The organism is Vibrio wakamikoensis (assembly GCF_050337275.1).
In the GTDB taxonomy this organism is placed as follows: Bacteria; Pseudomonadota; Gammaproteobacteria; order Enterobacterales; family Vibrionaceae; genus Vibrio; species Vibrio chaetopteri.
The window spans coordinates 1-52,392 of sequence record NZ_JAKJST010000001.1; the positions used below are offsets into that span (position 1 = coordinate 1).

The 52,392-nt window shown below is 47.0% G+C and carries 37 protein-coding genes and 3 pseudogenes; 20 read left to right on the plus strand and 20 right to left on the minus strand.

Annotated features, from left to right (window positions below; translation table 11 throughout):
- The first annotated feature begins 60 nt into the window (after window positions 1-60).
- Window positions 61-6,663: an Ig-like domain-containing protein gene (locus L4C42_RS00005; RefSeq protein WP_429758816.1), complete on the plus strand. Its 6,603-nt coding sequence runs from the start codon at window positions 61-63 to the stop codon at window positions 6,661-6,663.
- Between the two features lie 89 nt (window positions 6,664-6,752).
- On the opposite strand, the gene L4C42_RS00010 is transcribed toward L4C42_RS00005, so the two are convergent.
- The gene (locus L4C42_RS00010; protein ID WP_353500044.1) at window positions 6,753-7,745 is read right to left on the minus strand and encodes a 2-hydroxyacid dehydrogenase; all 993 of its coding nucleotides are present in this window, start codon (window positions 7,743-7,745) and stop codon (window positions 6,753-6,755) included.
- Between the two features lie 233 nt (window positions 7,746-7,978).
- On the opposite strand from L4C42_RS00010, the pseudogene L4C42_RS00015 reads away from it, so the two are divergent.
- Window positions 7,979-9,224 (plus strand): annotated as a pseudogene (locus L4C42_RS00015) (carbohydrate porin).
- 50 nt (window positions 9,225-9,274) lie between these two features.
- Here L4C42_RS00015 and L4C42_RS00020 read toward each other — a convergent pair.
- The 4 genes from L4C42_RS00020 to L4C42_RS00035 are packed head-to-tail and all read right to left on the minus strand — an operon-like array spanning window position 9,275 to window position 15,432.
- Entirely contained in the window at window positions 9,275-11,389 is a 2,115-nt protein-coding gene (locus L4C42_RS00020) for a type I secretion system permease/ATPase (protein WP_353500045.1), read from the minus strand.
- Between the two features lie 14 nt (window positions 11,390-11,403).
- Window positions 11,404-13,314 (minus strand): bifunctional diguanylate cyclase/phosphodiesterase, encoded by a 1,911-nt coding sequence (locus L4C42_RS00025; protein WP_429758820.1) that lies wholly within the window; start codon window positions 13,312-13,314, stop codon window positions 11,404-11,406.
- 6 nt (window positions 13,315-13,320) lie between these two features.
- Window positions 13,321-14,004, minus strand: a complete 684-nt coding sequence (locus L4C42_RS00030) for a transglutaminase-like cysteine peptidase (RefSeq protein WP_420884635.1) — start codon at window positions 14,002-14,004, stop codon at window positions 13,321-13,323.
- A gap of 36 nt (window positions 14,005-14,040) precedes the next feature.
- On the minus strand, window positions 14,041-15,432 hold the full coding sequence (locus tag L4C42_RS00035; RefSeq protein WP_429758822.1) for an HlyD family type I secretion periplasmic adaptor subunit: 1,392 nt from the start codon (window positions 15,430-15,432) through the stop codon (window positions 14,041-14,043).
- Window positions 15,433-15,790: 358 nt separating this feature from the next.
- On the opposite strand from L4C42_RS00035, the gene pdxH reads away from it, so the two are divergent.
- The 4 genes from pdxH (at window position 15,791) to L4C42_RS00055 (ending at window position 18,998) form a co-directional block, all read left to right on the plus strand.
- Window positions 15,791-16,429, plus strand: a complete 639-nt coding sequence (gene pdxH, locus L4C42_RS00040; RefSeq protein ID WP_353500049.1) for a pyridoxamine 5'-phosphate oxidase — start codon at window positions 15,791-15,793, stop codon at window positions 16,427-16,429.
- 283 nt (window positions 16,430-16,712) lie between these two features.
- On the plus strand, window positions 16,713-17,528 hold the full coding sequence (locus L4C42_RS00045; protein WP_353500050.1) for an AraC family transcriptional regulator: 816 nt from the start codon (window positions 16,713-16,715) through the stop codon (window positions 17,526-17,528).
- Window positions 17,529-18,336: 808 nt separating this feature from the next.
- A complete protein-coding gene (locus L4C42_RS00050; RefSeq protein WP_429758825.1) occupies window positions 18,337-18,591 on the plus strand; it encodes a hypothetical protein in 255 nt (84 codons plus the stop codon).
- A 41-nt stretch (window positions 18,592-18,632) separates the two neighbouring features.
- Window positions 18,633-18,998 carry a hypothetical protein gene (locus L4C42_RS00055; RefSeq protein ID WP_429758848.1) on the plus strand — a complete coding sequence of 122 codons (366 nt, stop codon included), beginning with the start codon at window positions 18,633-18,635 and terminating at the stop codon, window positions 18,996-18,998.
- Here L4C42_RS00055 and L4C42_RS00060 read toward each other — a convergent pair.
- Window positions 18,997-19,185 (minus strand): annotated as a pseudogene (locus L4C42_RS00060) (phage integrase N-terminal SAM-like domain-containing protein); the annotation flags it as partial. The gene L4C42_RS00055 and the pseudogene L4C42_RS00060 sit on opposite strands and share 2 nt — an antisense overlap.
- A 197-nt stretch (window positions 19,186-19,382) precedes the next feature.
- Between L4C42_RS00060 and L4C42_RS00065 the strand changes: the two are divergent.
- Window positions 19,383-19,946, plus strand: coding sequence for a hypothetical protein (locus L4C42_RS00065; protein ID WP_429758827.1), 564 nt, complete (start codon window positions 19,383-19,385; stop codon window positions 19,944-19,946).
- 193 nt (window positions 19,947-20,139) lie between these two features.
- On the opposite strand, the gene L4C42_RS00070 is transcribed toward L4C42_RS00065, so the two are convergent.
- The gene (locus tag L4C42_RS00070; protein ID WP_353500057.1) at window positions 20,140-20,853 is read right to left on the minus strand and encodes a UTRA domain-containing protein; all 714 of its coding nucleotides are present in this window, start codon (window positions 20,851-20,853) and stop codon (window positions 20,140-20,142) included.
- A gap of 212 nt (window positions 20,854-21,065) precedes the next feature.
- On the opposite strand from L4C42_RS00070, the pseudogene L4C42_RS00075 reads away from it, so the two are divergent.
- Window positions 21,066-21,491: pseudogene (locus L4C42_RS00075) on the plus strand (septal ring lytic transglycosylase RlpA family protein).
- Window positions 21,492-21,630: 139 nt separating this feature from the next.
- Here the strand turns inward: L4C42_RS00075 and L4C42_RS00080 are convergent.
- The 6 genes from L4C42_RS00080 to priA all read right to left on the minus strand — a co-directional run bounded on the left by L4C42_RS00080 (window position 21,631) and on the right by priA (window position 29,347).
- Window positions 21,631-22,788, minus strand: coding sequence for an integrase core domain-containing protein (locus L4C42_RS00080; protein ID WP_429758829.1), 1,158 nt, complete (start codon window positions 22,786-22,788; stop codon window positions 21,631-21,633).
- Window positions 22,789-22,963: 175 nt separating this feature from the next.
- The gene (gene hslU / locus L4C42_RS00085) at window positions 22,964-24,301 is read right to left on the minus strand and encodes an ATP-dependent protease ATPase subunit HslU (protein ID WP_353497695.1); all 1,338 of its coding nucleotides are present in this window, start codon (window positions 24,299-24,301) and stop codon (window positions 22,964-22,966) included.
- 213 nt (window positions 24,302-24,514) lie between these two features.
- Entirely contained in the window at window positions 24,515-25,057 is a 543-nt protein-coding gene (gene hslV, locus L4C42_RS00090) for an ATP-dependent protease subunit HslV (RefSeq protein ID WP_353497696.1), read from the minus strand.
- Between the two features lie 158 nt (window positions 25,058-25,215).
- Window positions 25,216-25,764 carry an SPOR domain-containing protein gene (locus L4C42_RS00095; RefSeq protein WP_353497697.1) on the minus strand — a complete coding sequence of 183 codons (549 nt, stop codon included), beginning with the start codon at window positions 25,762-25,764 and terminating at the stop codon, window positions 25,216-25,218.
- Window positions 25,765-25,845: 81 nt separating this feature from the next.
- The gene (cytR, locus tag L4C42_RS00100; RefSeq protein WP_112461353.1) at window positions 25,846-26,853 is read right to left on the minus strand and encodes a DNA-binding transcriptional regulator CytR; all 1,008 of its coding nucleotides are present in this window, start codon (window positions 26,851-26,853) and stop codon (window positions 25,846-25,848) included.
- Window positions 26,854-27,145: 292 nt separating this feature from the next.
- Entirely contained in the window at window positions 27,146-29,347 is a 2,202-nt protein-coding gene (gene priA / locus L4C42_RS00105) for a primosomal protein N' (protein ID WP_353497698.1), read from the minus strand.
- Window positions 29,348-29,630: 283 nt separating this feature from the next.
- Here priA and rpmE point away from each other — a divergent pair, with 283 nt between their 5' ends.
- On the plus strand, window positions 29,631-29,849 hold the full coding sequence (gene rpmE, locus L4C42_RS00110) for a 50S ribosomal protein L31 (protein ID WP_006071169.1): 219 nt from the start codon (window positions 29,631-29,633) through the stop codon (window positions 29,847-29,849).
- A gap of 351 nt (window positions 29,850-30,200) precedes the next feature.
- Complete coding sequence (locus L4C42_RS00115; protein ID WP_429758834.1) at window positions 30,201-31,460, plus strand: malic enzyme-like NAD(P)-binding protein; 1,260 nt, start codon at window positions 30,201-30,203, stop codon at window positions 31,458-31,460.
- A 716-nt stretch (window positions 31,461-32,176) separates the two neighbouring features.
- Here the strand turns inward: L4C42_RS00115 and metJ are convergent.
- The gene (metJ, locus tag L4C42_RS00120; RefSeq protein WP_006071165.1) at window positions 32,177-32,497 is read right to left on the minus strand and encodes a met regulon transcriptional regulator MetJ; all 321 of its coding nucleotides are present in this window, start codon (window positions 32,495-32,497) and stop codon (window positions 32,177-32,179) included.
- Window positions 32,498-32,761: 264 nt separating this feature from the next.
- Here metJ and L4C42_RS00125 point away from each other — a divergent pair, with 264 nt between their 5' ends.
- The 3 genes from L4C42_RS00125 (at window position 32,762) to metF (ending at window position 37,724) form a co-directional block, all read left to right on the plus strand.
- Window positions 32,762-33,931 carry an O-succinylhomoserine (thiol)-lyase gene (locus L4C42_RS00125; protein WP_353497700.1) on the plus strand — a complete coding sequence of 390 codons (1,170 nt, stop codon included), beginning with the start codon at window positions 32,762-32,764 and terminating at the stop codon, window positions 33,929-33,931.
- Between the two features lie 6 nt (window positions 33,932-33,937).
- Entirely contained in the window at window positions 33,938-36,373 is a 2,436-nt protein-coding gene (locus L4C42_RS00130) for a bifunctional aspartate kinase/homoserine dehydrogenase II (RefSeq protein WP_353497701.1), read from the plus strand.
- 460 nt (window positions 36,374-36,833) lie between these two features.
- Window positions 36,834-37,724 carry a methylenetetrahydrofolate reductase gene (gene metF, locus L4C42_RS00135; protein ID WP_042477154.1) on the plus strand — a complete coding sequence of 297 codons (891 nt, stop codon included), beginning with the start codon at window positions 36,834-36,836 and terminating at the stop codon, window positions 37,722-37,724.
- 76 nt (window positions 37,725-37,800) lie between these two features.
- On the opposite strand, the gene L4C42_RS00140 is transcribed toward metF, so the two are convergent.
- From L4C42_RS00140 to argE, 3 genes are all read right to left on the minus strand, one after another.
- Window positions 37,801-38,340, minus strand: coding sequence for a PadR family transcriptional regulator (locus L4C42_RS00140; RefSeq protein WP_353497702.1), 540 nt, complete (start codon window positions 38,338-38,340; stop codon window positions 37,801-37,803).
- A gap of 399 nt (window positions 38,341-38,739) precedes the next feature.
- Window positions 38,740-41,373, minus strand: coding sequence for a phosphoenolpyruvate carboxylase (ppc, locus tag L4C42_RS00145; protein ID WP_353497703.1), 2,634 nt, complete (start codon window positions 41,371-41,373; stop codon window positions 38,740-38,742).
- 182 nt (window positions 41,374-41,555) lie between these two features.
- Window positions 41,556-42,695, minus strand: a complete 1,140-nt coding sequence (gene argE / locus L4C42_RS00150) for an acetylornithine deacetylase (protein ID WP_353497704.1) — start codon at window positions 42,693-42,695, stop codon at window positions 41,556-41,558.
- A gap of 168 nt (window positions 42,696-42,863) precedes the next feature.
- Between argE and argC the strand changes: the two genes are divergently transcribed.
- From argC to L4C42_RS00175, 5 genes are all read left to right on the plus strand, one after another.
- Entirely contained in the window at window positions 42,864-43,868 is a 1,005-nt protein-coding gene (gene argC, locus L4C42_RS00155) for an N-acetyl-gamma-glutamyl-phosphate reductase (protein ID WP_353497705.1), read from the plus strand.
- 14 nt (window positions 43,869-43,882) lie between these two features.
- A complete protein-coding gene (argB, locus tag L4C42_RS00160) occupies window positions 43,883-44,671 on the plus strand; it encodes an acetylglutamate kinase (RefSeq protein ID WP_353497706.1) in 789 nt (262 codons plus the stop codon).
- A 98-nt stretch (window positions 44,672-44,769) separates the two neighbouring features.
- Window positions 44,770-45,987, plus strand: a complete 1,218-nt coding sequence (locus tag L4C42_RS00165) for an argininosuccinate synthase (protein ID WP_252012680.1) — start codon at window positions 44,770-44,772, stop codon at window positions 45,985-45,987.
- A gap of 291 nt (window positions 45,988-46,278) precedes the next feature.
- Window positions 46,279-48,153, plus strand: coding sequence for an argininosuccinate lyase (gene argH / locus L4C42_RS00170; protein WP_353497707.1), 1,875 nt, complete (start codon window positions 46,279-46,281; stop codon window positions 48,151-48,153).
- A 372-nt stretch (window positions 48,154-48,525) separates the two neighbouring features.
- The gene (locus L4C42_RS00175; protein ID WP_353497708.1) at window positions 48,526-48,873 is read left to right on the plus strand and encodes a RidA family protein; all 348 of its coding nucleotides are present in this window, start codon (window positions 48,526-48,528) and stop codon (window positions 48,871-48,873) included.
- A gap of 66 nt (window positions 48,874-48,939) precedes the next feature.
- Here the strand turns inward: L4C42_RS00175 and L4C42_RS00180 are convergent, their stop codons facing one another.
- From L4C42_RS00180 to L4C42_RS00190, 3 genes are all read right to left on the minus strand, one after another.
- The gene (locus L4C42_RS00180; protein WP_353497709.1) at window positions 48,940-49,428 is read right to left on the minus strand and encodes an ankyrin repeat domain-containing protein; all 489 of its coding nucleotides are present in this window, start codon (window positions 49,426-49,428) and stop codon (window positions 48,940-48,942) included.
- Window positions 49,425-49,886 carry a hypothetical protein gene (locus tag L4C42_RS00185; protein ID WP_429758840.1) on the minus strand — a complete coding sequence of 154 codons (462 nt, stop codon included), beginning with the start codon at window positions 49,884-49,886 and terminating at the stop codon, window positions 49,425-49,427. The genes L4C42_RS00180 and L4C42_RS00185 overlap by 4 nt, the downstream gene beginning before the upstream one ends.
- Before the next feature lie 192 nt (window positions 49,887-50,078).
- Window positions 50,079-50,807 carry a redoxin family protein gene (locus tag L4C42_RS00190; RefSeq protein ID WP_429758842.1) on the minus strand — a complete coding sequence of 243 codons (729 nt, stop codon included), beginning with the start codon at window positions 50,805-50,807 and terminating at the stop codon, window positions 50,079-50,081.
- Window positions 50,808-50,970: 163 nt separating this feature from the next.
- Between L4C42_RS00190 and oxyR the strand changes: the two genes are divergently transcribed.
- Window positions 50,971-51,855 carry a DNA-binding transcriptional regulator OxyR gene (gene oxyR, locus L4C42_RS00195; protein ID WP_429758844.1) on the plus strand — a complete coding sequence of 295 codons (885 nt, stop codon included), beginning with the start codon at window positions 50,971-50,973 and terminating at the stop codon, window positions 51,853-51,855.
- A gap of 388 nt (window positions 51,856-52,243) precedes the next feature.
- Window positions 52,244-52,392 (plus strand): helix-turn-helix domain-containing protein (locus tag L4C42_RS00200; protein WP_429758846.1); only part of this gene is annotated, 149 nt, incomplete at its 3' end.

Here is a 52,392-nt window from a genome sequence, read left to right on the forward strand (position 1 = left end):
ACGTTTGATATTGTCCTGCCGACTGAAGACGACACCATCGTCGAGCCGACCGAAACTTACATGTTAACGTTAGATGGCGTGGAGTCGACAGGTACTATCCTCGATAATGATAAACCTTCGATCGAGTCTATTGATGTTGCTGGTGATGATGATTCAGTCGTAGAGGGCAATGATCTCGTCTTTAATGTGACGTTATCAGAGCAGACGCTATCACCCGTTGAGTATCCACTTACGCTACCGGCCTCCCTTGATGTCGACATTTCGGGCATTAGCTTCTCCAATGGCGTAACTTTGGTCGATGGCATGCTCAATGTGCCTATCGGCGTGACGACCTTTAATATCGTTTTGCCAACCGTAGACGATACCCTAGTTGAGCCAACAGAGACGTACACCCTTACCATAGACGGCGTAGACTCGATGGGCAGCATTCTAGACAACGACAAACCTTCGATCACCTCTATTGAGGTCGCAGGTGATGATGACTCGGTCGTAGAAGGCAATGATCTCGTCTTCAATATAACACTTTCCGAGCAAACTCTGTCCCCAGTGGAGTATCCACTTAACTTACCGATATCGCCAGATGTCGACACAGCGAACATCAGCTTCACTAATGATGTCACTTTGGTGGACGGCGTGTTGAATGTGCCCGTTGGCGTGACCACTTTCGACATCGTACTCCCTACCGTAGATGATGCGCTTGTTGAGCCCGTTGAGACCTACACACTGACTTTAGATGGAGTGAGTGCCACAGGTAGCATCATCGATAACGATAATACCGATCCGATTGCCGAAAATGACCCTGAAGGTCTAGATCGAACAATAGGCACGGTCGGCTCTGAGAAGCCTGGTTGGACATTTGATACCAATGACTCAGATGACCTAATTGATAGCGTTACTGCCTCTTACGATGGCTCTGACACCGGCTATCAGGTATATGGCAGCGACAAATTGGGGATCGACGGCACGTCCACCGGTGGCCCTAACGAGCAAATCCAGTATAACCGCAATGAAGGAAAGTCAGAGAAGCTAACTATTGATCTCAAAGCTCCAGCGGTCGGTGGCTCATTCTCCGTTACGAACTTGTACGCGGATGAAGGGGGAACGGATAACCACGAGCAAGGTAAATGGAGCGCCTATTTGGGTGATACATTGATTGCTTCCGATTACTTTTCAAATGAAGAAGGCAATGCTGGGATTTTCAATATCGATACCGGCGGTTTTGCCTTTGATCGAATTGAATTTGAAGCCGTTGAGTTCACGGATGGTGCAGCAAGAGGGAATGATTCTTCAGACTATTTCTTGCAGGGTGTTTCGTTCGATGGCGCTGACGCCTATGTATTTGCCCAGGGACAAGAAGTTCGTATCCCACTAAGTGAAATCCTTGCTAACGATAGCGATCCCGATGGCCATAGCTTTAGCGTGACGTCCATTTTTGGTGAAAGTTTAGGTGATGCCTACATTGACGGGAATGATGTCGTGTTTGAATTGCCTGATGAGTTTATCGGTAATGCTCAGTTCCAGTACCAAATCACTGATGAGCGGGGCGGTACTGATACCGCAACGGTTAGCGTGTTAATTAACCCGGCACCAGTAGCTGTGGATATTATTGCCTTTGAGGCTGACAATAACGATGTCACGGAAGGGGACAGCTTCATTTATAACGTGACTCTCGATGGCACCACCAGCGTTAAAACCTTTTTTGATATTGCGTTCGGTGCCGGTTCCGACTCAGCTTCGGCAAATGATATTGATTTAAGTAGCTTAGACTTTAGCGATGAAGTGACATACAACGCGGTAACTGGTGAACTAGAAATCCCTGCGGGAGTCTCTTCGTTTTCTATCGAATTACCAACCGTTGATGATAACCGCTTCGAGAACACAGAAGACTTCACCTTAACGATTGGTGGGCAGTCTCTCGCAGGTAACATCCTTGATAACGATGACGTGACACTCACGCTTACCGGTGGTGGTGAAGTAAGTGAAGACGCAGGTTCTGTCGAGTATGTTTTAGGCCTAAGTAATCCATCGGACGTTCCGCTTACAGTCACTCTTGAGCGCATTGATGACACGACCGACAGTGGTGACTTTACCACTACGACGGCGAGCTATAACAATGGCAGCGAGGATGTCACACTCGATATCGTCAATAATCAAATCGTGATTCCTGCTGGCGTTACCGCAGTGGATATCAATGTCGGCATTGTTGATGACGACGTGTATGAGCAAGATGAAGACTTTAGCCTCAAAGTCACGGAGCCTGCTGGCCTAACTACCAATGGTGAGACTGGAATCACCGTCGGCGCAACCATTTCTGATGATGGCGAAATTGATGGTGAGTCAGACGGTGACAATGACAATCTCGCTCCAGTCATTGATCTCGATGATAGTGAAGCGGGTACAGGCTACTTAGCGACGTTTACCGAAGGTGATGACCCCATCATGGTGGTGGATAGCGATATTGTCATTGATGATGATATTGACGTTATTACCAAAGCGGAAATCAAGCTCACCAACCCACAAGCGAGTGACAGCTTACAAGTTGTTGGCTCGCTACCAACAGGTTTGGATGTCACTAGAGCGACCATAGCGGGGGCATTGGTACTCACTATTTCAGGTGAGGGTTCCTCGGCTGACTATGAAGCCGCGCTACAATTGCTGCAGTTCGATAACGACAGTGAAGATCCAAATTCAGTTGATCGCAATATTGAGATCACTGTGTTTGATGATCAAGGCTTGGCATCTAATGTTGCCACATCCACGATCAATGTTGTTCCTGTCAACGATCCACCGGAGTCAGAAGACTTCAGCTTCTCTGTTGATGGCAACGATCCAGTCTCTGTTGTGTTCGATACAGGTACAGGAACTATTGAAGGCGAGGGTAGTGACCATATTTCTGACATCGAAGATGATGCGGATGGTAAACAAGTAAAAGTGACAATTACGGAGCTTCCGGTCGGCGGGACACTGTTCTACAACGGTGTTGCTATCAACCAATCTAATGTCGAGAACGGTGATGCCTTCGACCCAACACATATCACTTATCAACCTGATTCGAATGCTCAAGGCTTTGTGTTGGGTACTAAGGTGATACCAACCGATAGCGACTTAGAGAGCACGAGAGACGAGTTCTATAACTGGGGTGATAAGGTTGACGGTAAGAACCGCGTACTAGAGTTAGAGAATGGTGATTCGATTACCATTAGCTCGGACAAAGGCAATTTGACTCAGTACCGTGGTGATGTGCAAGCCAATCATGTAGGGCATGGTTTGGGTATTGGCGGTGGTCACGGCATCAATGAAGGTGAAACGCTTACAATAGATTTTACTCAGCGTCCTGCCACTCATGTTGAGCTTGGGCTTGACGGTATGGGGGGGTATTTCTTAAGTGGACTTGGTGGTGACAATGAATCTTCGGTCACGGTAGAAGTTATGCTGAGCGATGGTAAGGCCATCGATTACATTCCAAATGTACAGAAATTTACCTCAGGTAACGATGAGCTGTTCCACGTATTGAACTTCTCAGTCGATGACCTAGTCGGTGCTAGTGAAGGCGTATTGATTACAGGTGTGAGTTTAGGTACGTACGGCGCGGGCAACTGGGAGCTTCGCTATCTCGATACCGCACTGAATGATAGCTTCAAGTACACAGCGGTGGACAGTGATCAAGGTGAGAGCGCAGTCTCAGTTGTGACCATCATCGATGAGCGTGACAACAATGCGCCACCAACGCTTGATCTTGATTTGAGCGCGGTGGGTACCGGCTTTGATGCCATATTTACTGAGGGTGATGAGCCTTTAACTATTGTTGATACCGACATTACGATTTTCGATGAAAACAACGTGATTTCGTCAGCGGAGCTTATTTTCACAAACCCACAAACGGGCGATGTGTTTGGGCTAAACGCAACGGACAATCCTCTGCTAAGTGGCATTATGTATACCACTGAAACGTTAGAGTCTGGTGCGATAAAAATTACCCTTACCGGTGATGCCTCCGCCGAGGATTATGAGGCAGCGATTAGTCTGGTTCAGTTCGAAAACACCAGTCAGTCGCCATCGCAAGATGATCGAATTATTGAGATTACGACGTTTGATGATGCAAGTGAGCCATCCAATACGGCAGTTTCGACCATCTCGGTGACCGGTGTTGCTGATGTAACTGTTGCGGCAGCAAGTGGCTTTGAAGATAGCAAAATTGACCTCGATATTAGCCTACCAGCCGGCAGCGCTGCGGAGTCGATTGTCATCTCCAACATTCCTACTGGTGCAAAAATCTTCGATGGTAATTCCGAGCTCACAGTGACAGATAACTCGGTGTCTGTCACTCCATTGATGCTTGATACGTTAACAGTGCAACCACCAGAAGACAGCGATGTTGACTTTACACTGCTGGTGACAGGTCTTGATGCCTTAAACCAAGAGGTTGAAGCTCACGACCTAGAGGTTGTCGTTAAACCGGTGACGGATACTCCTATTTTGCAAGTGTCCGGTGATGAAATCGTTGCTTCAATAGACTTTGAGAACGTCACGCTTAATCGTTCATGGCGTGGTGATGTGACAGAGACTGAGCTCAGCTCGAATGGCTCTGTAGGCACTTGGGGCACCAATAATCCAGGCGGCATCGTCGAAGTGGGCCAAGAGGGCGTTTATCTTGGCGGCAATGCGCAAGATCGAGATAACCAGCTATTTGAAATAGAAGGTCGACGTGGCAAAGATGACTCGTTGTTTACTGAGTTTGACGGCAAAGGCGGTCAATTCTACGAGCTTAATTTTGACGTAGCAGCGCGACGCGTTAACGACTCACCACTCAAAGTGTTCCTAGTAGACGAAGAGGACAACCGTACAGAGCTGTTTGAGTTCGATGATTCCGTAAATCGAGACTGGAATGATGTTCAAGAGTTCTTCCAAGTACCGAAAGACGGCACTTATCGTATTGAGTTCGAATCTGAGCAAGACGATAGCTACGGCGCACTTTTGGATAACATCGTATTGTCAGCGCGCAGCAACGTAGGTTATGAAGATACCTATATCGATATCAGCGATATTGTTGCCAACCTTACTGATACGGATGGTTCAGAAAGCTTAACCCTGCTGATTCAAGGTCTGCCACAAGGTGCGATTGTCACTAACGGAACGCAAACATCGATTGCTGGTGCCAATGGCAAGGTCGATATTTCAGATTGGAGTAATCTGGATGACCTGCAGATTCAAGTGGCTGACAAAGGTACCTATCCGCTGACGATTACTGCAACTGCTTCCGAGGGAGATACCACGTTCTCTCCTGCCGATAAGTCAGAGTCTGAACTCATTGATCTTATCGTGCTTGAAGCTCCTACCTCAGTGGAGCCAAATACGCCACCACTTGTGACGGATTTTGAGTTCTTTGCCCCTGATGACACCATTCCTCTTAACTTTGCGGATTTTGTTACCGATGCAGAGGACGATGTGAGTAATGATAAGGACAGCTTGGTAGAGATTGTCGGCGAGCCAGAGTTTGGTCAGCTTTACTTCTTATCAGGTACAGGCGAGCGTTTTGATTTAGATGTCGGAGACCTCGTTGAGGACACCACCAATATCTATTATGACCTAGAGGTTGGTTTTGATGTGTCGGCTCTTGGCTATAACCATCAAGGACAAGATCCATTTGGTAACGGCGTTGAAGTGACGGGGGGTACCTATACTGGCGATAAACCGCACATTGGTGTTGAAATGGAAGAGATCGCCTTCGATGGTGCTGGCGCGGCTAAACAATCAGGCTTCTTTACCAAGCGGGACGATGAGAACGGGCAGGGTAAAGAGACAGAAGCTAAGCAGAACGAGTTTATGTCTATTCGATTTACAGCGGGTATGATGACTCGAGCCTTGGTTGGTGTTGGCAGCTTAACTGGACAGTTCAGTGCAGCTGCGAATGGTAACGGTGCAGCTCAGATATTTGTTTATCTCTATGCGGGCGGTACCTTGCTTGATGAAACGCCGATTGTAATGGACAACAGTACCATCGTTGATCATCAGGCGGTCATCGAGGTCACATCGACTCTTCCTTTTGATGAAATGCGAATCATGCCTTACAACGCTGAAGGTCAAGATGCTGGCTTTGTCCTACAGAGCTTAACCGTCACTGGTGGCGAAGTTGTCGATGCGTTCGATTATCGTGCGGTGGATTCTAATGGGCTGCAAAGCGATGATACAGCAACGGTTAATGTCAATATCGTACCAAACGGTAATGTAGCCGATGTGGAAGAAGTGGATTATGCTGTGCAGGGTGGCAGCGGAGTGACTGTTATTCACGGCACGGATGGCGACGATGTGCTTGAAGGTGGTTTGGGCAATGATGTCCTCACTGGTGGTCTAGGTAACGATACCTTTAAATGGGGAGCCGATGACCTCGATGGCAGTTATGATGTCGTCACTGACTTCTCTCAAGTCGATGGAAACCGAGATATTCTGGACTTAACGGATGTGTTTGAAGGTAGCGGTGAAACTCTTGATGACTTGTTAGATAATAACAACATCACAGTGACGAATACGGCAGATGAAACTGGCACTCTGGTTAACATCAATAAAGATGGTAAGAGCGTCACCATTGAGCTTGAAGGTGTGACTGGAATATCGTCATTGAGTGTTCCTGAACTAAGCCAGATTATTATTGTTCTCGATACGTAGTAACGCTGCGGTAAGCGGCTACCAAAAAATCAAGGCAAAAACCTAGTGTCGACGGGATGATTTGTGTTTACAAATCATCCCGTTTTTATCTAGTCAATGAAGTTCGCAGAACGCTTTTGTACAGCAAAGTCTTCAACATTACCCAGTGTTGTCTCAGCGATATTTTCGAGTGCGTCAGTGGTTAAAAACGCTTGGTGACCTGTGAACAGCACATTGTGACACGCCGATAGGCGACGAAAGACATCATCAACAATTACATCGTTGGATTTATCTTGGAAAAACAGCTCCTTCTCACTCTCGTACACATCTAAGCCTAGAGCGCCTATACGACCCTGCTTGAGCGCTTCTATTGCAGCCGATGCGTCGAGTAGTTCTCCTCGACTGGTGTTAATAATCATCACGCCATCTTTCATCTTACCGAAAGCAGTAGCATCGAGAAGGTGATAGTTTTCAGGCTGCATAGGGCAGTGCAGTGAAATCACATCCGATTTACTGATCAGTTCATCGAGCTCGCAGTATGTAGCTCCGAGTTCTGTCACTGCCTCATTTGGGTACGGGTCATAACAAAGCACGTTCATTCCTAGCCCTCGAAGGATACGAATGGTTGCAATGCCTATCTTGCCAGTGCCGATAATGCCTGCAGTTCGCCCGTGAAAGTTGAATCCAACCAGGCCTTCCAATGAAAAGTTCGCGTCTCTAGTGCGCTGAAACGCCTTATGGAAACGGCGGTTTAGCGTCATCATCATGCCGACAGCGTGCTCAGCAATGGCTTCGGGAGAATAAGCCGGAACGCGCGCCACTTGAATGTTCAGCTCCTTCGCTGCTTCTAGGTCAACGTTGTTGAATCCAGCACAGCGCATGGCAATCATCTGAATGCCTCGATGTGCGAGCTGCTCTAGAACTGGTCTTGATAGATCATCATTCACAAAAGCACAGACGACGTCGTGTCCTTTCGCCATCTTTGCCGTCTTTTCATTGAGTCCAAAGCTATAGAACTGATAGTGCAATGTTCTTGACCCTTTCGCGCTTTCAAAGGCAACTTCGTCGTAAGATTTGGCGCTAAAAAATACAATACTGGTCATTATTATTCCTCACTCTTGGGCTGACGATAGTGTAGTTGAGCGTGTCTGTTAGCAAAGTATCACACCCTTAATACGTAGATAAACCGAGCACCTGTGTGGGTATATAACGTGAGGTGATGAATTTTAATTTTATGTGTCGTCCACTCCGTTATTCAATGTCATCAAATGGCAATTAATAAGTGCTCAGTCGACTAAAATAGATGACCAAGCATTCACCTAAAAGAGCGTTATCTATGACCCGAAAGACTTTTTCATTAAGCCCATTATTACTAGGTCTATTTTTTGTCCTATCGGCGAATGCGGCTAACTTTGAAGGCCCAGACTCCGTTGAGAATACGATTGCTCAGCAAACGGAGCAAAAGAAAGACTGGCGCAATCAGTTAGCGGATAAGGGTTTTACCTTTGGTGCGGACTATTTTGCTCTGGGGCTAAAATCGCCCAATGGTGTTGATGGCGCTAACGTGAATGCAGTTTCAGGCGTTGCCAGATTTTACGGTTCGTGGAATCTACTTGGCCATGGCACAGACAATGTGGGCAGCCTAGTGTGGAAGGTTGAACACCGATACCGATCCGAAGAGTTTCGCGTGGCTTGGGCAAGATCAAGTAGGCTACGCGGGTATGATTGCGCCAGCATTCAGTGACCAAGGTTTTCGCGTCACGGATCTAAACTGGAAGCAGAAAATCAGTGATGGCCGAGGCTCCATTATTGTCGGTTGGCAAGACGTGACCAACTATGTTGATGTTTATGCCTTAGCAAGTCCTTGGTCTGGTTTTACGAATCTCGCATTTTCAACCAGCGCGGGCGCGATGGGGTTACCCGATGATGGTGCGTTGGCAATCTCTGCGGGTCATATGTTGGGTGACAACTTTTACATTGTCGGTGGTATTGCCGATGCGAAAGGTAAATCAGAGGACATTTTTGATGGTTTCGACACGGCATTTGGCGGTGACGGGGCTTACTTTAAAACCTTAGAAATAGGCTGGACTGCTTCTCAAGAGCAAATTTATACGGATAACTTGCATCTGACCTTTTGGCATATGGATGCTGGCTCTCGTCATAGCTTGTCATCGACAGTATTGGAAGATGGTACGGTCATCGGCGGCGAATCAGGACAAGGTGTGAACTTCTCTTGGAGTCAATTTGTTACTCCGCAAATTATGCCATTTGTTCGTGGTGGTATTTCTGAGGGGGATGTTGCCTTGTATGACCGCTCGTTATCAGTCGGCATGGGTTACTTTGGTTTAGGCCAGCCGAACAATAATTTGGGCTTTGCCATTAACTGGTCACAAACCAATGAAGATACATTGCAAACGTTCTTAAATGCAGGTGAAAGGCAAGTTGCTGCAGAGCTTTACTACAACATGCAGTGGGGTGATCACGTTCAAATTACACCTGATATCCAATACATCAAAGACCCTGCGTTTTCGAGTGAAAGTCATGCCTGGGTGTTTGGCATCCGCGCCCGTATCTTTATCTAGTGTTAGTATAAAAAAATCCCGCTCAAATCGAGCGGGTTTTTTTTATGGGTTTAGCTTGCGGCTTTGACTTTGCCTTGTCTCAAGTCGCTGAGTACCTGAGCTTTTGGACCATCCGCTATGATGGTGCCTTTCTCCATGACAATGACTCGATCAACCACATCTAACATGGACGTTTTGTGGGTAATCAGCAGCAGTGTTTCCGACTCTTTGAGCTGCTTGAGCTGGGTTTTAATGTGCAGCTCTGAGCGGTTATCCATAGAGCTGGTGGGCTCGTCCATAATCAAAATCGGAGGGCGAGCTAAGAATGCTCTGGCAATCGCGACTGCTTGTCTTTGACCACCAGAGAGGAGCAAGCCACCTTCACCTACTTGTCTTTCAAGACCGGCAGGATCTTGTTGAGTGAAGACGGTCACCCCAGCTCGGTTTGCTGCGTCCATAACGTCGCGATCATCGACCAGTGGTCGCCCTAGCGTAATGTTGTCGCGAATAGAGCCGTAAAATAGAGCGCAGTCTTGTGGTACACAGCCAATATTGCGTCTTACGTCCACGTGGTGAAGCTGAGCAATGTCGGTTTCATCAATCCTGACATGACCTTCAGTTGGTTGGTAAAGACCTATTATGAGCCGCTCAAGCGTGGTCTTCCCTGAACCAATACGACCGATGATAGCCACTTTTTCTCCGGGCTCTATCGTTAGGCTTAAATCCCGAATCGACGCCATGGGTGAATCTGGGTAGTGGAAGGTGACGCGATCCAGTTCGATTTTGCCGTGAATGATAGGGCGGTGAATGTAGCGCTTGCCTTCTTCTTGCTCGTCGGGCATCGCCATGACCTGTTCGATAATGGTCATTGACGATTTGGCTTGGTTGTAGCGTGTTGATAGCAGCGAAAGCTGCACTAATGGACCGATTGCACGGCTACTCAACATAGTAGCGGCAATGAGTCCACCCATGGTCAGCTCACCTTCTGCAATTAAGTAAACGCCGAGAATGATCATGCCTATGTTGGAGGATTGCTGCACAAAGCCAGCGGTATTTTGAATACCATCAGTGATACGTTTGCTTTTAATATTCCAGTTTGCCATGTGAGCGACCGCTTCTTCCCAGCGGTACTGATATTGGCTTTGGGCGCCAAATATTTTCACAGTTTCTAGTCCTGCTAAGCTCTCGATTAAGTTAGCGTATTTTTGCGAAGCAAGACGCGACCCTTCGTCGATAGTTTTGCGCAGCGGCCCTTGGATGAGTAGCGAATAAATAATGAGAATCACAACCCCGACAATAGGGATGATCACCAAGTTACCTGCCATTAGCCAAATGATAACTAAGAACAGCAGCGCAAACGGTAGATCAATCAGGGAAGCTATGGTTGCTGAGGTGAAAAACTCGCGAATCGATTCAAACTCTTGCAAGTGACGCGCAAACGCTCCGACCGACGGTGGACGCGACTCCATTCGGATGCCCATCACCTTGCTAAACAGCTTAGATGAAATAAGAATGTCTGACTTTTTACCTGCTACGTCAATAAAGTAACTGCGCATGAGTTTGAGCAGTAAATCAAAGCCGAAGACGATAAAAATACCCGCAGCCAGTACCCAGAGGGTTTCAAAGGCAAGATTTGGCACCACTTTGTCGTATACCAAACGAGTGAACAGCGGCGCGGCAATGGCGAAGATATTGATAAGTAGCGAGGCAATCAACACATCGCGGTAGATGCGTTTTGATTCCCATAAGGTGCCCCAAAACCAGTGGCCATCTCGGGTCTTAAGTACTTCAGGAGAGCGCTCGTCGTAGCGAAACTGCTTTTTAACCAAGAAGTAACGCCCCGAATACTGGGCAATAAGATCGTCTAGGGCAATGGAGATGGGCACCATGCCAGACTCAAGTGTAATGATTTCCGCTTCATTTTTTTCTTGATCGATACTGTTCAGCACGCACGCATCGCCGCCTTTGAGAAGCAGAATGACAGGAAAAACGATGGTTGGAATAGCATCCAGATCCGCCCGGTTTTCTTTGGCGACCAAACCCGCACGCTCGGCTGAGCGTGGTAGTAAGAATGGAGTCAGTTTGCCTGAAGATAGGGGCAGGCCATTAACCAACGCCTCAGGGGAGTTGGCTAAGCCGTAATATCGACTGATGTAGATGAGCGAATTGAGTAACGGATCCTTCATGGATTCTGCACCTATTATTTGTCCACGATAAAGCCTTGGAACACATCAACAAAGTGCTCAGACAAGAAGTCGAGCTGAGTTTGTGTTTCCACGCGAGAGGCAATGGTTTTGATACCTAAGTTGTGTGCTGTTCTTGAAATAGACGTCAGCGTAAACTTCTGTTTTTCATCATCAAGTTGATGGGTGTACAAGTAATCCAATTTCACGTAATCGGGTCTAAACTCGTTGAGGTATTCCAAAGATTGGAAGTTGCGTCCGTAATTATCGACACCAAATTTCGCGCCCGCATTGCGAATGGCATTACAAAATAGTGCGGTGTGATGCGGGTTACTGATAAAGCAGCTCTCTGGTATCTCAAAGTGTAGCTTCTCACAAATACTGGCGTGTTTACTTAGTTCTAACGATATCCAACGAATGAAGCTTGGCTGAGCAATACTGGTCGGCGTGATGTTGATGGCGATGGCATCAGACATTTCTTCACGCTCTAGCTTATTGATGACCGACATAATGACGTGTTCATCGAAGATGTGGCTGGCATCAAGCTGCTCTAGCGCCAATAGATATTGGTTGGCCGTGTAGCGCTCGCCATCTTTTTCAATCGCAGAGAACACCTCACGGTGATAGGTTTCACCCCAGCTACTATTGGCAGCTTGGAAGCGGAAAGTCACTTCGTCGTCGTTGATGGCCTCTTCGACCAAGGCGCGCCATTGCTGTTTGCCCATGATGACGCCAGTGTGTTCGTTAGAGATGTAACCATAGTCTATCTCTGGATTCGATTTAGCTTTGGTGAGCGCGTTATCCAGCACAGACAGCATTTGCGTAGAATTTTTGCGCTCTTCATTAAACACCACACCAAGGGATGCTTTTGCTTTGCTAAGACCAGTTGGGTCTGCATTGAGATCTTGAATACAGGTGATGATGCTGTTGGCTGCGAACTTGAGTTCATTTTCATCAATATTCGGGAATACAAAACCAAACTCATCCGTCGAGATACGAGCGATCACGGTGTTTGGCAAATTAATGGTCATCGACAGTAGATCGGCAAGCTCGCGCACTAGCCCATCCCCAGCCTCATAACCTTCCCCCTTATAAGTCTGCTTAATAAACTCAGCATGCAAGATGGCGACGCCACCCAATGAAGATTCGCTCAGCCACTGATTGAGCTGTCCCATGAAGAAAGCACGGTTACCAAGGTGAGACACGGGATCCATATACGCGCGTTCGCGCAGCTTCTGTGCTTCCTTCGCTTGCTGTTTGAAGGATTCTTCTACGTGTGCCGACATACTATTGATGCCATCTACGACAGCAATCAAATCTCGGGTTCTAGGTCTAAGCAGCGGTTCACCAAACTGACGATTGGCCACTTGTTCCATTTTAACCACAATGGCGCGCAGTGGATTCAGCGCTCGGCGTAATATAAACGCGATAGCGAGTAAGCCTAATACGAGAATGCCCAAAAATGCCGCTGAAAGACGCTCAAACGCATGCCAAAGCTGAGAATAGGCCTCACCAGGGTGACTAACAATTTCTACCTCTGCCAACTGTAGCCAGCCACTAGTGACGACGCGAGAGTCCTGGATTGGCGAAAACAGAGGAAGATTGGTAAACCATGCAGGTACGTCGCTCGGTTTGATTGGATAAGTGCGCAGTATTTCTTCATCACTCTCAAGAAATACCAGGCGAACCGTAGAGTAGGTGCTGCCATCAAATAGGGCGTTGATCACCGATTCCACGGCGACCTTGTCTTGAGACTGTAGGTACGGCGCCAAGGCAAGTCCGACGGTATTGATGGTGTTATTGACTTCAGAGCGTTGCTGCCGCTCCAAAAAATCTTTGGTGGTGTTAATTTCGATAATAAACACCGACGTCAATAACAGTAAAAAAACGGCTATCATGCCGACCACTAGCTGTCTGTATAGTGTCATAATTATTTACTCGTCGTAATTTACCTTTGGTTTCCGTAACGTTAATGAGCGCTCGCGACTGCGCAAATCATTCCATAATTTTAGTCTCGACGACTTTCCGGCTAACTTGCCTTGGGTGGTTTTCATGGTCCACAAGTTGCGACCATTAAAACTGTATATCGGGAGTAGATCGCCGCGTTTAGACGCGGGTTTTATTTCGCCAATAAGATTGTCTAAGATCAGCGGTTGAGAGCGTGGTGTTTCGTAGTAGGCAAGCACCATGTGGAATTGATTGAGCTCAATCGCCTTAACGTAGACCAAACGTAGCTTTTTATCGGAGATACCGAGTTCGAGCAACGAGAAGTATTTGGCGATGGTAAAGTCTTCACAGTCACCAGCATTGCTCCCTAAAAACTCCAGCGGCGTTGCCCAGTAGTCTTTTCTTCCCCACAATCGAATATCATCGACAAAGTTGAGTTGGTTGAAGAACTCGTTCACTCCAGACAGTTGTTGTTTCTCGGATTTTCCCTGTAAACCAGCCAGCACAGAACGCCATGTCTGAACACGTTTACCCGCCCGCTCTCCGTACGTCTTGGTAACTGTACTAATCCAACGCTGTTCTTGTTTGGTGTAGGCGTCAGTGGTCGTCGCGAGCGATAAGGTTACCGCTGCGGCACAACCGATTAATGTAAACTTCAATTTGGCGCGCAGACGCCCCATTCGCTCACTCTTTATCACTAAGTCCCTTTACTCTTTTAGAGCGTTGTTTTGTGCGCTTATTATTGGTTTGAGCAGGTAATCTAGTACCGTGCGTTTACCTGTAATAATGTCAACCGATGCGGTCATGCCCGGAATAATAGGCAAGGTTTCATCGTGACCAAAGCTAGTCTTTTCGGTTCTGACTCGAACAATATAAAAGCTGTTGCCTTCCTCATCCTGAGTCGTATCCGCGCTGATATGTTCTAGCGTTCCATCTAAGCCGCCGTATTTGGTAAAGTCGTAGGCGCTGAACTTGACGATAGCGTGTAATTCTGGGCGTAAAAACGCGATATCTTGCGGCGCAATTTTCGCCTCAACGAGCAAGGTGTCTTCGGTTGGAACGATCTCAACAATATCCATGCCGGGCTGAATAACACCGCCGACAGTGTTGACGTTAAGTGTTTTTACCGTGCCGTTTACAGGAGACACCACGACAGTGCGGTTTACTCTATCTTCAAGACCAACAGCGGATTCTGTCATGGAAGAGAGCCGGTCTTGTGCTTCGTTGAGTTTTTCTTGCTGTTCTGAGCGGAATTTTTGTGCAATGTCGATACGGCTGAGTTTGGATTCCTCGATGGCAGAGCGCAGGGTAGGCAATTTAAGCTCCGTTGAAGTAAGCTCTCGTCTAGTGTCGTTGACTTGTCGTTGCAATTTAAGCAGTTCAACTTTTGGGACGACACCTTCATCGGCTAGAGGTTTGGTGATGTTTAACTCGTCACGGGCTAGGTTGTAGCCGTTTCTTAGATTTCGAACTCGGGCTTGCATCTCAACGAGATCCTGTTGTTTCTGTCTGACCTGTTGATCAATAACAGAGAGCTCGTTGCGAAGTTCATTGAGATCTTGGCGGTATTCTGCTCTTTGGCGAGACACTAAGTTCTTATTGTTCTCTTCAAATGTAGGCGGGTAGGCGAGCTTATTGGTATCCAGTGTGACAGATTCTCGCCAGTCGCTTCCTGATTTTGACTCATTAATAATAACGCTAGTCAGCGACGCTGAGAGTTGCAACACGCTCGCTGTAAGATTGAGAACCTGCTGCTCACGCTCGCGAAAGTCCGATCTGAAACGTGTATCATCAATCAGCAGAAGTTGTTGCCCTTGAGTGACCGAGTCGCCCTCTCGAACGAGAATTTCTTTAACGAGACCACCTTCTAGGTTTTGAATCACCTGTATTTGCGAAGAGGGAACAACTTTACCTTGGCCGACGGTCACTTTATCGATTTCTGCCCACGCAGCCCAGACCACAGCACAAACAAAAAACAGCAACATCACCCAAAGCATGATTCTGGCACTGGTAGGAGTATTGAGCAGCAAAGCAGCGGTTTTGTCGTCGATGTAATCCAGCTCGGCGTCCGACACCTTTTTGTATTCTTTATTATCCATATTCCATCCGCAGGGGTGATGTTCAGGAGTCGACTAATAGTTTGATTCTATTACCAAGATTATCCATCTGTAACCTGTTCTCATAGAAAGAGTCGATCCATCATGCATTATTGGACGTAGTTCACGGTGTGACCGTTTGTTAAGGGGGCACTTCGTCACTAGCGTTATCCGAAAGTTTAGCAGCGACGTGGTGAATATAAAGTAATGAATTATCGAAATATTGTCTGGCTTGAAGAAATTCATCATCCATTAGTGACAAACTAGGCGATAGAATTCAAAAATCGACGTCGAGATAGGGAATTCGGGTTGTTTTCTGTCACATATCGGCGCAAAATTCACAAAAAAGTGAGGAGTTGTTATGGGAATTGAAGATATTCGCCGCGAGTATTCGAAAGGTGGCTTGCGTCGTAAAGATTTAGAAGACGACCCGATTGATCAATTTAACAAGTGGCTAGCGCAGGCGGTGGAAGCCAAGCTTAGCGACCCAACCGCGATGACTGTGGCAACGGTTGACGAAAATGGTATGCCATTTCAGCGCATTGTTTTGTTAAAGAGCGTCGATGAGAGCGGCTTCGTGTTTTACACCAACCTTGGTAGCCGTAAAGCGCAGCACATCGAACATAACAATAAGGTGAGTTTGCATTTCCCTTGGCACACTCTTGAGCGTCAGGTGCATGTTACTGGTGTAGCGGAAAAGTTGACGGCGATGGAAAACATGAAGTATTTCACCTCGCGCCCAAAGGAAAGCCAACTTGCAGCGATTGCGAGTAAACAAAGTAGTCGTATTTCGGCACGCGGTGTTCTTGAAGGTAAATTTCTGGAACTGAAACAGAAGTTTGCTAAAGGCGAGATCCCAGTACCAACGTTTTGGGGTGGCTACCGTATTCGTCCTGAATCGATTGAATTTTGGCAGGGTGGCGAACACCGACTGCATGACCGTTTCCTGTTTAGCAAAGATGGAACCGGTCAATGGGATGCAGAAAGATTGGCGCCGTAACTGCTATTTAGCGTTTAGATTTTATCTAAGCTGCGGTTTTCGCAGCTTTTTTTATATTTTTGCTTCGATATAGTACAAATTGCAACCACCGTAACTTGTTGGTTCATGATCATTGTTCCGGAAGCTTGATCAAGTAAGGATCCTTTTTTATGCTTCTGTTTCTAGGTGATCTATTCATAGTAAGCCCAATAACGATAAGCGATTGCGCGATTCGCTTTCCCAAATTCACTGGAAATCGATATACTCCGCGGATCGACATTCCATTTACACTGAGGCTGGAAACATGGTGAAACGCAATAATGACATCCTTGATCATGCTTCCCCAGTGCCCAGCATCATCAAGCCAGCTGAAATCGTTCGTCTGCCTTCACATATGGACTCTCACGAGCACCATTACACGCAAGTTGTGATTGGACTCAAAGGTCAATCTGAGTTCGATGTTGGCGGTGTTGGCAACAAGGTAGGCCCTGGACAGGGCTGTGTGGTGACATCTGGCCTTGATCATGCTTTCGGTGGCATTGTTGATCAACCGGATATTTTGGTGTTGAACATGCCACTGCCAAGTGATGATGATCCAGTACTTCTTCAAAGAATCAATGAGTTATCGAAGAGTAAAACTTACTTTCAACTTGATATTCAAATTCAAAAACTGATTCAGATGTTGGTGGCAGAAATGAAAAGTAGCCCAGATGATCTGTTACTCAGTCGTGCATGCAACGACACTGTGGTGGCGTTATTGCAGCGCCACATTTCAGAGCTTAAGACGTCACTGCGTGACTCTCGTTTCGATCTTGAACAGATTGATCGCTACATCGAGCAGCATTTAGCCCATAAGATCTCCGTCGCTCAGCTTGCCGGTAGTGTGTTTCTAGGAGAGAGTCAGTTCCATATGCTGTTTAGAGAGCATTTAGGCATTACGCCACACCAATATGTGCTGAACAAGCGCGTTGATGCAGCCAAGCGATTGATTGAACAAGGCAACTTAAACTTAGGTCAAATTGCAGAACTCACTGGCTTTTCTGGTCAAAGTACCTTTACTCATGCCTTTTCTAGGTTGCAAGGCATCTCTCCGTCGCAGTATCGCAAGCGTTTCTCTTAATCTTCATGTCGGAAGACAATAAAGCTTGGTCGATTCCAATAAAGTTTGTCACGTCTGCGCAGTTAGTTCACTTGACAGAGATTTATGTGAACCGGTTTTAGCAAACACGCCTTTGCCCCAAAACAAGCTAGAAAAAGATTTCGGTTAATTTCAAGACTCGCAATTTGACTTACTTTTCCTCATGTCTAGAGCTCTGCCCATGCGGCTAAACTTGATAATCCACTACAGTTCAGAACAACTAACAAGCGTTTAAGGTTTCAAGATATTTTTTCGGCTCTTCTCCGATTTAGTGACATCCTGCAGGACATTGATACGGAAACTTAACTAAGGATTCCGGAAATATTCTCTAAATCCTATAGACAAATACTAAACAGCATGCCAATATATCTGTGATGTTTAGGATTAATCCTAAAATTCACAAACGCAAGGGGGACGGACTGTAATGGGTAAAATCTCAAAAATGGCTACAGAAACGGATTGTATCGAACTATCGAAGCGAATATTAAAGCTAAAGGATACTCTGGGACTTACATATAAAGAGCTGAACGTAAGGCTAGAACGGCCTTGTACCGCTAGTACACTTCAAATTAGAGCCACTCATCCTAATAAAGGATGTAGTCTCAATTTATTCAACAAAATAGATCATTCGATCAAAAAGTTGGACTCCACCGCTAAAGAGGTAGAGGACACAAGATCTCAGATAACTAGCTTACGTGACGCTGCGATAGAAGATATAACTCGAATTTTCGACGAGCACATTGCTAAAATTGAAGATGTAATCTCGAACAAATACAGATAGGAAAGAGTTATGTTACCAGAAAATTTTGAGTTCATAGCAAAAACAAAAAAGGTGAGATATTGGGAGATAAAAAAGTGCGATATCTGTAGTGAATCAATTGGCTTTATGATTCAGAAAGATAATGTCTACTTTGATGAAACATGTGATTGTAGTCCTCGTGATAAGAGCCGTAATTCATCTTGGGGCGAGTTGGCAGAGGTTTACAATAACGAAACAAACGAAGGAAAAATAGAAAATCACAAGAAATTCTGGTCAATAGATTGACTTTAATATCATATAGCTAAACTGAGGTTAGCAAGGGTGGTATGAAAACACACGACCAGATTATCTTTGAGTTGCTCAATATCTATCCAAAACTCATTGACTCGAGGGGATTTATTTTTTTCGGCACGCTAGAGAAAAAGCCTCCGTACGAGATGGCCTGTTATCAGAGTTGGCGTTTGGTTATTGAAGAGGATACTGAATACCTCGAAGCGAAGAGGACTATCGGTTATATGCTCGAATCATTGCTAGAAAATATAAGTGTTCCTTCCCCTCACCCACACGGTTACATAAAGATAGAAAACTCTTTAATTACATTACATTGGACAACCAATGACGTAGTAGAAACAATGCTGGATAACATAGAAAGGGTGTCAAAACTAAAAAAACACTATGGTTTCCTCGATTAAGCGTAGTGAAAAACTGTTTGAGAATGGCAGTGGTTAACTTGTCAGGTACGCGATCAAAGTGTGCGGTGATCCAACGAACTGCATGAGAATAGGCATCGATTGTAGCAGGTCGTTTACCTTGTAGTTTAGGAGTGGAAAGGTGTTGTTCATAAAGAAAGTTGTAGCGTTCTAAGTCGGTGGTGTTCATGATTTACTCTTGTCAACGGCGATCAGTGTGATGGTGTTGCAAGAGTATGAACGGTAGAAGTTATACTCTGCAGTGCAGCGGCTTCGTTCAACAAATTACTTAAGTGGACTTAAATCGCTTGGCAAACCTCGTATTTATACCAATTGATTTCAGTTCCATAAATATTGAAATATTTACAGGACATTTGAGGGTTGATAATGAATCAAGATGTATATAAAAAAATCTCTGAGCGTATATCTAACGGAGATTTTAAATCTAATAAGTTACTAGTGTTGTATAAGAATGCCGAAAAGCAGGATAGTGAGCAAGGTCGTAATTTAATGTCTCAAATTATCAAATATTCAGAGCGCAACGATACTGTACTTTATCGAAAACTAGTACCAGAGAGCGATGTAAGCCGTAAACGATTTATGGAAGATGAGGGGTTTTCTTGTGCTAACTGGCTATGGTCGTGGTCATTCGTAAATCATGATAAAAAAATCATCGCTTTTGGTGCTTGGAATAATGCTTATATTGATGAGTGTAATGTTGTTATTCTTCGTGAGCGGTGGAAAGGTGAAGAACGTGAAGCTTCAGGCTATAAACAAGCATTGAAGCATATTGCGCTAGTTGAAGAACGAGGATACAGCTATCAGGTTTTTAATATGATTCATGGTGGACATGACGCTAAGGGGCGTTCAAAAATTGCTGGCATTGACCCCATTCTCCGAAGTGCAGTCGTGAGAAAGGAAGGTGAAGATTGGATCGCTACTGTTTTATAGTAATCCCCATATAACAAACGATTAAGGATTCAAGATGCTTTTTCTAATCTGATAGAAACGGCTTAGCTCAGTGATCGTAAATCATTTCTGTCCAAAAACGTTTCAGAAAGTGATCAAACTGTAGCTTTCTATAGTCCAATAATTGCTTGAAAAGGCTAGTTTCCTATGCCTTCCGACACTTCAAATGAATCAACTACTGAGACTCGCTGCCGATGCAGATCATCATGGCATCAGGTCGCCAATACTCAAACTCGCAATCCATCAACATACCATCTTGCTTGTAGTTCACACGGCATATCTTTAGAACAGGTTGTCCTTCTGCCAAATTGAGGGCTTTGGCGACATGGCTAGGCGCTGATGTTGGAATGACGTCGAAGTGAGAACGCCCTGTCTCGTAGCCATACGTTTCTTGGTAGCACTGTGTGAGTGACATGGTTAGGTTTTTATCCAAGATGTCGGGGAATAGCGAAGCAATCAGGCAATTCTCCACAAACAGCACTACACGTCCATCGATGTATCGCAGTCGCTCTATGACATGAATCGGTGTAATCGTGTCAACCGACAGCGCCTTTGCGTATTCACCACTTGCCATCTCAGTTCTAACATTCACCAGCTTAGTTTCAGCAATTCGGTCTTGATCGCGAATCATCTGATGAAAGTGATTGCGTGACAGTGGGTTATAGCGGATACGCTGCGGTGAAACATACCAGCCACGACGCTCTTCTCGATAGATCAAACCTTCGGTTTCAAGGGAGGTAAGGGCGTCTTTAATGGTAATTCGAGTGGTTGAGAAGAGTTCACTCAACTCACGCTCAGAAGGTAGCTTCTGCCCAGCCTGCATTATGTTTCCTGAGATTTGATCTCTTATGGTGGTTTTGATTTTCGCAAGCTGAGTGAGGGTTTTCATTGTTGTGACCTAGTCCAAAGGCGTATAGATGAACAAGATACGACAGCTTGGTAACAGTTTTATGAAGGCTTCAATCTCATCTGGCTTTGATTGTAACCTACTCACTTCTAAGTTCTTTCCTAACTATGACGTTGTCAAAACCCAGTTTTTCTCAAAATCAGCAATAATTAAAATTCAATCCGACTAAATTAATAACCTCATATTTAAACAACATGAAAAAACTCAACCTCGCTTTTATCGCTCTTGTTCTAACTATCTTAGCTGGTTGTTCTTGAACCGCGTCCGTCGACAATGCAAAAACCAGCAGCTATGCCCGTTCTCATGAGCTTGTTGGCCAAGCATCGTGGTATGGAAGCAAATACCATGGCAAGCGCACCGCAAGTGGCGAGCGATATAACATGAGAGCCTATACTGCGGCTCATAAAACGTTACCGTTTGGCACCATCGTTAGGGTGACGAATACCAATAATGGCAAAACTGTCGATGTGAAAATCAATGACCGTGGTCCCTTTGTGAAAGGTCGTGTTATTGATCTTTCACGAAAGTCGTTTGACCAGATTGGTAACATTAATGCTGGTACTTTACCGGTTAAGATTGATGTGATTGATGATAGTAATACGTTTAGGTATAAGCACTAAATCTCCTCTTCCTGCCCAAATATAGCCGTCATCCCACTGGCCGTGCACCTACGCAGGCAGGGATCTTCTTCAAGCGCGCACCAAGCCTGTACTGATGGTCACATAGGTAACACTTTAAACCGGCCACATAGGTAACACCCTATGTTGGCCGAATTACTTTTCCAACAACTTCATCTACAATCCCTAATCTCATTTCTCCAAATCGAAGCAACCAACATCGATTGTCGATATATTCCAAACTAACGTACTCACCTAATAGTCTTCTCGTGACGTAAATGGCTTGCCCGTTAAGTTTAATATAGCCGCCACATTTCACCTTTCTGACTTCATGTTCGCTAGGGTATTCCAGCGGAGGTAATTGATTGGGGAATGGTCGAGGAGACTTTCTATAAACATCAGCAGGACATTTCCCTAATCCAAGAGATTGATGAGGACGCTCTTCATTGTATTGCAACTTAAAGTGATTGAGAGCACGTTGCTGAGCCGATAGGTTGCCCTTCGGTGGTTTGGCTACTTCAGCCTTCAAGGTCCTATGCATCCTTTCGTGCCGACCATTCTGTTGTGGGCATCCAGCCTTAATTCTTTCTGGATAGATACCAAGACGAACGAGCCAGATTGATAGCGGGGTTAGCCCTCCTAAGGTTACACAGGCAAATGGCCAGCCATTGTCTGTTCGAATCATTCTAGGTAAGCCATACTCGCGAAAAGCGGCTTCATAAGCACTTTGTACAGGGGGCAGTTTGGTGTTGTAGAGTCCTTTACACACCAGGAGCATACGGCTGAAATTATCCGTGAGAGTGAGTGGATAGCACCACCTATCGTTGCCCATTTTAAACTGACCTTTAAAGTCGGCACTCCAAACATCATTTGGCTCTATCGCATGAGCAAGAGGCTGAGTTTGAGGTGGCGTCGTCAGCCTTCTTCTCTTGGGTCTTACAAGATTGTGGCGCTTAAGGATTTCACCAATGGTACTTGGCGCAGGCCAATGTTGAGTATGGTTAGAACGATAGAGGGCGGAGTGTATTTTAACAGGCCCCCAGTTTGGATAACGAACCTTTAAATCAAGTATCCGTTTCACAATCCAGTCCGGCGTTTGATTGGAATGGGTATGTCTAGCTCGACTCAAGTCAGCTAAACCAGTCATTCCTTGCTCGCGGAAACGGTTGATCCATTTGTAGCCTGTTTTACGAGCTATGCCATAACGCTGGCACAGCTCGCTAATAGAAAATCGATGGCTAAGCCAATCTTCAATGAAAAGTTCTCTTTGGCTCATGATGCAAGTCTCTTCCCATGGCATAAGCTTCTCCTCTTCGAAGCTTACACATTAGCACTTGTTACCCATGTGCCCGGTTAGAACTGTTACCTATGAGCCCGGTCAATACCGCTTTGAGTAGACCCCTGCCTGCGCAGGGGTGACGATAATTTTAAGGGTGACGATAATTTCAGTCGTGGCGATAATTTGAGTACACTCTTTAAAGAATAAAGCGACTCAAATCTTCATCTTCAACAAACTCACCTAACTTCGATTTCACATAGCCAGAGTCAATCACGAGCTTCGAGCCAGGCTTGTCAGTGGCTTCAAATGAAATCTCATCCATCAGGCGCTCCATCACAGTATGAAGGCGACGCGCACCGATGTTCTCGGTAGTTTCGTTGACTGTCCACGCCGCATCCGCGATCTGTTGGATGCCGTCGGTGGTGAATTCAACATCGACTTCTTCCGTCTTCATCAGCGCGATGTATTGCTCTGTCAGTGATGCTTTTGGTTCGGTTAGGATGCGTTTAAAGTCATCGCTGCTTAGGGCTTCTAGCTCAACTCGAATTGGCAGGCGGCCTTGTAGTTCAGGGATAAGGTCCGATGGCTTCGCTACTTGGAACGCACCAGAGGTAATAAACAGGATGTGGTCTGTTTTTACCATGCCATGCTTGGTTGAGACCGTGCTGCCTTCAATCAATGGCAGTAGATCGCGCTGCACGCCTTCGCGTGATACGTCTGGACCTGATGCTTCACCACGCTTACAGATTTTATCGATCTCATCGATAAACACGATGCCGTTGTTTTCAACGTTGTAAATTGCTTGCTCTTTTAGCTCTTCTTGATTGACCAGTTTAGCGGCTTCTTCTTCCACAAGGGCTTTGAGAGCATCTTTAATTTTTAGCTTACGCTTCTTCTTGGTGTCACCGCCAAGGTTCTGGAACATGCTTTGCAGCTGATTCGTCATCTCTTCCATACCAGGAGGTGACATGATTTCTACGCCCATTTGAGGCGCTGCTGTTTCGATGTCGATCTCTTTGTCATCAAGTTTGCCTTCGCGCAGTTTCTTACGGAAGATTTGACGAGTATTGGAAGAAGCGTCGTCAGTAGGCTGCTCGTTTTGACCCCAAGCATCACGTGCTGGTGGAAGCAGAGCGTCAAGAATGCGCTCTTCCGCTTGCTCTTCAGCGCGGAATTTCACTTTTTCCATCGCTTGCTGGTGGGTCATCTTGATCGCAACGTCTGTCAGATCACGGATGATGGTTTCTACTTCTTTACCTACGTATCCCACCTCTGTGAACTTGGTGGCTTCTACCTTGATGAACGGAGCATTAGCAAGTTTCGCTAAGCGGCGTGCGATCTCGGTTTTACCCACACCCGTTGGACCGATCATTAAGATGTTCTTTGGTGAAACTTCTACACGTAAGCTCTCTTCGAGCTGCATGCGGCGCCAGCGGTTTCGCAGCGCGATAGCAACAGAGCGCTTAGCTTTGTCTTGGCCAATGATATGGCGGTTTAACTCATGAACAATCTCGCGAGGAGTCATCTCAGACATAATTAATTCCTTACAAAACTTCTGGCACCAATGTGTGCCAGTTGGAAATTAGACTCATGACCTAGTTAGTGTCAGTGTCATGCTTAAAAGCACGTCATTCCTGTGCAGACAGGAATCTACTCAAGGCTTGGTGCGTGCTAACAGTAGATCCCCGCCTACGCGGGGATGACGCATTTTGTTAGCAGCCTGAGACATTTATTTACCGAGGCGACCTTACTTGTTTTCTGTCGCGTCGCTTTCTAGTTCTTCAATAGTGTGGTGATGGTTGGTGAACACACAAATATCGCCAGCAATCTTAAGTGCTTTCTCTGCGATCTCGCGCGCATCTAATTCTGTGTTCTCGAGCAGTGCCGTCGCTGCCGCTTGAGCAAAGTTACCACCAGAGCCAATCGCAATGAGGTCATTCTCTGGCTGAACCACATCACCGTTACCGGTGATAATCAGTGAAGCGGTTTCATCCGCTACCGCCAGTAGCGCTTCTAGTTTGCGAAGTGCACGGTCGCTACGCCAGTCTTTCGCAAGCTCAACCGCCGCTTTGGTTAGGTGGCCTTGGTGCATTTGCAGCTTGCTTTCAAAGCGCTCAAACAGAGTAAACGCGTCAGCCGTACCGCCAGCAAAACCTGCGAGTACTTGGTTGTTGTAGAGTCTACGAACCTTACGGGCATTGCCTTTCATTACGGTGTTGCCCAGCGATACTTGTCCATCACCCGCGATCACGACTTTGTTGTTACGACGTACAGATACAATAGTAGTCACGACGTTTGCCTCTTATTGGTTTTAATTTGGTTATGGAATGGATATGTGGACGCGAGGAATGGAATTCAAGGGGAAGAGCTTTTCGGGAATGTAAACGAAATCAGCCCCTGTTATGAGAGGCTGATTATTGGTTGTTTTTTGTTGGCGAGCTTCAGAGCTTACTGCGCTTCTTTCCAAATAGCGCAAGGCTCAATTTTAGCGCGCTGTAGCTTGTGCTTTTCGCGCTCGGCATCGCGTTTAAGCTTGTAAGGACCCAGTACGACTCTAAACCAGCTGCTGTTTTCTTTCTTGCGAATTTGGCTTGAGATGCCTTGGAAGGCAATGTCCAACTTACGAGCTTCCGCCTGTGCTAGCGTTTTGTATGCGCCGCACTGCATGATGTAAGGGATCTTAGAAACCACTTGCTCTTTGGCTTTTACCTCAACCTCACGCTTTGGCAAGGTTTCCACATAGTCCCACTTTTCTTCAGGTGGCGGTGGGATTGGTTTCGCCGGCTTTGGTTTCGGCTTAGGTGCTGGTTTGGTGGTCACAGGAGCGGGCTTGGCTGGCTCTGGGTCGTTACTTAGTAGGTACAACCCGTAACCAAACCCACTGGCGAGCAAAATCGCTAGCAAGCCACTGCGCCAGGGTTTCTTACCGGAAGTTCTCTTTTTTGCAGGGCGACGACTGGTGCCTTTGCCCCGTCTTACATAGTCTCGGTTTGCCACTTAGATTGGTTCTGATTGAAATAACTCACTGACCTCATGGTAAATACCGCGAGGTCAAGTTGCAAGTCAGTATCGTGCCAACTACAAGATTCTTGGAGGAGCCGCACTGTCGCGGATCACAAGTTCGGTATCCAATAAGCGAGAGCCTGCGCGAACGTCCGCGCCTTTGAGTACTTCAAGCATCATATACATCGCTTGGCGACCAATCTCATATCGTGGCTGAGAGACGGTGGTTAACGGTGGATCGCAGTATTGAGCAAATTGAATGTCATCAAAGCCCACTACAGATAAGTCTTGGGGAACTCGCAGACCAAGCTTCTTCGCTTCCTGCATTGCGCCAATCGCCATCACATCGTTGTGACAGAATATTGCGGTTGGTGGTTCAGGTAGGGCAAGTAGGGTACGAACCAATCGCGCGCCAGCTTCAAATGTAAAGTCACCTTTAACCGTGTAAGCTGGATTCATCGGCAGGCCAGCTCGGCGCAGTGCTTGTTGGTAGCCTTGCTGTCTAAAACGGCACAGGAATGCTGTGTCAGGACCGGCGATTTGTGCGATGCGCTTATGGCCTAAATTCGAAAGGTAGTTAACCGCCTCAAACGCTGAGGTGAGGTTATCAATGTGAACCGTTGGTAGCTCAAGCTCTGGTGCAAATTCACATGCCATCACAATAGGTGGTAAGTTTTTTTGCTCAGGCTTGCTGATATCAAACGGTAGGTCAGTACCGAGTAGCAGCATACCGTCGGCCTGTTTAGTAAACACGAGATTTACAAAAGAGGTTTCACGTTTTTTCGACTGACCACTATCACCCAGTAACACTAGGTAACCATGTTCCATTGCGGCATCTTCAATACCACGAATGATCTCGGAAAAATACGGGTCGCAAATGTCGGGAACAATCGTCACTATGGTTTTGGATTCATTTCTGCGAAGATTGCGTGCGAGTGAATTGGGAGAATAACCAGCTTCCAAAACAGCATCTTCAACACGTTTACGCGTAGAAGATGACACTTTTTCTGGGTTCATCAAAGCTCTCGAAACCGTAGCCGTTGAGACGCCTGCAAGCTGGGCAACATCCTTCATTGTCGCCATAAACGTGTGTCCTCTCTCTGTATGTCTGAACCTATAGGGAAGGTCTATTATTTATTGTTATCTTTCCCTGTGGGTTATTCCTGTGTTAAATGATTCATTTATCTAGTAAATAGATTTATAAGATCTATTTTTACAATCATGAACCAATACTAAATATTATTCATTTCTCGAATGAAAGTTACGGCCTGATTAACAGATTTTGCAAAACAATTGTGAAGCATATCACAACTAACGCCGCTTATTTTTTTGTCAGTAACCATTTTGCTTGGTGTGTTAGGTTAAGAATGGGTATCTAGCTGAGGTCTTGCGGCTCTACATCCAGTGACCAGCGCACTTTTTTTGCCAAAGGCAATTGAGCAATGACAGGTTTGGCCGCGCTGATGATCTTCTGCATTTGTGGGCGACTCGGTACTTGCAGCACCAGTTGCCATCGCGCTTTTCCTGCGCGTTTTGCTATGGGGGCTGGGGTTGGACCCAGTACCATGCAAGCGTTATCAAAGAGCGGATGTGCTTCTAATGAGTAGCGTACTTGCCTTAGGAAGTTCTCGACTTCATTACTGTTGTTGGCTTCGGCGCGAACCAAAGTCAAAAAGCTAAATGGCGGCAACTTGGCTAGCTTACGCTCGTCAATGACTGTTTCGGCAAAGTGGCGATAGTCTTTATGCAGCAAGCTTTGCAGCAATGGATGTTCTGGGTGGTGAGTTTGTAGCAGTACTTCGCCTGGCTTACTGGCACGACCTGCGCGACCAGCGACTTGGATGAAGAGCTGGGCGAGCCTTTCTGAGGCTCTAAAGTCACTGCTATACAGTGAACCATCGACATCCAACAGCGCCACAAGCGTCACATTGGGGAAGTGGTGTCCCTTGGCGAGCATTTGGGTGCCAATCAAAATTTGATATTCATTCTTCTTGATAGCGTCCAATGCGGCTTCTAGGCTGCCTTTGCGCCTAGTGCTATCGCGGTCGATACGAATAGTATTGTATTCGGGAAATAAGCTCTCAAGCTGAGCCTCTAACTGCTCAGTCCCCACGCCTACAGTGACCAGTTGATGCGATCCACAGCCTTCACACTGATGCACAATCGGGCGCTGCGAGCCACAATGGTGGCAGCGAATTTCATTGCTTGATTGGTGATAGGTGTAGTACGCATCGCAGCGGTGACACTCAGCAGTCCAGCCACATTCGTGACACATTAGGGCTGGGCTAAATCCTCGTCGGTTCAAGAACAACATGACTTGGTTGCCCGCCTCTAAATGGCGGCGTAGCTCAGCGATAAGTGGTGCCGAGAGTCCAGCTTCGAGAAACTGACCTTTGACATCAATCACCTTGTTTGTGGTCGGAACGGCGAGTCCTGCGCGCTGACTGAGAATCAAATGATGATACTTTCCTGCGAGTGCGTTTTGCAGCGTTTCGATACATGGCGTTGCGGATCCTAAGATGATTGGGATCTGCTCTTTGTTAGCGCGCATCACAGCCACATCGCGAGCATGATAACGAAGGCTATCTTGCTGTTTGTAGGACGTATCGTGCTCTTCATCGACAATAATGATGCCGAGATCGGCAAACGGTGTCAGCAGCGCCGAGCGGGTGCCAATAACAATGCCTGCGACCTTATCGCGTGCACTTAACCAAGCATTTAGGCGCTCGGTGTCATTAAGCCCAGAGTGGATGACTTCAATCGGCACATTAAAGCGTTTGCGAAAGCGGTTGATAGTCTGTGGCGTGAGGCCAATTTCCGGCACGAGAACCAAAGCTTGCTTGCCACGCTCTAACACGGGCTTAATCATCTGTAGGTAGACTTCGGTTTTGCCTGAACCGGTGACCCCTTCAAGCAGATAGCAGCCAAACTCGTTCTGGCTATTGACCGAAGCAATAGCCACGGCTTGTTCGGCGTTTAAGCGAAGATCAAGCGGATCGTTACAGATCGCCTCAGGCCAAGTGGTGGACTTTGTCTGTTTCTCGATTGATGCGATCCAGCCTTTTTCCGTGAGTGTTTTAAGCACACTTGTACTCACATCACTATCGACGAAAGTTTGATGCGAGCACGGACCTGACTCGAGCATGCTCATGACTTTGGCTTGCTTTACTGCGCGACCGAAACCAGAGATGAGCTGATTTTTCCCCGATTCTGTGATGTGCCATTCAACAGTCGCTGCAAACTCTGCGGGTTTCCCTTTGCGCAGTGCTGCGGGTAGGGCGTTACTTAACGTGTCCCCAAGCGGATATTGGTAATAAAGGCTGCACCATGAGATAAGATCAAACAGCGGTTTAGACCAGACAGGTGAGCTGTCGAGCGCCGCTTTTATTGGCTTAAGTTTTTCTATCGGGAATTCAGATTCGTGGCTGAACGCTATCACAATACCGACCAGGGTCTTTGGTCCAAAAGGGACAGACACACGTCCGCCGACCACAGGAAATAGGTGGGCTGGAACTAGGTAGTCAAACTGTTTGTCGAGTGGTACGGGTAAAGCCACGCGAGCGACATTTGGGCGCATAATGAGGTCGGTATTGATAAAGAAGAGGTCTATTCTAACGGTATAGGCTGCCTTGTATAGACTGTGGAATCAATTTATCGGCGCAGACTCACCGAAGGTGGCGAAAAAAGTCGCAATTTTAGTTGATTCCCTTGGCACTATTCTTTACTATACTGCGCCTTGATGGCATGGCTTCTTGCTTTCTTATTGGAATGCAAAGCGATGGTATCGACTATCTATTAACTACGTGTGGTGTCCGGCTTAGAATCGGATGGCGACACGGCCTAAATTATTGAGGTTTCCCATGAAAGCTGGTATCCACCCAGAATACAAAGCTGTAACAGCAACTTGCTCTTGCGGCAACACATTCGAATTCAACTCTACTCTAGGTAAAGATTCTATCCACCTAGACGTATGTGACAAGTGCCACCCATTCTACACTGGTAAGCAACGTATCGTTGATACTGGCGGCCGTGTTGATCGCTTTAACAAGCGTTTCGGTGCTCTATCTAGCAAGAAGTAATTATTACTTTTGCAGATTAAAAAAGGACGCTTCGGCGTCCTTTTTGCATTTCTGAGGCGACAGTTTCGTCCATTTTGTGTGTCAATCTTAGTTCAGTGATTTTGGCACTCACTTCCAATTTTTTCCTGCTTTCATTTCGTCCATCCATTCAAAACCGTGATGAAGTCGCGTAGTATTGTTTTTGTAAAGTATAACTTTGCCAGAGTATTGAACATCTGAGATACCTCCTCTCCGTTCAAATGTACCCACTCTGTGTATGTAACCCTTTAGAAGCAAAGCTAATAAAAATTAACGGGTTTATACTCATAAAAAACAATACCATTCAGTCTCAAAAATGCAGGATCGCTAACCATGTCCGATGATCATCAAATCGACGAATTTCGCCAACAAGCGCTTGATTACCATGCCAACCCCGTCCCTGGAAAAATTGAAATAGCGTTAACTAAACCCGCTAACTCTGCTGCCGACCTAGCATTGGCTTATAGCCCAGGTGTGGCTGAGCCAGTACGTGAAATCGCGCAAAATGCTGAGAACGTTTATAAGTACACCGCAAAGGGCAATATGGTTGCGGTGATCTCTAACGGCACCGCTATTTTAGGTCTTGGTAACCTAGGGCCAATGGCCTCTAAACCCGTAATGGAAGGCAAAGCCCTGCTGTTTAAGCGCTTTGCTGGTTTGGACTCTATTGATATCGAAGTCAAACACCGCACGATCGATGAGTTCGTCGACACGGTTGCCAACATCTCAGATACGTTTGGCGGTATTAACCTAGAAGATATTAAAGCGCCTGACTGTTTCGAAATTGAGCGTCGCCTAATTGAGCGTTGTGATGTGCCTGTATTCCACGATGACCAACACGGTACTGCGATTGTTACCGCAGCAGGTATGCTCAATGCGATTGAGCTGCAGGGTAAAGATCTTAAGGAAGCGACCATTGTCTGCTTAGGTGCTGGTGCTGCGGCGATCGCTTGCATGGAGCTTTTGATCAAATGCGGTGCAATGCGTGAGAAGATCTACATGCTGGATCGCAAAGGTGTGATCCACACGCGTCGTGATGATCTTAACGAGTATAAAGAGCTGTTTGCCAACAACACCGACAAGCGCACGCTAGAAGATGTAATTGAAGGTGCGGATCTATTCCTTGGTGTATCGGGTCCTGATTTGCTGCCACCAGACGCACTTAAGCTGATGGCGGACAAGCCAATTGTGTTTGCTTGTTCAAACCCAGATCCAGAAATTAAACCGGAGCTTGCACACCAGGTTCGTGATGACCTGATTATGGGTACGGGTCGTTCAGACTATCCAAACCAAGTTAACAACGTGCTGTGTTTCCCGTTTATCTTCCGTGGCGCGCTAGATGTGCGTGCGAGTGAGATTAATGATGAGATGAAACTGGCTGCGGTAGATGCGATTCGTGAGCTAGCGAAAGAGCCGGTACCACAAGAAGTACTCGATGCTGCAGGCGTTGAATCGTTGACGTTTGGTAAAGACTACATCATTCCAAAACCGATGGATCCGCGTTTGTTACCTCGCGTAGCTAAAGCGGTCGCGAAAGCGGCAGTAGAATCGGGTGTTGCGCGTATTGAGTTGCCAGATAGTTATATGGCTTAAGGTTGTGGCGAACACGAAACGTATTTAACGAAAGAGGGTCTAGATGACCCTCTTTTTTATTGGGCGGTCATGGCATCACACACTGTAATAATTTTAACGTGATATGCCCACCACTCCCGTCATTCCTGCGCAGGCAGGAACCTTCCTGAGGCTTGGTGCGCGCTTTGCGTAGACCCCTGCCTACGCAGGCGCGCGGCTAGTGGGGTGACGATAGCTTTGGGATGACGATAATTTTGATCGTGGTGACTCTATAGCGTGCGTCATTCCTGCGCAGGCAGGAATCTTCTTGAGGCTTGGTGCGCGCTTTGAGTAGACCCCTGCCTACGCAGGCGCGCGGCTAGTGGGGTGACGATAATTTTGATCGTGGTGACTCTATAGCGTGCGTCATTCCTGCGCAGGCAGGAATCTTCCTGAGGCTTGGTGCGTGCTATGAGTAGACCCTTGCCTACGCAGGCGCGCGACTAGTGGGGTGACGATAGCTTTGGGATGACGATAATTTTGATCGTGGTGACTCTATAGCGTGCGTCATTCCTGCGCAGGCAGGAATCTTCTTGAGGCTTGGTGCATGCTTTGAGTAGACCCCTGCCTACGCAGGGGTGACGATAGCTTTAGGATGACGTTATCTTTAGGTCTGTGTTGCTATATTCCTTGAACAAAAAGCTCGCGGAGGAAGTTCTAGTGAACTTGGACATATGATCTCAGGAGTAGAATGCAATCTACTCTTCATCAAACGCTTCAAACTCAATCCCCATCGCCGTCATCAGCTCTTTCGCTTCTGTTGGGATGTCATCAGGACGGTCTTTTCTTAAATCTTCGTCGGTTGGAAGCGGCTGGCCAGTGTAGGCGTGCAAGAACGCTTCGCACAATAGCTCACTGTTGGTTGCATGGCGTAGGTTATTGATTTGGCGACGAGTACGCTCATCGGTCAATACCTTTAGCACCTTCAGCGGGATAGACACTGTGATTTTTTTTACCTGCTCGCTTTTTTTACCGTGCTCCGCATATGGGCTAATGTATTCACCATTCCAATCTGCCATTACACACCTTCGCTCTGTTAATCATAAATAGTAGTAATAAGTATCCTGCAATTTTAGCGGGATTTACTGCCATAAGCAAAGACATATAGACGTCTAGAAGTGTTGACGTCTCACATTTTGGAAAGTAAAGTGGGGCAACGAATGTGGACATTTATTTTAATGCAATGTTAATTCTTTAACGTTTGTGGCGTTTGCCGGTTCCCATATTACCGGTAAAAGTAGACACTGTGGCTCTAGCCATGCGATTTGAGAAAGGAAGTTTCTATGAGCAATCGGAAGCCAGCGACAATAGCCGTACGTACTGGTATCGAATCGGATACCCAGCATCACGCTGTGGTGCCACCTATTTATCTTTCTACTAACTACGGATTCCCTGCGTTTGGGGAAGTGCCGACTTACGATTACACCCGCTCAGGAAACCCAAACCGAGGTTTACTCGAAACCGCTCTGTATGAGCTGGAATCTGGTAAAGGTGCGGTGGTGACCAACTGTGGTACTTCTGCTCTGAACCTTTGGGTCTCGGCCTTCTTAGGTCCAGAAGACACCATTATTGCTCCTCACGACTGCTACGGCGGTACATACCGTCTATTCAACACTCGTGCGCAGAAGGGTGACTTCAAGGTTCAGTTTGTTGATCAAAGCGATGAGCAGGCTTTTGATGCCGCGCTTGAGAAAAAACCGAAACTAATCCTACTTGAAACACCGTCTAATCCGCTTGTGCGTGTCGTTGATATTGCAGCCGTGTGTGAAAAAGCCAAGAAAGTTGGCGCGCTAGTGGCGGTAGACAATACCTTTTTGACACCTGTGTACCAAAAGCCTCTTGAGCTTGGTGCGGACTTTGTTATCCACTCAACCACCAAATATATCAACGGTCACTCTGATGTGATTGGCGGTGTGGTGATCACTAAGACTGAAGAGCACGCGGAAGAACTAGGCTGGTGGGGCAACTGTATCGGCGCGACGGGCACACCTTTTGATAGTTATATGACGCTGCGTGGTATTCGCACCCTTGGGGCGCGTATGCGTGTTCACGAAGAAAGCTCACAGCAGATCCTAGATTTTCTCAAGCCGCAACCATTGGTGAAAGTGATTTATCATCCGAGCCTGCCTGAGCACCCAGGTCATGAAATTGCTAAGAAGCAGCAATCTGGTTTTGGCTCTATGCTGAGTTTTGAGTTTGCAGGTAGCTTTGAGCAGCTGAAATATTTTGTCGGTGAGTTGGAGTTATTCTCGCTCGCGGAATCATTGGGCGGTGTAGAAAGTCTGATTTGCCACCCAGCATCTATGACACACCGTGCAATGGGTGAAGAGGCATTAGCAGAAGCGGGCGTATCTCAACAGTTACTTCGCCTCTCTGTTGGCCTAGAAGATGCGCAAGATCTGATTGATGACCTTGCTCAGGCGTTTGAGAAAGCATCTGCGTTTGGAGGATAAGCCGGCATGAGTCAAAGCAGTACCCAAAGCGGAAAGAGTAACAAGCAGCTGCACAAATTTGGCGGCAGCAGCTTAGCCGATCCTGAGTGTTATCGCCGCGTCGTTTCTATTTTAAAAGACTACTCTAACGAGGAAGACCTCATTGTGGTCTCGGCGGCAGGTAAAACCACCAATCGCCTTATCGAATTTCTTGATGCACTGAACAAAGATGGGCGCATTGCTCATGAACACCTTCAAGCACTGCGTCAGTTTCAGATTGAGCTGGTGGAATCGTTGTTGACTGGCGAAGAAGCAGAAAGCCTTGTCTCTCAGTTGAAAGATGAGTTCAGTACACTGGGTGAGCTTAGCTACCCACTGACCGATGCCGAGCGTGCTGCTGTGCTAGGTCACGGTGAAGTTTGGTCTTCACGCCTTTTATCGGCGTTGCTTAGACAAAGTGATCTCCCAGCAGTGTCGCAAGATGCAAGAGCGTTTCTGCGCGCTGAGTTTGGTACTCAGCCAGAGGTAGATCGCGCTAAATCGTATCCGCTGATTAAAGAAGTACTGGCTCAGCATGCACATCATCGTGTGGTGATTACCGGTTTTATGGCGCAAAGTGAATGCGGTGAAACCGTACTGCTCGGTCGTAATGGCTCCGACTACTCCGCAACTGTGATTGGTGCATTGGCTGAAGTTTCTTGCGTGACTATTTGGAGCGATGTAGCAGGCGTATACAGCGCTGACCCTCGTGTGGTTAATGACGCCTGCTTATTACCATTACTGCGATTGGATGAAGCCAGTGAATTGGCGCGTTTAGCTGCCCCTGTGCTTCACAGTCGTACTCTCCAGCCTGTCGCGCAAAGTGCCATGGATTTGAGTCTTCGCTGCAGTTATCAGCCGGAGTCGGGCTCAACGCGTATTGAACGTGTGCTGGCTTCTGGACGCGGCGCAAAGATTATCACTTCACTTGATGAAGTACTGCTAATTGAGCTTGCATTCGCAGCTGGTCACGACTTTGAGCGTGCTCAAACCGAAGTACTTAACGGTCTTAAGCGTGCGCAATTAGCGCCGTTGGCGTTTGAAGCGCAAGCTGACCAATATCGTCTCCGTCTTGCCTACACCGCAGAGATTGCCTCTGGTGCTCTCACTGAGCTGCAAGATCTGGCGATCGAAGCCGAGATTAAGCTTAAAGAAGGTTACTCTATGCTTGCCGCTGTAGGCGCTGGCGTGACTAAAAACGCCAATCATTGCTTTGGTTTTTATCAGCAGCTAAAACATGCACCAGTGGAGTTTTTCTCAGAAGCTGAGTCTCAATTGAGTCTAGCCGCTGTACTGCGCAAATCAGACATTCAGCCGCTTGTGAAATCGGTACACACTCAGCTGTTCCAAGCGCAAAAGCGCGTTGCGGTGGCGCTGTGTGGTAAAGGTAACATTGGTTCAAGTTGGTTAGAGCTGTTCAAAGAGCAGAAAAGCGAGCTTGAAAAACGTCGCGGCATGAGTTTCAACCTAGTCGCAGTTATCGACAGTCAGACTTATTGGTTTGATGAAGAGGGTATCGATGAGCAACAGGTACTTGCACGCTACGAAGATGAGGCCACTGAATACCAAGGTGACATCTGGCTGCAACGTTTAGCTGGACTTCAAGGCTATGACGAAGGTGTGGTTTTAGACGTCACTGCGAGTGCGGCATTAGCAGAAAGATACGTTAGCATTGCTGAGCATGGTCTGCACCTTATCTCAGCAAACAAAGTTGCAGGTTCAGCGCCAAGCAATGATTACCATGCGGTGCAAGATGCGTTTTCGAAAACCGGACGTCACTGGCTTTATAACGCCACGGTGGGGGCAGGGTTACCGATAAACCATACCGTTCGTGACCTGCGTGAAAGTGGTGATGATATCGTCGCGCTATCGGGCATTTTCTCTGGCACCTTGTCTTGGTTGTTCCAGCAATTTGATGGTTTAGTCCCTTTTGCGGAGCTCGTTGACCTCGCGTGGCAACAGGGTCTAACAGAGCCGGATCCCCGCTCTGACCTTGATGGCTCAGATGTGATGCGTAAGTTGGTTATCTTAGCGCGCGAATCGGGCTTGGATATCGAACCTGATGCCGTTGAAGTAGAGTCTTTGGTTCCTGAAGAGCTTGCTGAGTTATCACTCGAAGACTTCTTTGAGAAAGCCTCACTGCTGAGCGAAATCTTGCAAGAGCGCCTAGAAAAAGCTCAGCGCGAAGAGAAAGTGCTGCGTTACGTTGCTCGTCTGGATAGACAAGGTAAAGCGCGCGTAGGGATTGAAGCACTATCGAAAGAGCATGCGCTGGCGAACCTTTTACCTTGTGACAATATCTTCGCGATTGAGAGTAAGTGGTATAAGGATAATCCGTTGGTGATTCGTGGCCCTGGTGCGGGCCGTGAAGTGACGGCTGGGGCGATTCAGTCGGATTTGAATTTGATGTCTAGCTTTTTTTGATTGGGCAGGATAGTAAAGCAAGGTCAAGAGCTTGACCCCTCCTAGCCTCCCCTTATAAAGGGGAGGAACTACTGGCTCGCTGCGCATCGCCTGACTTTATTCGAGTACTAAAGTAGGCATTGCGATGCGACGATAGGAGCTAGCAGTGGTTCTCCCCCTTAATAACGGGGCGCGTAGCCGGGGGAGTTAGAGGGGGTAAGCGCCAGCGCTGCGAAACCTCTATCGCCCACCTACCTCAACCATTCTCCCATAAACCACACCCACCCCACCATCTTCAATTTCCCTAACTCACCACATGAAAAAAATTCATAATCCCTCTATTGACTTTAAAACCTATTCATTTCATTCTGTAGACATATAGACGTCTAAACGTCAAAAATTAAAAATCATCATTTAAAGACAGACAGGTTTTATCTGAGATTGGATGGGATAACCAATCTTGGTGATTAGGGAGAGGACCATGGGATACACACACGCAGGCCACATTGATGCTTTGAACCAGAATATTGCTGAGCTTTCGGACAATATTAATGTTTCATTCGAGTTCTTTCCGCCGAGCACGCCGACAATGGAAGAGACGCTGTGGAAATCGGTTCACCGCCTAAAGACGCTTAAGCCTAAGTTTGTTTCGGTGACTTACGGTGCTAATTCTGGTGAGCGTGATCGTACTCACTCTATCATCAAAGAAATCAAATCAGAGACTGGTCTTGTGGCAGCGCCGCACCTAACTTGTATTGATGCATCACGTGATGAGCTTATCGATATCGCAGAAGATTACTGGGCGAACGGCATCAAGAACATCGTAGCGCTGCGTGGTGATATTCCAGAAGGCGGCGGTCAGCCAGACATGTACGCGTCTGATTTGGTGGAGCTGCTAAAGTCTCGCCATGATTTTGATATCTCAGTGGCAGCCTTCCCAGAAGTTCACCCAGAAGCGAAAAGTGCTCAGGCGGATCTTCTTAACCTAAAACGCAAAGTCGATGCCGGTGCTAACCGTGCGATTACTCAGTTCTTCTTTGATGTTGAAAGCTACCTGCGTTTTCGTGACCGTTGTGTGGCAGCGGGTATTGATGTAGAGATTGTTCCGGGTATTCTGCCAGTGACTAACTTTAAGCAAGCGTCACGTTTTGCAGCAATGAATAAGGTGAAAGTACCTGGTTGGATGCAAAAGCAGTTTGAAGGCCTAGATGATGATTTAATGACTCGTCAGTTGGTAGGCGCTAGCCAAGCCATCGACATGGTTCGTGTTCTTAGCCGTGAAGGTGTGAAGGATTTCCACTTCTACACCCTAAACCGTGCAGAGATGACTTACGCACTGTGCCACACTCTCGGTGTTCGTCCAGAAGCATAAATGCTTATTCAATGACAAATAAAAAACGCCAATCTAAAAAGGTTGGCGTTTTTTTATGCGTTAACTCAGAACTGGATTACGCCAGCGCTTCTAGCTCCGCTAGTGCCTCTTCTGCCCAGTCTAACCATGCTTGACGTGCAAGTAGGTTACGGCGAAGAGTTAGGCGCTCAAGGCGAGCGTGCTTCTCTAGAGTACTTGGTGTTGCGTAGTAAGCCGCTTCAATCTCGCGGTAGTGTGCAACCAGCTTCTTCGACTCTTCAATAAGCTCTTCAAGTTGGATGCGGAAAGCAGCAGAAGGCTGAACGGCACAGGCAGCCAGTTTTGCTGAGAACTCATCACGAACGGTTGGGTGTACGGTTGGTTGCTCAAACCACTCGCCAAGCGTGCTGCGACCGGCATCTGTGATTGAGTAAACTTTACGATCCGGTTTGCCTTCTTGAGGTTCAAGCTTGCAAGTAACTAGGGCTTTGTCCGCCATCTTATTCAGTTCGCGGTAGACCTGTTGGTGGCTTGCTTTCCAGAAGTAACCGATGCTAGCAGAAAATTCCTTAGTAATGTCGTAGCCCGTTGCGTCACGAGTGCTTAGGACAGTAAGGATAACGTGTGGTAGTGACATGTCTTAAATCCAAATGGTCAAAATCTTAGTAATAGTTATGTTGTTCTTTTAAGTGCGTTTGTGGTTGAACGATTACACCATGCAAGCGCCTTGGAATCTTGGTTGATTCCAGGAAACTCGCGCAAAGAACATCGCACCTCGCCAAAGCGGGTACCAATAACCGTGTTTAAAGCCTTTGTCACCTAGACAGCCACATGAACATGTGACCTGCGCCGTCGACGTCGTATTTTTATTTTTATCGAACAGCGGAGTGTAATTATATCTGATTTATATAAGCAAAAAGTGGAATAGAATGCGATACCACTTCAAAAAACTAACAAAACTCTCAGTAAGTATGCCAGCAAAAATAAAAGGCCGCAATGTGCGACCTTTTGTCTCTTTTGTAAGATAATATATCGTTTAGCCAGTATTTCGCATACCAGCAGCGATGCCTGCGATGGTCACCATGAGTGCTTCTTCTAGCTCAGACTCGGTTTCTTCACTCTGACGAGTACGGTACAGAAGCTCAGCTTGCAGCATGTTGAGTGGCTCAACATAGATGTTGCGCAGGCGAATGGACTCTTGTCCCCAAGGGTCGCTTTGCATTAGGTGGTTGTGGTTTTCTACGTTCAGTACCGCAACGATATCTTTTTGTAATTGACCACGAAGCTTATCGCCGAGAGGCAACAATTCAGGATCCGCAAGACGCTTATCGTAATAGCGAGAGATTTCCATATTACACTTGGTGTAAACCATCTCTAGCATACCTAGGCGTGTTGAGAAGAATGGCCATTCGCGACACATCTCTTCTAGCAGCGCTTGGTGACCTTTGTCGATAGAGTATTGAATCGCTTCACCCGCCCCAAGCCATGCTGGCAGTACTAGACGGTTTTGGCTCCATGAGAAGATCCATGGAATCGCACGTAAGCTTTCTACGCCGCCATTCGGGTTACGTTTCGCAGGGCGAGAACCAAGTGGTAGTTTGCCCAGTTCTAGCTCAGGCGTTGCTTGGCGGAAGTAAGGGACAAAATCCGGCTCGCCGCGAACTACTTTACGGTACGCATCGCAAGAGACTTCAGAAAGTACTTCCATTAGGTCGCGCCAATCTTGTTTCGGCTCAGGCGGCGGCATTAGGTTCGCCTCCAGAATGGCACTTGCGTACAGATTGAAACTGTTAACCGCAATTTCAGGTAGACCGAGCTTAAAGCGGATCATCTCGCCTTGCTCAGTCACACGCAGGCCGCCTTTAAGGCTCTTAGGTGGCTGAGACAGCAGGGCAGCGTGCGCTGGCGCACCACCACGACCAATCGTACCGCCACGGCCGTGGAACAGAGTAATATCAATACTTGCTTCTTCACCTACCGCTACCAGTTTTTCCATCGCGCTGTACTGAGCCCAGCCTGCCGCCATTACGCCTGCGTCTTTCGCTGAGTCAGAGTAGCCAATCATCACCATCTGATGGTTTTGGATATAACCACGGTACCAGTCGATCTCGAACAACTGCTTCATTACCGCTTCTGAGTTGTTCAAATCATCGAGTGTTTCGAACAGTGGGCAGACGTCCATACGGAACTTACAGCCACACTCTTGAAGGATAAGGTGAACGGCTAGAACGTCAGAAGCCGTGCGTGCCATAGAGATAACATAAGCACCAAACGCTTCACGCGATTGTGATGCGATCACACGGCAAGTATCGAGAACTTCTTGTACTGGCTCTGAAGGTTCCCAGTCGCGTGGTAGCAGTGGGCGCTTCGAGCTTAGCTCGTTAATTAGGAATGAAACCTTGTCTTGCTCGCTCCACTGATCGTAGTCGCCTAGACCTAAGTGGCGCGTTAGCTCAGAGATGGCATCTGAGTGACGTGTGCTTTCTTGGCGAATATCGAGGCGTACTAGGTGAACACCGAATGCCTTCACGCGGCGAAGTGTGTCGAGTAGAGAGCCATCGGCGATGATTGCCATACCACTTTCGCGAAGTGACTTGTAACAAGCCATGAGCGGCTCCCAAAGCTGGGAGATGTCTTCAAGGATTGGCTTGTTTGGCACATCTTGATGGTTAATTTGCGCTTCGAGCACTTCCATGGTGTTCACGAGAAGCTTGCGAACCGGTTTTAGGATAGCGCGGTACGGTTCGTGTGCATCGCCCGCAAGATCGCGAACTTGGTCACTACACTTAACCATGGAAAGCTCAGTGATAAGCTCTTGGAAGTCTTTTAGGTAAAGCTCAGCCGCTTTCCAGCGTGACAGTAGCATCACTTCGCGAGTGATTTTGTGCGTAACAAATGGGTTGCCGTCGCGGTCACCGCCCATCCAAGATGAGAAGTGTACTGGGCACGCATCAATAGGTAACCCTTCGCCCAGATAGCCTTTCAAGCGATCATCAAACTCACGTAAGAACTCAGGAACCGCATCCCATAGTGAGTTCTCAACTACGGCAAAGCCCCATTTCGCTTCATCGAGAGGCGTTGGACGTTGTTGGCGAATCACATCTGAGTGCCAGCTTTGTGAGATAAGCTGCTCTAAACGACGCTCGGTTTTCTTGCGCTCTTTATCTGACAGCTCGTTAAGTTCTAGCTTAGAGAGACACTCGTTGATTTTGACCAGTTTGTTGATCATGGTGCGGCGAGTGATTTCTGTCGGGTGAGCAGTCAGTACGAGCTCAATGTTGAGGTCACGAACGGCTTGAATGGTGTCAAACTTGCTGACATCTTGCTGGCTAAGTTTAGAAAATAGCGAGTAGATTGGATCTGGTTCACAGACATCGGCTTCGCAGCTGCGCGAGATCGTGTGGTATTGATCGGCGATGTTGGTGAGGTTTAGGAACTGGTTAAATGCGCGAGCGACAGGGGTCAGTTGCTCATTTGGCAGGCTCTTAATCTCTTCAATGAGAATGTCACGATCGGCTTCATTGCCTGCGCGTACTACGGATTTAGAAAGTTTACGAATCTTCTCCACTTTCTCTAAGATCTCGTCTCCATGCGCTTCCTTGATGGTGTTACCCAACAGGTGCCCTAGCATCCTAACATTGCTCTTCAATGGGGCATATTTTTCGTTCATAGTCGTCCTGCCTTGTAATTTAACTACATCCGTTATTCCTTATCAGCCTCACAATCTAGCGAAAAATGTTAGTGCGAGTCAAATAAAGTAAACCAAGTTTGCATTTATCGTGCTGGCACGAAAAACGCACACTTGGGCGAGTTAAAAGGTTGAATTGTTGAAAATTTATTACAGAATATGGTTTATTCGAAGCAATACTGCCTCATTGCTTTGGCTAAGATATCGATGGTCGGGTCAATAAAATCAAAGCTTAAAAACTCATCAGGCTGGTGGGCTTGGTCTATTGAGCCAGGGCCCAGCACCAAGGTAGGGCACAACTGCTGCAAAAATGGTGCTTCGGTACAATAGTTGACCGTTTCTGATGGGGTTTCACACAATGTTTCCATTCCACCAACAAACGGGTGTTTATGGTCGCACTCATACCCAGGGATTGGTTCGTGCAGAGCGGTAATGGTTAATCGCCCTGGCCATTTTGCTTCCACTTCTTTGAGTGCATTACGCAGTAGGTTATCCAAACCATCTAAACTTATGCCGGGCAGCGGTCTAACATCGTAATGCAGCTCACAGCAGCCACAAATTCGGTTGGCGCTGTCGCCACCATGAATATGACCAAGGTTAAGGGTAGGGCTAGGGATAGCGAAACCAGGGTGGTGATACTCTTTCACTAGCTTGTCACGCAGTTTCATCATCGCGTACATGACTTCATGCATGATTTCGATGGCATTAACGCCTAAAGCAGGATCGGAAGAGTGTCCAGACTTGCCGGTCACTCGAATCGCATTGGCTACATGACCTTTATGGCCACGAATAGGCACTAGGCTGGTAGGTTCGCCGATAATGCAGTAATCCGGCTTGAACGGCGCGTTGTCGGTAAAATGCCTTGCGCCCAGCATAGTGGTTTCTTCATCACAGGTCGCCAAAACATAAAGTGGTTTGGTTTGCTTGCTCCAGTCGATTTTCTTGACGGCTTCGTAGATAAACGCGAAGAAGCCTTTCATATCCGCGGTGCCCAAGCCGTAGAAGCGATTGTTGGCTTCGGTCAGGTCATGCGGGTTGAAACTCCAGCGACCTTCATCAAATGGCACGGTATCACTGTGACCAGCCAACAGTAGACCGCCTTCGCCTTGTCCCTTCTTGGCAATCATATTGAACTTGTTCGGTTCAACCTCGATGACCTCAACCTCAAAACCTAGGTCTTTCATCCATGTCGCCAGCTTTTCGATCACTTTCTCGTTGCCTTGATCCCAGCTTGGGTCAGTGGAGCTAATCGAAGGTGTGCTGATCAGGCCTTTGTAGACCTCTAAAAAACTAGGTAATTGCATATTATCTTCGCTTCTACTGTTGACAGATTAATCTTAAGACTGTAAAACACATATTAAATCATAATTAATGAATAAAAAATCAATTAATGGCATTTTTACTATATTTATAATCATTAATTGCAGTTTTTACTAACAACGTTAAATCGACTTACTTACGGAATCATAGTCATGCTAAAAACTACCATTATTGGCGCAACAGGTTACACAGGAGCGGAACTGGCTCTGATGGTGACCAAACACCCAGAGCTCACGCTATCAGGTTTGTACGTGTCCGCCAATAGTGTCGATGCAGGCAAACCGATTTCGCAATTGCATGGTAAGTTGGCTGGCTTAGTTGAAATGCCAGTGCAGCCGCTGGTCGATGTGCAAAAAGCGGCAAGCGAGTGTGACATTGTATTTTTGGCAACAGCTCACGAAGTGAGCCACGATTTGGCGCCGGTGTTTTTGGCACAAGGTTGCCAAGTGTTTGACCTATCAGGCGCTTATCGTGTGAAAGCCGATGACTTTTATACCACCTTCTATGGCTTTGAGCATCAGCACGAAAACTGGTTGGATAAGGCGGTGTATGGCCTTGCAGAGTGGAACGCAAAACAGATTGAAAGCGCGCAGCTCGTGGCAGTACCGGGTTGCTACCCAACGGCTTCACAACTGGCGATTAAACCACTACTGGAAGCTGGCCTTGTGGATAGCACTATGTGGCCAGTTATCAACGCAACCAGTGGTGTTACTGGTGCTGGTCGTAAAGCGTCGATGACCAACAGCTTTTGCGAAGTCAGCCTTCAGCCTTATGGCATTTTTAATCACAGGCACCAACCAGAGATTGCAACGCATTTGGGTTGTGATGTGATTTTTACTCCACATCTAGGCAACTTTAAGCGTGGCATCTTGGCGACTATCACCATGAAGCTCAATGAAGGCGTGACTGAGGAGCAGGTTGCCACAGCATTTGCGACAGCCTATGAAGGCAAACCAGGCGTGCGCGTCAAAGGGGAAACTATCCCAAGAATTCAAGATGTTGAGAACACGCCATTCTGCGATATCGGTTATAAGGTTCAAGGCCAACACATCATCGTAGTGTCGGCGATTGATAACTTGCTAAAAGGTGCATCGAGTCAAGCGATGCAGTGTTTGAATATCAAAAATCAGTTTGCACAGCTAACCGCGTTGGTTTAGTCGAGGAGAGCAGCATGAGTCAGCAAAATACACCATTAGTGATCAAGTTAGGCGGCGCGGCACTGTCGTGCTCAGATACGCTTGGACAACTATTTAAGGCTATCTCTGATTACAGCCAGCAAGCGCAGCGAAGTATCGTCATTGTTCACGGTGGCGGTTATCTCGTCGATGACCTAATGAAGAAGCTCGACCTGCCAACCGTTAAGAAGCAAGGTTTGCGCGTGACCCCTTATGATCAGATCCCTTTGATTGCGGGCGCGCTTGCGGGGACTGCAAATAAGCTACTACAAGGCGATGCGATTAAAGCGGGCCTTAATGCGGTAGGTTTGAGCCTTGCTGACGGCGGTCTTTGTGACGTGACTGAGCTAGACCCTGAGCTTGGCGCGGTAGGCAATGCCAAACCGGGTAACCCAGCGGTTCTTCAAGCGGTTCTAGCTGCTGGTGCGCTGCCAATCATTAGCTCAATCGGTCTAGATAGCCAAGGTCAGCTGATGAACGTTAATGCCGACCAAGCGGCAGTGGCAGTGGCTGGCGCATTGGATGCAGAATTAGTGCTGTTGTCTGATGTGAGCGGCGTGCTGGATGGCAAAGGTCATCTGCTACCAAGTCTGACTAAGCAAGAAGCGGATGCGCTGATTGAAGGCAAAGTCATTACCGATGGCATGATTGTTAAGGTGCAAGCCGCACTGGAAGCGGCCAACGACCTAGGTCGCCCTATTGAAGTGGCGACATGGCGATACCCTGAAAAATTAGTCGAATTGTTTGCGGGTAAGAGTATCGGCACACAGTTCGTCCCAAACTAAATTATTAGCAAGTAAATCAAATTTACGATTAACGAATTTAAAGTGAAGTAACCCCGAGAAGCTGACCGCCAAAATCAGGCTCGGACAAGGAGAGAGACATGAGTAAACCATCTGTAAAAAAAGTTGTTGTTGCCTACTCTGGCGGTCTAGATACGTCAGTGATCATCCCATGGCTAAAAGAGAACTACGACTGTGAAGTTGTCGCATTTGTTGCTGATGTAGGTCAAGGCGAAGAAGAGCTTGTAGGCATCGAAGAAAAAGCGAAAGCGTCAGGCGCTTCTGAGTGTTACATCGCTGACCTAAAAGAAGAAATGGTCGCTGACTACATCTTCCCAACGCTAAAAACGGGCGCGTACTACGAAGGTAAATACCTGCTAGGTACATCAATGGCGCGTCCGATCATTGCTAAAGCTCAGGTTGAAGTAGCGCGTAAAGTCGGTGCTGATGCACTGTGCCACGGTTGTACCGGTAAAGGTAATGACCAAGTGCGTTTTGAGGGTGCATTTGCAGCTCTAGCCCCAGACCTAACTGTGATTGCGCCTTGGCGTGAGTGGGATCTCGTCAGCCGTGAAGAGTGTCTAGATTACCTAGCGGAGCGCAACATCCCTTGCAGCGCATCACTGACTAAGATCTATTCACGTGATGCAAACGCATGGCACATCTCAACAGAAGGCGGTGTTCTAGAGGATACATGGAATGCGCCAAACGATGATTGCTGGGCATGGACAGTGGATCCTGAGCAAGCGCCTGATCAAGCAGAATACGTGACGCTAGAAGTAGCAAAAGGCGAAGTGGTTGCCGTTGACGGTGAGAAGATGACGCCATACAACGCTCTGGTTTACCTAAACGAGAAAGGCGTGAAGCACGGCGTTGGTCGTATCGACATCGTTGAAAACCGTCTTGTCGGTATGAAGTCTCGTGGCTGCTACGAAACTCCAGGGGGCACCATCATGATGGAAGCACTGCGTGCGGTTGAGCAGCTAGTGCTAGACAAAACATCGTTTGAGTTCCGTGAAGAGCTAGGCGTGAAAGCCTCACACCTTGTTTATGACGGTCGTTGGTTCACACCACTTTGTAAGTCTATCTTGGCAGCCTCGGAAGAGCTGGCACAAGACGTGAACGGCGAAGTTGTGGTTAAGCTATACAAAGGTCAGGCAATTGTAACTCAGAAACGCAGCGTAAACAGCCTGTACTCTGAAGAGTTTGCAACGTTCGGTGAAGATGAAGTGTACGACCAAAGCCACGCTGAAGGCTTCATCCGCCTTTACTCGCTATCAAGCCGCATCAGAGCATTGAATGAAGCAAAGAAAAAATAGTGTCGCTCCATCATACTGATTGAAATCTAGAAACCCATTTGTTATCAAATGGGTTTCTTTTTTTATCTGGACGATAAAAATGGGCGACTAAAACCTGAAATCGCATTGTTTTGAATATTTATGTGAAATAAGTGAATTTTTACTTTATTTTTAATTCGGTTTGTCGTACCTTGAACCCTATCAACAAAGACACTGAGTTGCATTTAATTCACTCAGCGAGAATAGCGGTTTATTCTTACAATAAGTAACCATAGAAGCAGCGACGCAGACTGAGCAGTTAGGAGAGACACGATGGCATTATGGGGCGGAAGATTTACCCAAGCAGCAGATACGAGATTCAAAGACTTTAATGATTCATTGCGCTTTGATTACCGACTTGCTGAGCAAGACATTGTTGGCTCAATTGCTTGGTCAAAGGCGTTGGTTTCGGTCGGCGTTCTGACTGAAGATGAACAGCAGAAGCTTGAGTTAGCGCTGAACGAGCTTAAACTCGAAGTGATGGAGAATCCAAAACAGATCCTAAGATCGGATGCGGAAGATATCCATAGCTGGGTTGAGCAACAGCTGATTGGCAAAGTGGGCGACTTAGGTAAGAAGCTACACACCGGCCGTTCTCGTAACGACCAAGTGGCGACCGACCTGAAGCTTTGGTGTCGTCAACAAGGTCAGCAACTTCTTCTTGGCCTTGACAGACTGCAATCGCAAATGGTTGAGGTAGCAAGAGCTCACCAAGATACCGTTCTGCCTGGTTATACCCACCTTCAACGTGCTCAGCCTGTGACGTTTGCTCACTGGTGCTTAGCTTACGTTGAGATGTTTGAGCGTGATTACTCTCGTTTAGACGATGCTATTAAGCGTTTAGATACCTGCCCGCTGGGTTCAGGTGCGCTAGCAGGTACGGCTTACCCAATGGATCGTGAGCAGCTTGCTCATAACCTAGGTTTCAGAAGAGCAACCCGTAACAGCTTGGACTCGGTATCCGACCGCGACCATGTGATGGAGCTAATGTCTATCGCCTCTATCTCTATGCTGCACCTATCGCGTCTGGCTGAAGATATGATCTTCTACAACTCAGGTGAGTCGAACTTTATTGAACTTGCGGATACCGTGACGTCTGGCTCTTCTCTGATGCCTCAGAAAAAGAACCCAGATGCTCTAGAGCTTATCCGTGGTAAAACCGGTCGTGTTTATGGCTCGCTAGCTAGCATGATGATGACAGTGAAAGCCCTGCCACTTGCGTACAACAAAGATATGCAAGAAGACAAAGAAGGTCTATTTGATGCACTCGACACTTGGAGTGACTGCATGGAAATGGCCGCGCTGTGTTTCGATGGTATCAAGGTAAACGGCGAGCGTACGCTAGAAGCGGCGAAGCAAGGTTATGCAAATTCCACCGAGCTTGCGGATTACCTAGTTGCTAAAGGTATTCCATTCCGTGAAGCGCACCATATTGTAGGTGTGGCGGTCGTCAGTGCGATTGCCAAAGGCTGCGCACTAGAAGAGCTTTCTATTGAAGAGCTGAAAGAGTTCTCGCCAGTGATTGAGAACGATGTTTATGACATCCTAACGATTGAGAGCTGCCTAGAGAAACGTAATGCCCTGGGTGGTGTCGCGCCGCAGCAAGTCGCTTACGCGGTAGATCAAGCTGAGAAACGTCTAACAGCGCGTGATAACTCGGCAGTGAAAGTACGTTCTGCTCGTCTGACGGACATCGATGCACTAGAGAGCATGGTGGCTTACTGGGCGAACCTTGGCGAAAACCTACCTCGCAGTCGTAACGAACTGGTACGTGACATTGGCTCATTCGCCGTCGCAGAACATCATGGTGAAGTCACCGGTTGTGCATCGCTCTACGTGTATGACTCAGGACTTGCAGAGATCCGCTCTCTAGGTGTTGAAGCAGGCTGGCAAGGTCAAGGGCAGGGCACGGCGATTGTTCAGCACTTGGTAGAGAAAGCACGTAAGATGGCGATTAAGAAAGTGTTCGTTCTGACTCGTACGCCAGAGTTCTTTATGAAGCACGACTTCATCCCAACATCGAAGACGCTGCTGCCTGAGAAAGTTCTGAAAGACTGTGACCAATGTCCGAGACAGCATGCTTGTGATGAGGTAGCGTTGGAAGTGAACTTGGTAGAGCAAATTATTGCCAAGATGAACGTTGCTTAAGTTATTGAAAAGTAGGCGAGTAACGAAAAGATCGGAAAAATTTTAAAAAAAGATCATTTTTCTGGGAACAAACAAGAAAAGGCGCGGTCTATTAAAGTACCACTGCTTTTTCTTAGAAGAATCTAAGAAGGCCCCGAACCAAGGTTGGTTACGGGGCTTTTTTCTTTTTTGTGCTTTTCAAATTTCTTTCCCCAGTCTCAACCTTTCACTTTCGATTAATCTAATCATTTGATTTTTCCTGCAGCGGAGAAAAACTTCGGTTCGCCAAGCATGTCACAATGTTGGCGTGTTGCTTGCGCTTGGTATCCGATAGAATATGCCTTTCTGTTTCAGCCCTATCGTTCGGATAGCCCAAAAAAGAGCAATAACATTATGATTGAACGCCTTCATACTAAAGAGCGCATGAGCCGTATCGTTAAACACAATGGCACCATTTACCTTTGTGGTCAGGTGTGTGCAGACGCGACTAAAGACATTACTGAACAGACGCAAACCATGCTCGATAAGGTCGAGGCTCTGCTACTTGAAGCGGGCAGCGACAAACAGCATATGCTGTCTGCGACCATCTACCTTAAAGACATGCAAGATTTCCAAGCAATGAACGCGGTATGGGACGCATGGGTACCAGCAGGCCATGCGCCAGCACGTGCTTGTGTCACCGGCGATATGGCTCGTGAAGCCTTGCTGGTAGAGATCTCTGTGATTGCTGCTGAAAAATAATTGACATGATGTGCCCGAGTACAAGGTGTATTCGGGCATGATTTTTTGATTAGTTAGCTAGACTCATTACGACCGATTGAGTAATTCAAGCATTTTATGTCGATTAGCCGTCGGCTTTTCATCTAGATAAACGTAGAGTAATTGCCTCACATCTTTCTCAGTCAGAGGGTCACTTAAGCTAGGGTCAGCACCGCGAGAAAGTAACCATTCAAACATGGTGAAGTTATCTTGTATTACCGCACTAACTAGGGGTAACGCTTGGTTGCTAGTGACAACATTGATGTCATAGTTGCTGTCTAGCAGAGATTGAATCAATACATATTTATGGAAAGTGCCCTCGGCATTTAAAAGAGCAGTCAATCCAAAGTCCCTTGCTACGATTTCGGTAAGTTTATGCGATGGTCCCATGTACTCGAAGTATGCCAAGCATTGGTCCCGATTGAATACCTTCATTTCAACCCCAGAAGCGCACCACATTACACGCTCTTCTGAAGGCAGAATTACAATCGTTACCGTCACTACAACAAAAAAAAAGAGAAACAACTTTTTTTTCATACGTTTCTCCAAAGTCTTTCTATAGGTTTAGTATTTGCGTAGTGAGGAATAATGAGAGGTTTGTTTTTTACAATGCCGTCCAGACACATAGAAAAGTAGGACTTGAAGCGCGACTCTAGCGTTCTAATAACAAACTCATATATCTTAACTTTACGTAAATCTTTTTGAGTAGCATATCGATAAAAGTGGGGAGCGAGATTTGTTATGAGTTTTTCTATAATTTTACGAAGAGGCAATGTAGGGTTGATTGTTGACTCATAAATGGCAAGCAAAAATCCAATGTTATAAGTCGCATCAATGGCTTCAAGCAATAGGCTTTGAGCAAACCCCCGATAAAAATCGGTTACTACCAGCTCGTTAATGTCATTCTTAAGTGAAGGGAAGAACAGGGCAAGAATTTCTTTAGTTTCTTGTTCTGTGAAAAGTAGTTCGTGCTCCTTGAACGTTTTCAGCCTCATTATTTTCCTCTCAAGATTGCCTTAGTTTGTCGACTGCACGCTACCTAAAGTCAAATAAATTGTCGATTCGCTGAGGGGGTATTGTGAGGGGATGCTGTTAAGAATGTAATTGATAAAGAGAATAGGTTGGTTTGTTGTGAGCGCCATAGGATTGGAAATAGAGCTAGGGTATTACTACCCTAGCTCTATTTATTATGCTAAGTAAGCTTCTAGCTCTTCACTGCCACCAATGTGCTTACCACCGATAAACACCTGCGGTACGGTCGTGCGGCCGCTGATTGCACGTAGAGTCACTGTGGTTGCATCTTTGCCCAACACAATTTCTTCATACTGAAGGTTGTGGTCAATCAGGTTTTGCTTCGCTTTCATGCAGAATGGGCAACCTGGCTTAGAGAATACCGTGATGGATTCTTGAGTTTTGTAGCTTGGCGCGATGCAGTTCAGCATGGTGTCTGCATCAGATACCTTGAACGGGTCGCCTGGCTCGTTTGGCTCGATAAACATCTTCTCTACTACGCCGTTTTTCACCAACATGCTGTAGCGCCATGAACGCTTGCCAAAACCAAGGTCGTTTTTCTCAACCAGCATACCCATGCCATCGGTGAAGTCGCCGTTACCATCAGGTATGAAGGTAATGTTTTCTGCTTCTTGATCTGATTTCCACGCGTTCATAACGAAGGTGTCGTTTACTGATACACATAGGATCTCATCCACGCCGTGATCTTTGAACACAGGGAACAGCTCGTTGTAGCGCGGTAAGTGGCTTGATGAACATGTTGGTGTGAAAGCACCTGGTAGGCTGAACACAATCACGGTCTTGTCTTTAAAAATCTCATCTGTTGTTACGTTGACCCACGCATCACCCTGACGAGTTGGAAATGTCACTTGCGGTACTGCTTGGCCTTCTTTAGATGCAAACATACTTATGTCCTTCTGGATAATTAAATTATTGTGAGTCTAGCGTTGCTAACAGAGAGTAGCGTTTATTGCTTTGCTTCGTTGGGACTATTATCAAAAAAATGGTTTGATAGTTCTAATCGTTTATTGTTATGGTATCGATAGTCAAATTCTATCGGAGCAAGCGATGAACATTCGTGATTTTGAATACCTAGTGGCCCTGGCTGAGCACAAGCACTTCCGCAAAGCTGCAGAAGCCTGTTTTGTTAGTCAGCCGACACTAAGTGGTCAGATCCGCAAATTGGAAGATGAGATTGGTACCTCATTGTTAGAGCGCAGTAGTCGCCGAGTGTTATTTACGGATGCCGGTTTGCAGTTGGTTGAGCAAGCAAAGCGTATCCTTAAGGAAGTAAAGACGTTTCGTGAGATGGCTGCGGGGCAAAGTGGTGAGATGATGGGGCCGATGCATATTGGCTTTATTCCCACGGTGGGTCCATATCTACTCCCTCGCATAGTACCAAAGCTGAAAGAGTCATTTCCCGACCTTGAACTTTTCTTGCATGAGGCTCAAACACATCAATTGGTTAGACAGTTGGAAGAAGGTAAGCTCGATTGTTTAGTGCTGGCGTCAGTCCCAGAAACTGCACCATTTAAAGAGATTGAAGTCTTTAATGAGCCAATGAGTATTGCTGTGCCATGCGATCACGCTTGGGCAAACCGCGATGAGATAGAGATGGATGAGCTGAAAGGGCAAACGGTGCTGTCACTCGGTGACGGGCACTGCCTGCGAGACCAAGCTCTTGGTTTCTGTTTTGCAGCTGGCGCAACTGATGATGAACGATTCAAGGCAACCAGCTTAGAAACGTTGCGTAACATGGTCGCGGCGGGGGCAGGCATTACTTTGCTGCCTGAATTGTCTCTGCCTAAAGAGAAGGAAAAGGATGGCGTGTGTTACGTGACTGCTGTTAATCCGACGCCTTCTCGCAGTATTGTGCTGGCCTATCGACCTGGCTCGCCGCTGCGCGCGCGTTTTGAGAAGTTGGCGGAATCGATTAGTAGTTATCTTGGTTGATAGTTATTTTGAGTACTTCTTTGTGCGTTGTGACGCCAAAGCGCCGTCACTCCTGCGCAGGGGTGACGGCTGTTTTAGTGGTGAAGATAGTTTTGAGTATGCGCTCTCACAACTCACGTCATTCCTGCGCATGCAGGAATCTACTTAAAGCTTGGTGCGCGCTTTGAGAAGACCCCTGCCTGCGCAGGGGTGACGGCTGTTTTAGTGGTGAAGATAGCTTTGAGTATGCGCTCTCACAACTCACGTCATTCCTGCGTAGGCAGGAATCTACTTAAGGCGGTATTGACCGGGCTCATAGGTAACAGTTCTAACCAGGCACATGGGTAACAAGTGCTAATGTGTAAGCTTCGAAGAGGAGAAGCTTATGCCATGGGAAGAGACTTGCATCATGAGCCAAAGAGAACTTTTCATTGAAGATTGGCTTAGCCATCGATTTTCTATTAGCGAGCTGTGCCAGCGTTATGGCATAGCTCGTAAAACAGGCTACAAATGGATCAACCGTTTCCGCGAGCAAGGAATGACTGGTTTGACTGGTTT

What these genes read in the sequence shown, in the direction of transcription:
- L4C42_RS00005 (WP_429758816.1), top strand. Translation starts at nt 61, where the DNA reads ATGTTAACGTTAGATGGCGTGGAGTCGACAGGTACTATCCTCGATAAT.
- L4C42_RS00010 (WP_353500044.1), bottom strand. Translation starts at nt 7,745, where the DNA reads ATGACCAGTATTGTATTTTTTAGCGCCAAATCTTACGACGAAGTTGCC.
- L4C42_RS00020 (WP_353500045.1), bottom strand. Translation starts at nt 11,389, where the DNA reads ATGAAGGATCCGTTACTCAATTCGCTCATCTACATCAGTCGATATTAC.
- L4C42_RS00025 (WP_429758820.1), bottom strand. Translation starts at nt 13,314, where the DNA reads ATGACACTATACAGACAGCTAGTGGTCGGCATGATAGCCGTTTTTTTA.
- L4C42_RS00035 (WP_429758822.1), bottom strand. Translation starts at nt 15,432, where the DNA reads ATGGATAATAAAGAATACAAAAAGGTGTCGGACGCCGAGCTGGATTAC.
- pdxH (WP_353500049.1), top strand. Translation starts at nt 15,791, where the DNA reads ATGGGAATTGAAGATATTCGCCGCGAGTATTCGAAAGGTGGCTTGCGT.
- L4C42_RS00045 (WP_353500050.1), top strand. Translation starts at nt 16,713, where the DNA reads ATGGTGAAACGCAATAATGACATCCTTGATCATGCTTCCCCAGTGCCC.
- L4C42_RS00050 (WP_429758825.1), top strand. Translation starts at nt 18,337, where the DNA reads ATGTTACCAGAAAATTTTGAGTTCATAGCAAAAACAAAAAAGGTGAGA.
- L4C42_RS00055 (WP_429758848.1), top strand. Translation starts at nt 18,633, where the DNA reads ATGAAAACACACGACCAGATTATCTTTGAGTTGCTCAATATCTATCCA.
- L4C42_RS00065 (WP_429758827.1), top strand. Translation starts at nt 19,383, where the DNA reads ATGAATCAAGATGTATATAAAAAAATCTCTGAGCGTATATCTAACGGA.
- L4C42_RS00070 (WP_353500057.1), bottom strand. Translation starts at nt 20,853, where the DNA reads ATGAAAACCCTCACTCAGCTTGCGAAAATCAAAACCACCATAAGAGAT.
- L4C42_RS00080 (WP_429758829.1), bottom strand. Translation starts at nt 22,788, where the DNA reads ATGCCATGGGAAGAGACTTGCATCATGAGCCAAAGAGAACTTTTCATT.
- hslU (WP_353497695.1), bottom strand. Translation starts at nt 24,301, where the DNA reads ATGTCTGAGATGACTCCTCGCGAGATTGTTCATGAGTTAAACCGCCAT.
- cytR (WP_112461353.1), bottom strand. Translation starts at nt 26,853, where the DNA reads ATGGCGACAATGAAGGATGTTGCCCAGCTTGCAGGCGTCTCAACGGCT.
- priA (WP_353497698.1), bottom strand. Translation starts at nt 29,347, where the DNA reads ATGCGCCCAAATGTCGCTCGCGTGGCTTTACCCGTACCACTCGACAAA.
- rpmE (WP_006071169.1), top strand. Translation starts at nt 29,631, where the DNA reads ATGAAAGCTGGTATCCACCCAGAATACAAAGCTGTAACAGCAACTTGC.
- L4C42_RS00115 (WP_429758834.1), top strand. Translation starts at nt 30,201, where the DNA reads ATGTCCGATGATCATCAAATCGACGAATTTCGCCAACAAGCGCTTGAT.
- metJ (WP_006071165.1), bottom strand. Translation starts at nt 32,497, where the DNA reads ATGGCAGATTGGAATGGTGAATACATTAGCCCATATGCGGAGCACGGT.
- L4C42_RS00125 (WP_353497700.1), top strand. Translation starts at nt 32,762, where the DNA reads ATGAGCAATCGGAAGCCAGCGACAATAGCCGTACGTACTGGTATCGAA.
- L4C42_RS00130 (WP_353497701.1), top strand. Translation starts at nt 33,938, where the DNA reads ATGAGTCAAAGCAGTACCCAAAGCGGAAAGAGTAACAAGCAGCTGCAC.
- metF (WP_042477154.1), top strand. Translation starts at nt 36,834, where the DNA reads ATGGGATACACACACGCAGGCCACATTGATGCTTTGAACCAGAATATT.
- L4C42_RS00140 (WP_353497702.1), bottom strand. Translation starts at nt 38,340, where the DNA reads ATGTCACTACCACACGTTATCCTTACTGTCCTAAGCACTCGTGACGCA.
- ppc (WP_353497703.1), bottom strand. Translation starts at nt 41,373, where the DNA reads ATGAACGAAAAATATGCCCCATTGAAGAGCAATGTTAGGATGCTAGGG.
- argE (WP_353497704.1), bottom strand. Translation starts at nt 42,695, where the DNA reads ATGCAATTACCTAGTTTTTTAGAGGTCTACAAAGGCCTGATCAGCACA.
- argC (WP_353497705.1), top strand. Translation starts at nt 42,864, where the DNA reads ATGCTAAAAACTACCATTATTGGCGCAACAGGTTACACAGGAGCGGAA.
- argB (WP_353497706.1), top strand. Translation starts at nt 43,883, where the DNA reads ATGAGTCAGCAAAATACACCATTAGTGATCAAGTTAGGCGGCGCGGCA.
- L4C42_RS00165 (WP_252012680.1), top strand. Translation starts at nt 44,770, where the DNA reads ATGAGTAAACCATCTGTAAAAAAAGTTGTTGTTGCCTACTCTGGCGGT.
- argH (WP_353497707.1), top strand. Translation starts at nt 46,279, where the DNA reads ATGGCATTATGGGGCGGAAGATTTACCCAAGCAGCAGATACGAGATTC.
- L4C42_RS00175 (WP_353497708.1), top strand. Translation starts at nt 48,526, where the DNA reads ATGATTGAACGCCTTCATACTAAAGAGCGCATGAGCCGTATCGTTAAA.
- L4C42_RS00180 (WP_353497709.1), bottom strand. Translation starts at nt 49,428, where the DNA reads ATGAAAAAAAAGTTGTTTCTCTTTTTTTTTGTTGTAGTGACGGTAACG.
- L4C42_RS00185 (WP_429758840.1), bottom strand. Translation starts at nt 49,886, where the DNA reads ATGAGGCTGAAAACGTTCAAGGAGCACGAACTACTTTTCACAGAACAA.
- L4C42_RS00190 (WP_429758842.1), bottom strand. Translation starts at nt 50,807, where the DNA reads ATGTTTGCATCTAAAGAAGGCCAAGCAGTACCGCAAGTGACATTTCCA.
- oxyR (WP_429758844.1), top strand. Translation starts at nt 50,971, where the DNA reads ATGAACATTCGTGATTTTGAATACCTAGTGGCCCTGGCTGAGCACAAG.